This is a genomic window from Streptomyces sp. NPDC086989 (assembly GCF_044745505.1).
Taxonomy (GTDB): domain Bacteria; phylum Actinomycetota; class Actinomycetes; order Streptomycetales; family Streptomycetaceae; genus Streptomyces.
Map to the genome: position 1 here is coordinate 1 of NZ_JBIVAL010000029.1, position 48,463 is coordinate 48,463.

Consider the following 48,463-nt stretch of genomic DNA (forward strand, 5'->3'; position numbering starts at 1 on the left):
ATGGGAACGACGCGACGACATCCACGAGGCCTTCCTCGGCCTCGCCACCTGCCTCATCACCCACCGCCACGTCCGACGCCTTTGTTAGGACCTCTTAGCCCTGCAACCCCACCGATGTGACCTGTCAAACGTCCGATTGCCCCGTGACAGGCGATCTCGACCGATCGGCAAGTGATCTTGGCGCCCTGCGGATTTCGGCCACTCGGCCTTGACCGGAGGTGAAGAGGCGTCCACGACCGACTCACGTGGAGTCCCGGATGAAAGACGGCTCGCCGAGACAGAATGCTCGGGGGGTCGGCCCCGGGATGCGGCCGACTAGGGGAGGAGCGGAAGGTGCGAGACATTGGCCTGTACTACCCGTACATCCACTTCCGCGATGAGCGGTGGCTCAAGGCTGCGGCGCTGTACTGGCCGCGGATGGCCCGGGTGGTTCCGACCGGGTATCCGGTGGCTGACACGGAGACCGCCCGCGTGTTCGACGACGAGCTCGGATTCCTGATTCCGGTGCCCCCGGATGCTGCTGCCCACGCGGTGGCGCCGCTGTTCCTGGAGGTCCTGAACGCACACCAGGAGCGCCTCGCGACTGCGCTGGCGGGATCCACGGCCCGAGCGGCGGTGCACTGGGACGAGATGGCCCCCGAACTGCGCGACGCGCTGCGTAGCACCGGCTTGGCTGCCGAGAGCGTCGCATACCCGCCCGGCGGGGGCCCGCTGCTTCCCTGGCTGGCCATGCATCCGCGCCTGGTGTGGATCTACAAGTGCGTCCTGAGCGCGCAGGCTGCCGAGATGGGACAGTTCACCCCCGTTACCGATCAGGACGACGCCCACCTCCAACCCCACAGGTGGTCCGTCGACCGCCTCCTGTCAGCACTGACAGGCACACCACAGGGCGACGACACCCTGCCCGACCCGACGAATGCGATGGGACTGCTGGCGATCCGCACGGTGCTGCCCCGCGACCTGAACGCGGTGGCGGCCGGCCGAATCGCAGCCGTACGCCGCCGCCACCAAGCGGAGTTCGAAACCTTTCACGCCGCCATCGGCGAAGCCATCGACCTTCTGCGCGACCGGCTGGCTGACATCTCCCTGCCCGTCGCACGGCTGGAGTACACCGCGCTCGAAGTCGAGCGCCGCTTCGAGACGCCGCTCATCGAACTGCGCCGCGCACTGAAGGGCGCGCGAATCGACACCGTGTTCAGCGCGGCCCACCTCAAGTTCGACCTACCGGCAGGCCTTGCGGCAATTGGCGGCGGCGCACTGGCCGGACAACCCCTCATCGGCACCGCTGCCGGTGCCGCCTTCGGCCTCTCTTATCTGCGCCAGGCGGCCGGTCAGCACCGAAACGAACTGCGCAGCGCCGCCCCCGCCGCAAGCTACCTCCTCAGCGTCGAGCAGGCCCTCGCGCCTCAATCGCTCCTACGGCGTCTTGTCCTACGTAGGTGACCTGCCGACTGGGGCAAGGCGGCGCGACCGGATCGGCGCCACTGCAATTGATCTCGCACGGCTGAGGGCGGCTGGTTGACAGTCAATTGGATCTACGTGGTAGGGGTCATCGGCGCCGTCGCATTGGCGATCTTTGGCATCTTCACCGTGCAACAGACCACGGGAGGAAGCAGCAACACCTGTTCCGGCTCCGTCTGTGGCGACGGCAACGACAACAACCAGGTCGTCCCCACCACCACCGGCCATTGAGAACTCCGGCCTGGATGCGACGCATCATGCTCTGGAGCCTGGGTGCCTGCGCCACGGCCGGGCCTCTGGTCGCCGGCTGCACCCAGTGCACGGATTCGGTGTGCGGGAACAACAACGACAGCAACTCGATCCACCCCCCGTCCGCCCGAGCCCCCGCCGACCCTGCGACGCGTCGCCCGCATCGGAACCGCCGACAGGGCCGTCATACCCCACCACCATCCCCGGCACCCCCTACCACGCGCGGAATCCCGGCCCGTGCGACACCGGCGTTGCCTCGTGGACCTCGGGCAAAGGCAAGATTACCTGCGGGAGCACGGGGAGCCTGTTCACCGCGCAGGGCGACGCGACGGCGTACTTCACCCCGCTCAAGCCGATCGCCTCCGCTTACGAGTCCAGTTTTGTGGCCGCCGACCTGAAACCCACCACCTGCGTAGGCCTGCTCGTCCGGGACAGCCGCTACCTGCTCCACGCCTGCGCGGAGGGCGGAGTCGGCATCGTCCGCTACGACCAGGCGCCCCTGACCCTGGCGGCGCAGGGCTTCGCGCGCCCCAACACCTACATAGAGCTGTCGGCCAGGATCGAAGGAACGAAACTGTCGGTCACCGCCTACGGCAACAACAACCCGGGGACCATCAGCCTCTCCGCCGACGACCCGACCTACCGGGCGGGCGACCGCCTCGCGATCGTCGTGTACACGGTGAACGCAGCCCCGGCCTCCGCCCGCGTCTCCGACTTCCGCTACGTCCCCCGCTCCTGACCACATGAGCGCTGACTCCACGCCCGCCCGCAGGTGACTTCCCCTGCGGTGTTGCAGTCGGCGGGTGGGGGGCGGCGGCGGTAAGGCCTGCCAGGCCGATCACCGCGAGGGTCACCCGGGTCTCGGGGAGCATGACTGGACGACGTTGACCGACGGGGTGAGCATGACGCCCAGGCCCAGTCCGATCAACGGCAGGCCGGGAGTGAAGGCCTGCCCATCACCGTGATCACGCCGAACGCCCGGGCCCTCGAAGCCATGTCAGTGAACAGGAGCGTGGTCAGGGTTGGCTTCGTTCACCTTCAGTGGCTCTGGCTCACTTTCCGTGGAGGGCTGACTGACCGTAATGTCATGTGCTCGCGATGCTGGCTGGTATGACCAGCAGAAAGAGGTTGCATTGAGCCAGTACTACGACATGGGCGACCAGACACTGTGGAACCCGTCCAACGGAGCCTCCAGGCTGTTCATCAGCCAGGTCAGTGTCTACCAGGCCGAACTCGGTCTTCCGTCCGGCATTGGTCCCATGCAGGCTGACGAGTGCCAGATCGACCCTCTCGTGTTCAAAGAGTTCGTCGACGCCCTGATCGCGTGGCACCGGAGGACGAGTCACGCAGTCATGACTGCCCTGTCCGAGGGCTTCGTCGCCACGGTGTTGGTCTTGGCGGAGAGGGCAGGCATTGAGGTGAACGGGCTGTCGACAGGTTCCGCCGGGGACAGCGGCCTCAAGGATGTTCAGGTCCCTGCGGTCCCGATTGCCTCTGAGGAGGCGTGGGCGGCCGCCCTTCAGGACAAGTCACGTGAGTTGAGCCGCTTCATGGCGGCTTGAGTAGAGCAGGACGCGCTTGCGGAGGAGATCGAAGCCGGCTCGGCCGAACATCTGGCGCTTGAGCATCTTGATCCGGTTGACGTGTCCCTCGACGACGCCGGAGCTCCAGGGCAGGGTGAGGCCAGCGATGACGGCGTCGCGGTCACGGTCGATGCCGGCGGCGAGGGTGTGGAGGCTGGGGAGGTCGTCCTGCCGGACCGCGTCGAGCCACTGAGGAAGCCGTTCGCCCTGGCGCTCGGTGAGCATCTGGCCGAAGGACCGGACGTGACTGGTGAGGGCGTCGAGTTCGGGGCAGTGGACGAGGACGGCCTTGAGCCGAAGGCGGTCGGTCTCTGTCAGGGACTCGGGGCGGCGGAGGATCCAGGCGGCGACGACGCGGGGTGACGGCGGCCGAGCTGTGACGGAGCCGGGAGAGAGCCGCTTCTCCCGGAAATAGGCGCGAACGCGCTGGTAGCTGCCTTGATAGCCGAGCGGCACAATCTCCTCCCACACGGTCCAGGCGTTCGTGCAGCCCTGGTTCCAGCGGTCGTCCAGGTAGGGCTTGAACGCGTCGAGCTTGGACGGCCGACCCTGCCACTGCCCGTGGAAGAGGTCTTCCGGGGTGGCTGCGTTGGCAAGGAGCTTGACGGTGCGGGATGTCATGTGGAGCTGGCGGCCGATCGCCCTTCGGCTGAGCCCGGCGGCCAGCAGTCCGTGGACGGTCGCGTGCTTGGCGCGGGTGCGGTCGGCGAAGCGGTGGCCGGTGGGCCAGGGCGAGCCGGTTGGGTCTTGGACCATGTCGGGCTGGGCGGCTGGCTGGGCAGGGTCGGGTGCCAGTACCCGCAGGCAGCCCCGGTGGTCGGCGGCGCATCGCTCGGCGGCCTCGCTCAGGTTGTGCCAGAGATGCCACCTGTCCGCCACTTGCACTGCCTGGGGTGTCCCGGCGGTGGCGCCTTCGGCGAAGAACGGTGCGCGATCTCGGCAGACCACCTCGATCCCTGGCCGTTTCGCGAGCCAGGCGGCCAGGCTGTATGCCTCCCGGTCGGGCAGCAGGTCCACCGGCCGCCGGCTTTCAACGTCGACCAGGATGGTCCCGTAGTTGCGGCCCTTGCGGGTCGCATACTCGTCGACCCCGACTACCCGTGGAGCCGGAACCTGAGGGTCGGGCAATGCATCGACCAGCCGTAGCACTGTGCTGCGGCTGACGGGCACTCCGAAGACTCTGGCCAGCCGGGCACCGGCCCGGCCAGCGAGCGCGAGGCCGACCGCGGCCAACGTCGACCGCAGTCGCTCGGTCCGCCTGCCGTAACGATGGGTCAACCCTGACAGCTGTTCCGCGAAGGTCCGCCGTCCGCACGAGATGACCGGGCAGAGGAACCTGCGGACGCGTAGACAGAGTGCGACCTGCCTGCCTCCGCTGGGCACATCAGCGGGAAAGCGCAGGTAGGAGCTGTGGATTCGCCGTGACCAGCTCCCGCAGTCGGGGCAGTCGGCCCCAGCCGCCGTGCTTCGGGCCGCTATGTGTACCGCCTCGTCGTTCACGTCGACCGACAGCACTGCCACATCGGCGATCGACGGGAACAGCAACTCCTCCAGCTGGAGCGCCTCTTCCACGGGCCGACCTGTCAGACACGTCGCACCCGGTACGGCTCAGTTACGGGCAACTTCCGCAGAGCTCGCTCGCTCGACAACCGTCACTCAGCGTGCATGCTCCACGGAAAGTGAGCCAGAACCCGAAGTGGTGAACAGTTGCTGTCCCGTTTTTCGTGAACAAAGCCACCGTCGCGCAGCCCCCACCCAGTTGGTCCATGAGCTAGGGGTCGAACTCGATGTGGTCGAAGTCGGTGAACTCCACCAGGAGGCCGCCGGCGCGGCGGCCGCGGTCCTGGAAGTAGATCTCCTGCAGGCCCTCGGCGGCGGTGTCGGGCAGCTGCTGCTCGCTGGCGCCGGCCTCCTGGGCGTCGTAGAGACGGCCGGCGAACTCGGGCGGCAGCGCGACGGTGAGGTGGCGCATTCGTCCGTCGTCGGTGGTGCCGGGGGCAGCGGTGTAGCCGAAGCGGGCCCGGGTATCGATTGACGATGCCGCCGGTGGTGGCCGCCGTCTTCTCGGCCTTGGCGCGGATCTGCGGTTGCCACTTCTTCTTGACCTCGCGCTCTACGCGGTCGGCCAGCTAGGGACGCGGCTTCTTGATCTGGTCCTTGACGTACCGCTCGACGGTGCGCTGGGTGATGCCGAGCGTGGCCGCGGCGGCCTTGGTGGACTTGTACTGCTTGACCAGGTAGCGCATCTGGGCGCCCGCCGACTTCGGGATCGAGCGGGTGAACGCCTTCTGAACTGCCTGGTTGAGGCCGTCCCCGAGCTGTGCCATCGCGGTCTACTCCTCGCCGTCGGTGTGAGTGATGTTGCCGTCCTTGATGTACTGGGCGAGGTGCACCGCTGTCCGGTGCCGTTCGATCCCGGCGCTTCTGGCCAGTCCGCTAGAAGAGCCCGGCACGCATGTGCTGGGTGAGGTTTTCCGGAATCCCCCGCAACCACGGACGGCCGGCAGCCGGACCAGGGTGTGCTGAAAGACGCCCGAATCGGCCCTGAACGAGTACCGAGGGCGCGGTGCGGGCGGGTCGTCGCGGAGGACGCCGTCGGGCATGCCGCCCGACGCGGGGAGCGGCAGGTGCGGCTTGGGGAAGGCCAGCCACAGCCACACCCCGAGCGGCAGAGGCACCAGGTAGGCCGAAATCCCTGGGCTGGCCGGGGTCCACGTCTGTCCGGTCTGCGGATGGGTCGGCACCAAGAGGATGTCCGCATCCGCGTCGGCGGCGGGCTGTCCCGGTCCGGCCAGAACGGCGTGCCGTGTCGGCGGACCTGCAGGCAGCAGGGCGTCGAGAGCGCGTTGGAACACTTCCTTGCCCAGACCGTCCGGGACGGCCACCGGCTCGCCTTGCGAGGCTGCTAGCAGGTGGCGAGTGCCCGGCCGACCTCGGCCTCCCACTGTGGGCTCCACGACCAGAAGTGGTTCGGCCCGAGCCGCGAGTTCCATGTGGCGATTGGCTCGAACGGAGGCATGGACTTCCGTTCCTCCAACAGCTCTGCCCAAGTCAGTGGTACGGAGTCGGCGCCGCCGACGGTCAGGCGGCGTACGGCGTTGGGCGCGAGCGACACCGCCTGCCAGTGTGAGCAGTCGTCGATTCAACTCGCCACGGGCAGGCCGCACCGCTCGCAGGCCATGTTGGGGCCGTCTGCGCCGTCGAGGCCGCAACAGTAGCCGCCGGCCCTCTCCGGGATCAGCACGGTGCCGCGGGCGTAGATTGGCGCGTAGATGCCGCGGGCCACCGCCTCATCCGGATGAATCTCGTCCCATCTCCGCCACGGCGGCCCCCGGGGCTCCGGGTCCTCAGCGAACGTGCCCGACTCCATGAGCACTGGGAGCTGGATCCCAGGCCCCCACCTCGGGCTTGTTCTCCAAGACGTCCCCAGTCGGGAGGGATCACGTCTCGCGCGGCTTGTGGGGTTGCCAGGCGGCTCCGGCGAAGTGCTGCAAGGAACGGTCTAATTGGCCTGGAGTGACCATGATTGAGGTGATCCCGGCCGCTTTGCACCTACTTATCCGCACCCCGCCGGACCAGGGTTCGAAGCACTTGCCCCATCGCCATCTGGGTGGAATCCGCGCCCCGTCCCTGAACCAGACGACCAGGGTCGCGACGGACTCAGCAGCACGGTCGGGACGCACTACGGACACGCGGCTCACATCTTGCCAGGGGACGTGGGTGCGGCGCCGCCCCGCCGACAGAGTGAAACCGACCTGGTCTAACTTGAGTTCAAGCTTCGGCCGCAAGAGGAGGGCGAGGAGCGGTGAGCACATGGCAGCAAACACCCACAGCGCTAAAACGTCGCTCTGCAATGTCCACCTCCACATCCCGACAGCGAACAGGACGGCTGGCAGAACCCACGCCGTCAGAGAGGCCGCCGGTCCCACGAACCGGCCCGAGTAGCGTGCCTCCACATCCGGCCCCGCGTGAGCCAAGTCCGACTCCGCCGTCTCACCCTGCCAGCGCGGTCCGGCGAATCTGTGGAAAGCCGCAGAAAACTCCGGCACCGTGAAGTCGATCAGGTTGAGATCCATCCTGTAGGCGCCGGTCACCGGGTCGTAGGGCAGCGGCCAGCCACGGGCCGTCGACGGTGTACGCACTCGGAGATAGAAGACTTCGTGCGACTCGTCCCAGACGAGCCTGACGTCGTCGATGTCCTTCCAAGGCCGGCGCACCACACGATGGAGGAAACGGAGCCGCAGCCCCCACTCGTCGATATGCAGACCGACTGGAGCAACGGTGAAGGCGACGGTCAGCAGGGTGGCGAGGGCGGCACATACCGTGAACACCCGAGAGCCGGCATCGCGGATCATGTACAAGAGAAAGCCGCTGAACAGCGCAGTCAGGAACAGGAATCGGAATTCCACGTACCGTCCGAAGCGGACGCTGGTCTTGCCTCTCATGCCGTACGAGTCATCCCAGAGCGCGCCGGCGTGCACGGTCGTCGCCGCTGCGACGAAGTACGAGGGCTCCTGCAGTCGGCGTAGATCGCAGAAGACCAGATGCTTGCCCTGACGGTCCATATGGGGATGCCATGCGCGGCGTCGCGGTGGCACGAATCCGCCGCGGGGACGGATGAGGAGCAGATGTGGGGAGCCGCGTCGGCGGGCGATGCGAACGGCGGTGACGGACTGCACCTCGTCCCAGCGCAGCATCGTCCGATCCGTGCCGATCAGCAGATGCAACCCCTCTTCGTCTACGGTGAGTTCGTACGTGCCGGGAACGTACTGCACCGCGTACGGCGTGAAGAAGGAGAGCGTAATCACGACCGGCCAGGTAAGGCCCATGACGTCGAGCCAGACCCCGCTCGGCCCCTCCCAGCCCATCACGCTGAAAGCTATGAGGGCGCCGATCAGCGGGCCTGCCGTGACCATTAAGGCGATGCCGCGCTGCCACGCGGCCCGCCTCCGGTTCGTGCGGAAGCAGTACGCCTCGTACCGTTTCCGGCTCTCGATCGCAGAGCCCGGGCCGCGTGCCTCGCCCCCCGGCTCCTCTGCTCGCGGCGGCGGTAGGGCTTGTGGATGGCGGTTTGGCGAGAGCGCCAATGTGCCCACGCTGTCGGTGCCCTGCTGGCGCGGCTGCGGGTCGAGAGTGCGGCGAAGCTCGTCGAACAGGTGCTGCAGGGTGAGGTAGGGCCCGGCGCCTGCGATGCCGTCCTCGAGCAGGCCGATGAGCGCCCCTGTGAAGACCGTGTACCGCTCGCCGGAGCGCGCGATGGCCGGCATGTTGGCGGATGTGGCAGTAAGGGTGTATGCCCCGCGCGTCTCGGTCTGTGCCAGGGCAACGGTTTCTGCAGTATTAGCGCCCGCCCCCATCGTGTCGACGATCGCCCGGCCGCTGTAACAGCAGTCGAGAATCACCACTCGGTTACGAGCCCGGGAGGATGCCACTATGTCGCGGATCTCCGCGAACCGCACCGCCGAGTAGCGAGGGTCATCGGGATCGCTGTGCTGCAGGGCCAAGTACAGCTCGTGAGAGTCCGACTCGATTAGGCCATGCCCCGAGAAGTAGACGAGCAGCAGATCCTCCGCCTCGCGTGCTGCCGTGCGCACCGCCATGCACACCGCGCGGTCAGAGCGGGCGTCCAGAAACGCGAGGCAGTGCTCGCCCGGCAGGCCGAGACCCTCGCGCAGCAGGCGGCCGAAAGTGCGCAGATTGCCGGTGACGCCCGGCAACTCGGACAGGCCGGTGGCCGCGGCGTATGAACGCGTTCCGATCATCACTGCGCGCGTCCGTTGCGGATCTGGCAGCCGTGTCCCCGGCGGCGCTTGGGGCCGCATGATTCAGTCCCGGGGCGAGGCGTCGTCGAGGATGCGGCGGATCAGCGCCTCGGCGTCCTGGAGGTTGTCGGCCTTTATGCGCACTGACGTGCCCTCATCTCGAGTCAGCTCGATCTCAACCTCGGATCGCTGCTGGCGCAGCCAAATTGGCAGCGTCCTTGCCAGCACGGCGACGGTTCCCGAGCCGAGAGTGAGGAGCAGTCCCTCAAGCACGCCGGCGGCCATGTGGTGGGTACCAGGTGCGGCGCGTACCTGGGTTACGTGGCCCCGAAGCTCCGGCTCGTCAACGAGCCATCGCTGCAGGCGCTCCAGGTGAGTGACGTGGTCGCTGTCAGGCACACCGCGCATATCGCCCTTTCCCACCTGTGTGCCACCACGCCCAACCGTGCCTTCGCCTGTGGTATGCGCAGTAAGCAGTACCTTCATTCTCGATATCCTCCCCTGGGCTCCCTTGTAACTATCCATAATTCAGGGTGTGTTGCAGCTATCGCGGAACATGTGGCTTCATCGCAGGGCGACATGAGGCTTGATGTCCGATTTTCGATGTATGCGGGACAGGCGGGCAGGTCGTGGCGATGTCGGTCGACTACGGCCGAGGCTGGGTGAACAAGCCTGGCTCGGTCTCGGCCGGGATCCCGCGGTCGGCCAGCCGCTTGAGCGCGAGGCGGACGTTGTTGATGTTGTTGGGCCCGACCGCCACGTCCATCGCCTCGCACACCTGCCGCGCACGCAGCGGATGGTCGGCCGCGGTGAACACCGCCGTGATCTGCTGGTAGGCCGGATGGTCCGGCAGTTCCGGTGCCAGCAGCGCGGCGCTTGCGGGTCGGGCAGCGCCAGCAGTCTCTTGCGGGTGATCCGGACTTCTTCGGCGGCCTGGCCGAGTTCGTCGAGCTGGGCGGTCAGCTGCGTGATCTGTTCCCGCGTTGTCTCGGCCTGCGCGGCTAAAAGAGCGTTTTGTCCTGGCGGGGGTGTTTGATATCGCCAGGCGGTTTGGAGGAGCTCCGCAGGTGCGGTGGGTGCGACGGTCGATGTCAGCGGCGGGTGCGAGGATCACGGGATGCCTCTGCCTCAGTCTGATGATCTGACCTCGCTGGTGCTGCGTACCGACTTCGGTGACGACGGCGCCTGGGATGCGGTTCGAGCCGCGCTCGACGCGGCCGACGGGTACTGCCATGCCACGTATGTCAGCGAGCTTCGCTTCGCCTGTGTGGGGGTCCGGGCATTGGTGGATGAAGAGGCTGCTGCGGATGAAGAAGCCTCTTCATCCAGGTCTTCCTGGCCGACGCGGCCACGATGGGGGATACGCATCACCCGCTCCTGGCCGTGGACCTCTCGGACGAGCCCGGGCGGACGTTCAGGCTCCCTGCTCAGTGGTTCCCTGATGTCTCGGCCAACCTGAGCATCGCCAACATGGACTTTGCGGAGTTCGCCGACGCTGCTGACGAATCAGGGACCTTCCGCGGGTTTGACGAGGGCTGACTCGATACCGTCCAGGCCTGTCCGGGCGAGCTATGTGCCGCGCCAGTCCACCTGCGAGGAACTACGGATCGCGATCGTGACCTGGATCGAGCGGACCTACCACCGCCGTCGCCGGCAAGCCACACTCGGCCGACTGACCCCCGTCGAATTCGAGACCATCATGACCACACCGGCCCTCCGGGCCGCGTGAGTCAACCTGTCACCCGAACCTGCATCAGACCCGTTGTCGTAATCACGGGCCGGTATGGTCACCGTCGGTTCTTCGTGCGTGGCGGGTATCTCGTCCTGCTGCTTCATCGGCGCCCCCTCTTGCTTGACTACGGTCGCATGGGCCAACTTCATCACAGAGAGCCGCGTTTGAGTTCTTCCGACTGTGGCGTGCGCCTGCACCTCGACCTCGGTTCGCCAAGTCATGGGAGTTGGGTACATCCGCCGGGGCGCCCACGTCACCGTCCGCGGACTCCGCTCCCGCAGTCACACCCGGCAGAAGCCTTGGCCTCACCGACGGTGGTGCCCTGCGTTGCGGCCTCCTCGTTATGGGTGCAGCAGGCGGTCACTCCACAGCAGGCGCCGTCGGAGGTCGCGGGGGCCGCGGTGACGGCTTGACGGGCTTGACGGGCTTGACGGGCTTGACGGCGCGAACGATGGCGGAGTGCATGCCGTCGGCGACGGCGTGGGTCGGGGTGATCGAGATGTCCGTGAACCCGGCGACCTCCAGCCCTTCCCGGTATTCGGCGAAGGACAGGGCGCCTGCGATGCAGCCGACGTAGTCGCCGCGCTCGGCACGCTGCTCGGGGGTGAGGGTGTCGTCGGCGACGACGTCGGAGACGCCGATCCGGCCGCCGGCCTTGAGAACGCGGAAGGTCTCGGCGAAGACGGACGGCTTGTCGGTGGACAGATTGATCACGCAATTGGAGATCACCACGTCGATCGTCGCGGCCGGGAGCGGGATGGCCTCGATGGTGCCCTTGAGGAACTCCACGTTCGTCGCGCCGGCCGTCGCTGCGTTGGCCAGGGCGAGGGCGAGCATCTCCTCGGTCATGTCCAGGCCGTACGCCTTCCCCGACGGGCCCACCCGGCGGGCGGAGAGGAGGACATCGACGCCGCCGCCGGACCCGAGGTCCAAGACGCGTTCGCCTTCGTTCAAGTCGGCGACGGCGGTGGGATTACCGCAGCCGAGGGAAGCGGCGACGGCCCCGGCAGGCAGCTCCGCGCGGTCGTCGGCGGCGTAGAGGGTCGAGCCGAAGTTCTCGTCGACCTCGACCGGCCCGGGCCCGCAACAGGCGGTGCCGCCCTCGGTGACCTGCACGGCTGCCGCGGCGTAGCGGCGGCGGACAGACTCCCGCAGGTCAGTGGACTGCTCGCTCATGACGATGACTCCCATCGGACGAGGCCCTGCCCGATAGGCTCGGGACCATGTCGCATTGATGTTCCTCGATGCAAGCTTGCGCCTTGGATCGAAGGACGTCAACATAGAGACATGTCGAAACAAGAGCTCGTGGTGCTCGGGCAGGACCCCGAAGGGTGCTGCGGCCAGCTCGCGGCCGCCCCGCTGGACGAGGACCAGGCCGCCGACCTGGCGAAGGTGTTCAAGGCCCTGGGCGACCCGGTCCGGCTGCGCCTGCTGTCGATGATCGCCTCCCGGGACGGGGGCGAGGTCTGCGTGTGCGAGCTGACCCCGGCCTTCGAGCTGTCGCAGCCGACGATCTCCCACCACCTCAAGCTGCTGCGGCAGGCCGGCCTCGTCGACTGCGAACGCCGCGGGACCTGGGTCTACTACTGGGCCCTGCCCGCCGCCCTGGAGCGGCTCGCCGCAGTCCTCAAGGCCCCGCAGGCAGCCGAGGTGAAGGCGTGAGCGAAGACTTGGCGCCGCTCAGACGCCGCGTGGCAGCCGAGGCGGTCGGGACCGCGCTGCTGGTGGCGGTCGTGGTCGGATCCGGCATCCAGGCCACGGAGCTGTCACAGGACGTCGGTATCCAGTTGCTGGCCAACTGCCTGGCGACCGTGTTCGGCCTCGGGGTGCTGATCGCGGTGTTCGGCCCGGTCTCCGGCGCCCACTTCAATCCCGTGGTCACCCTCGCCGCCCACCTCACCGGCCGCCGCTCCGGCGACGGTCCGTCCCTGCGGGAGGTGGCCGCGTATGTGCCCGCCCAGATCGGCGGTGCGATCGCCGGCTCGCTCCTGGCCAACGCCGTCTTCGGCCAGCCCCTGCTCTCCCTCTCCACCCACGACCGCTCCGCTCACCACCTGTGGCTGGGCGAGGTCGTCGCCACGGCCGGACTGCTGCTCGTGGCCTTCGGCCTGAACCGGACCGGCCGGGCGAACCTCGCCCCGGCGGTCGTGGCCGCGTTCATCGGCGCGGCGTACTGGTTCACCTCCTCCACCTCCTTCGCGAACCCCGCGGTCACCATCGGCCGGGCCTTCACCGACTCCTTCGCCGGCATCGCCCCCGCCTCCGTCCCCGCGTTCATCGCCGCCCAGCTCCTCGGCGCCGCCGCCGGCCTGGGCCTGCTCGCCCTCGTCTTCGGCCCGTCCCCCCGGCAGACCGCCGACGAGCCCGCGCCGATCACCGCCGTCCCCGCCGCCCGCTGAACCTCCGGAGCCCCCTGCCGTGAACCCGTCACCCGCCCGCCCCTCCGTACTCTTCGTCTGCGTCCACAACGCCGGCCGCTCACAGATGGGCGCCGCCTTCCTCACCCACCTCGGCGAAGGCCGCGTCGAGGTCCGCTCCGCCGGCTCCGCCCCGGCCGACACGGTCAACCCCGCCGTGGTCGAGGCCATGCAGGAGGTCGGCATCGACATCTCCGCCGAGACCCCCAAGATCCTCACCGTGGAGGCCGTCCAGGCGTCCGACGTCGTGATCACCATGGGCTGCGGCGACGCCTGCCCGTACTTCCCCGGCAAGCGCTACCTCGACTGGACTCTCGACGACCCCGCCGGACAGGGCGTCGCCGCCGTCCGGCCCATCCGCGACCAGATCGAACAGCGCATCCGCGGCCTGCTCGACGAACTCGGAATCCCGGCCACGCGCTAACCGACAGACCCTGGCCATCTGGCGAGAGGCCACCGGGCAGTAGCGGCGGCCGAATCGAGTACGGCGTGAAGCGCGCCTCAGGTCGGCCCGGCTTGTCGGTGCAGGGCAAGCTCGCCGAGCGGGAGCCGTTCGCCGTCGGCGATCTCTGACATGCCGATGCCACGGAAGCACTGCCTGGCATCCCCAGGTCGTTCATGCAAGGGGTGCGGCGGACACCACTCCGCCGTACCCCTTTCCACCACGCTGCCGGGACCCTCAACCCGGCCGCGGTACCGGGTCTCTCAGCAGTCCCGGTCGTAGGTGTGGAACCCCCGGCCGGTTTTCCGGCCCAGCAGTCCCGCCTGCACCATCCGCATCAGAAGCGGGGGCGGGGCGTAGAGGGGTTCCTTGAACTCGTCGTAGAGGGATTCCGCGATGGCAGCGACGGTGTCGAGGCCGATGAGGTCGGCGAGCTTCAGCGGGCCCATCGGGTGGGCGCAGCCGAGCTCCATGCCGGCGTCGACGTCGGCCGTGGTGGCGAAGCCGGATTCGGCCATCCGGATGGCCGAGAGCAGGTAGGGGACGAGGAGGGCGTTGACGACGAAGCCGGCCCGGTCCTGCGAGCGGATCGCCGTCTTGCCCAGGGTGTCCCGGGCGAAGGACTCCACCGTCTCCAGCGTGTCCCGGGAGGTGTGCAGGGAGGAGACGACCTCCACCAGCGGCAGCACGGGCACCGGGTTGAAGAAGTGCAGCCCGACGACCCGGTCGGCGCGGCCGGTGGCCATGCCCAGTCGCATGACGGGCAGGGAGGAGGTGTTCGTCGCGAGGATCGCCTCACGGTCCTCGACGATCTTGTCCAGGGCCGCGAAGGTCTCGGTCTTGACGTCCGCGTTCTCGGTCACCGCTTCGATGACGAGCTGCCGGTCGGCAAGGTCGTCGAGGCTGCCGGAGAAGACCAGCCGGGCGAGTGCGTCCTCGGCGGAGAGCCGGTCCAGTTTGCCGCGCTGGACGGCCCGTTCGAGGGAGACGGCGACCCGTTCGCGGGCCGCGCGGGCGGCGGTGGCGTCGGCCTCGCAGACGACCGTGTCGAGTCCGGCGCGGGCGCAGACCTCGGCAATTCCCGCGCCCATCTGGCCGCCGCCGACGATGCCGACCCTGCGGAGGTTGGTGCTCATGACCGTGCCTGCGGGATGCGCACGAGGTGGCGGGTGTAGGCGTCGGGGGTGAAGAAGAGGGGGAGTTCGGCGGCCAGGGCGGTGCGCTCGAACAGCTCCCGCACCTCGTCGACGGCTGCCCAGGGGTGTTCGGCACCGAGGGCGGCGAGTTCCTCGTCCAGTATCCGGAGCACCGTGTCGCGGTCCAGGATCCGGTGGCGCAGCCACTGCCAGATCTGGACGCGGGCGATCTCGGCGGTGGCGGCGTCCTCCATCAGCCCGTAGAGGGCAACGGCGCCCTGGCCGCGCAGCCAGGCATCGAAGTACCGCAGCGCGACGGCGACGTTGGTACGCACTCCCTGTTCGGTGGGCGGGCCGCTGATCCGCCGTACGGAGAGCAGGTCCGAAGCCCCGACCTGGACGTCCTCCCGGGTGCGGTCGAGCTGGTTCGGACGCTCGCCCAGGACCCCGTCGAAGACCTCGCGGCAGAGGGGGACCAGGCCGGGGTGGGCGACCCAGGAGCCGTCGAAACCGTCCTCGGCCTCGCGCTCCTTGTCCAGGCGCACCTTGGCGAGGGCCGCATCGTTCGCTTCGGGGTCCTTGGCCGTCACGTGGGCGGACATGCCGCCGATGGCGTGGGCTCCCCGCTTGTGGCAGGTGCGGACGAGGAGTTCGGTGTAGGCGCGCATGAACGGTGCGGTCATGGTGACCTGGGCGCGGTCGGGGAGCTGGAAGTCGCTGCGATGACCGAAGGTCTTGACCAGGCTGAAGAGGTAGTCCCAGCGGCCCGCGTTGAGACCGGCGGAATGCTCGCGCAACTCGTAGAGGATCTCCTCCATCTCGAACGCGGCCGTGATCGTCTCGATCAGGACGGTGGCGCGGACCGTGCCGTGGGGGATGCCGAGGAGGTCCTGGGCGAAGACGAAGATGTCGTTCCAGAGCCGCGCCTCGTACCGGTTCTCCAGCTTGGGGAGGTAGAAGTACGGGCCGTACCCGGCGTCGATCTGGCGCTGCGCGCAGTGGAAGAAGTACAGGCCGAAGTCGACCAGCGGGGCGGACACGGGCCGGCCGTCGAACTCCAGGTGCTCTTCCAGGAGGTGCCAGCCCCGGGGCCGGACCACGAGGGTGGGCAGGTTCTCGCCGAGACGGTATTCCTTGCCCTCGGGCGTGGTGAAGTCGATCCGGCGTTCGATGGCGTCGAGGAGGCTCAGCTGGCCGCCGATGACGTTTTCCCAGGTCGGCGCGGTGGCATCCTCGAAGTCGGCCATCCACACCCTGGCGCCGGAGTTGAGGGCGTTGACGGCCATCCGCCGCTCGGGCGGGCCGGTGATCTCCACCCGGCGGTCCTCCAGGCCGGGGGCGGGCGGGGCCACGCGCCAGGTGCGGTCGGCGCGAATGCCGGAGGTCGCGATCGGGAAGTCCAGCGGGGATCCGGTGGCGATCCGGATCGCCTGGCGGCGGCGCTCCTTGAGCAGATGCTCGCGGCGCTCGCCGAACGCCTCGGCCAGGCGGCCGATGAAGTCGAGAGCCTCCGGGGTGAGGATGTCGTCGTGGCGAGGGCCCGGCGCCGCGAGGACCCGGACCTGGTGGGTGGTGGCGGTGGTGGTCATGCGGTCTCCTGACGGGTGAGGCCGGGCCGGACGGAGACGGTTCGTCCGGCCCGACCTGTCGCGGGCGGCGAGAGGCCGGGCTGGCGTGTTTAGTGGAACTGCTCTTCTTCGGTGGAACCGGCGAGCGCGGTGGTGGAGGAGGCCGGGTTGACGGCGGTGGAGACCAGGTCGAAGTAGCCGGTGCCGACCTCGCGCTGGTGCTTGACGGCGGTGAAGCCCTGCGCCTGCGCGGCGAATTCACGCTCCTGGAGGTCGACGTAGGCGGTCATGCCGTGCTCGGCGTAGCCGCGGGCGAGGTCGAACATGCCGTGGTTGAGGGAGTGGAAGCCGGCCAGGGTGATGAACTGGAACCGGTAGCCCATCGCGCCGAGTTCGCGCTGGAACTTGGCGATCTGGTCGTCGTCCAGGGCGGCCTTCCAGTTGAAGGACGGCGAGCAGTTGTAGGCCAGCATCTGGTCCGGGTACTGCGCGTGGATCGCCTCGGCGAACTCGCGGGCCTGCGCGAGGTCCGGCGTGCCGGTCTCGACCCAGATCAAGTCGGCGTACGGGGCGTAGGCCAGGCCGCGGGCGATGACGGGGGCCATGCCGTTGCGGACGTGATAGAAGCCCTCCGCCGTGCGCTCCCCTGTGGTGAACTGCGCATCGCGCTCGTCGACGTCGCTGGTCAGGAGGGTGGCGGCGAGCGCGTCAGTGCGTGCGATGACCAGCGTCGGGGTGTCCGCGATGTCGGCCGCCAGGCGGGCGGCGTTGAGGGTGCGGATGTGCTGCGAGGTCGGGACGAGGACCTTGCCGCCCAGGTGGCCGCACTTCTTCTCGGAGGCCAGCTGGTCCTCGTAGTGGATGCCGGCCGCGCCCGCCGCGATCATGGCCTTGGTGAGCTCGAAGGCGTTCAGCGGGCCGCCGAAGCCGGCCTCGGCGTCCGCGACGATCGGCGCCAGCCAGTCCGTCGTGTCGGTGCCGCCCTCGGCGGTGGCGATCTGGTCGGCGCGCAGCAGCGCGTTGTTGATACGACGGACCACCTGCGGCACCGAGTTGACCGGGTACAGGGACTGGTCGGGGTAGGTGTGGCCCGCCTGGTTGGCATCGGCGGCCACCTGCCAGCCGGAGAGGTAGATCGCCTGGAGTCCGGCCCGCACCTGCTGGACCGCCTGGCCGCCGGTGAGCGCGCCGAGGGCGTGGATGTAGTCCTGCTCGTGGAGCTGGCGCCACAGCCGCTCGGCGCCGCGCCGGGCGAGGGTGTGCTCCTCGCGGACGCTGCCGGAGAGCCGGACGACGTCCTCGGCGTTGTAGGTGCGCTCGATCCCCGCCCAGCGGGGATCCGTGGCCCACCGCTGCTTGAGCTGCTCGGCCGCCGCCGTCGTGTTCGTGTCTGCCATGACCGTCACCGTCTCCATGAATCGCTTGGTCTGCCAACGCGCTCGTTCATCACGACGAGTCGATGGCACTCTGTGCCGCGTATCGGGGTGGTGGCCGCCGGGTCCCGGGGTGAACTGAGCAATGTTGCTGGTCAGCCGAGTGTGGACTGCCGGGATCGCCGACGTCAGGACATAAGTCGTGCCTGGAGTGTCCCTCTCGACTGCCGGGGTCCGGCGGCCGCAGAACAGACTCTGACAGCGGCACGCAGTGCCATCAATGAGGGACGTATGCCAACTTCTGCGAATCTTCTGCGCCTGTTTTGCCAAGGTTGCGAAGGCGGCAAATGGCAGGATCATGCGTAACCTGGAGCCGGTCGAAGCCGGAGGAGTTCAGGTGGGCAAGACGTACGCGGGTGCGCGGCTGCGGCGGTTGCGCGAGGAGCGCCGGATGAGCCAGGCCGAGTTGGCCCGGGTCCTGGGCATCTCGCCGAGCTACCTGAACCAGATGGAGCACGACTCGCGCCCCCTAACGGTGCCGGTTCTGCTGCGGCTGACCGAGGCCTTCGGCGTCGACCCCGGGTTCTTCTCCGAACGGGACACCAGCCGCCTGGTCGCCGACCTGCGCGAGGCCCTCGCGAACGAGGTCGCCGAGGCCCGGGTCTCCCCCTCCGACCTGGCCGAACTGGCCACACGGATGCCAGCCGTGGCCGCCGTCCTGCTGGACCTGGGACGACGCAGCCAGCTCCTGACCGAGCGCTTGGCGGACACCGCGGACGGGCGGGACGGCGGGCCGGCGGCGCCGCGTTCACCGCACGAGGAGATCCGCGAGTTCTTCTACCGCCGCCAGAACTACCTCCATGACACCGACCTCGCCGCCGAGGCCCTCGCCCGGGAGCTCGGTATCCGCCCCGGGGAAGTCGTCCGGGTGCTGTCGCGCCGCCTCACCGAGCACCACGGACTCCGCCTCGCCGCCGACTCGGACCGCCTCCACCACTTCGACGGCCGTACCCGTGTCCTGCACCTGTCCGGCCGACTGCGGCCGGGCCAGCAGGCGTTCCGGATGGCCACCCAGCTCGCCCTGCTGGAGTACGGGGCGGAGCTGGACCGGCTGGCCGCCGAGGACTTCTCCCAGGGCTCCCCCGCACACCGCCTGGCCCGGATCGGCATCGCAAACTACTTCGCCGCCGCGCTGATCCTCCCGTACGGCGCCTTCCACCAGGCCACCGAGGAGTTCCGCTACGACATCGAACGCCTCACCGACCACTTCGGGATCGGCTACGAGACCGTCTGCCACCGCCTCAGCACCCTCCAACGCCCCAGGCTGCGCGGGGTCCCCTTCTCCTTCGTCCGAGTCGACCGTGCTGGCAACATGTCCAAGCGACAGTCCGCCACCGGATTCCACTTCTCCCGCGCCGGCGGCACCTGCCCGCTGTGGAACGTCTACGAGGCCTTCGCCGCGCCCGGCCGCATCCACGTACAGATCGCCTCCATGCCGGACGGCCAGCGGTACTTGTGGACCGCCCGCGCCGTCACCCGGCACCGCGGCGGCTGGGGCGAGCCCGGCAAGACGTTCGCGATCGGCCTGGGCTGCGAGATCCGACACGCGCCCCGGCTCGTGTACTCCGACGGCCTCGACCTCGACAACGCCTCGGCAGCCACCCCCATCGGGATGGGGTGCCGACTCTGCGAACGGCTCGACTGCCCGCAGCGCGCGGTTCCGCCCCTCGGCCGCCCGCTCGCGGTCGACGAGAACAGCAGCACCTTCATCCCCTACCCCGTCGCCCACGACCGGGGGTGACCACAAGGCTCAGCCCAGCCGGCGCGCTTCCGCCGCGGTCACCGGGTCCCCCGCACGCACCCCGTGGAGCACGTGGGCGAGCACCTCGGCGCCGCGGACCACGCGGGGGCCCGGCCGGTTGAAGTACGCGGGGCCGTCCAGGACCCACACCTCCCCCGCGCGTACGGCGGGCAGCTCGTCCCAGCCGGGTAGCGAGGTGAGCAGGTCGAGCTCCGTCAGGGTCCGCTCGGGCGGGAAGCCGCACGGCAGGACGAGGACCACCTCCGGACGCGCCGCCCGTACCGCCTCCCACGTCATCGGTGTGGTGTGCTCGCCCGGCTCGGCCAGCAGCGGCTCGCCGCCCGCCGCGGCGATCTGTTCGGGTACCCAGTGGCCGGCGGGCCACAGCGGGTCGAGCCACTCGATGGCCACCACCCGGGGCCTCGGCCGGCCCTCCGTAAGGCGCCGCACCTCGGCGAGCCGGCCCCACAGCTCGGCGCGGCGCCGCTCGGCCCGCTCCCGTACCCCCAGCAGGTCGCCCACGGCGACCAGGCAGTCCAGCACGTCGTCGAGGGTCTTCGGCTCCAGGCTCAGGACCCGAGGCCCGGCGTCCATGACGCGCACCGCCCGGGTGACGCTCTCGTAGGAGACGGCGCAGACCTGGCAGAGGTCCTGGGTGAGCAGGACCTCCGGTGCGAGCGCGGCGAGAGCTTCGGTGTCCAGGGTGTAGAGCGAGGAGCCGGAATGCGCAGAGCCGCCGACGGCCTGGGAGATCTCCCGGCTGCTGAGTGCGTCCGCGTCGAACTCGGCGCGGGTGACGACGGGTACGGAGGCCACCGCGGCCGGCGGCCAGTCGCATTCGTGGGTGCGTCCGACCAGGTCGGCGACGAGCCCGAGGTCCGCCACGATGTCCGTGGCCGCCGGGAGCAGGGAGACGATGCGCATGCTCCGACTGTAGGCGCACTCGAGTGGCGGGTCTGGATTTACTAGGACGTCCAACTATATGTTCGTGGCACAAGGTCCGCGGTGCAGGGAAGCCGGTGCAAAACCGGCACGGTCCCGCCACTGTGACCGGGGAGTGTGCTGCCATCCACACGCCACTGACGAAGTCTGTCGGGAAGGCGGGCGGCACGCGGAGATCCGGGAGTCAGGATACCGGCCGCGGATGTTCCGTGTTGTCCACGAGGATGGAGCAGACACGCATGGCACCAGTTTGTACCCACGACCCTGGTGATCCGGCGGAGCGCACGCACACCACATCCGTGCGCTCGTAGTTCTCACGGCTTTCCGCAGCGGTGCACTCCCATCCGGGTGCCGTGCGCCGGTTCGCCGTGCCATCCCCGGATCCAACCTGACGAGAGCAGGCATCCATGGTCCGTGAACTCACCCCTTTCATCGGGGGAAAGCACACCACCGGCACCTCCGGTCTCTTCGCCGACGTGTACGACCCGAACACCGGCACCGTTCAGGCCCGCGTACCGCTGGCCGGGCGCGCCGACACCGAGGCGGCGATCGCCAACGCCGAGGAGGCGCAGGCGGAGTGGGGCCAGTGGAACCCCCAGCGCCGGGCCCGCGTCCTGCTGCGTTTCCTCCAGCTCGTCGAGGGCGAGCGGGAAAACCTGGCCCGGATGTTGTCGGCCGAGCACGGCAAGACGGTCGCCGACGTGTCCGTGCCCTGAGCCAGGCCGCGGGCCAGGACGGCGATCTCCCGTGTCTTCTGCCGGGCGAATGCGAGCCATCGACGGATCTGCGGGTCGAGGTCGCGCTCGACGCCGGCGTCCAGCGGAACGTGCAGCAGGGAGCAGGAGGCGGTGACGTCCACCCGGTCGGCGAGGCCGAGCAGCGTGCCCAGGGTGGCGAGGGACTTCTGGTAGTCGTTGATCCAGATGTTGCGGCCGTTGACGACCCCCGCGACGAGCCTCTTGCCGGGCAGACCACCGACCGCCGCGAGGTCGTCCAGGTTGGCCGCCCCCGCTTCGGTGAAGTCGAGCGCCAGGCCCTCGACCGGAGCCTTGGCCAGCACGGGCAGCGCCTCGCCCAGCCGGCCGAAGTACGAGGCCACCAGCAGCTTCGGCCGGTCCGGGAGGCCGCCGAGGTCGCGGTAGGCGCGGGCGGCAGCATTCAGGTCGGCCGGGGTGCGGTCCTGGACGAGGGCGGGCTCGTCGAGCTGCACCCACTCGGCGCCGGCGGCGCGCAGGTCGGCGAGCACCTGGGCGTAGACCGGGAGCAGCCGATCGAGCAGCGTCAGCGGCTCGAAGTCCGCTGCCACGCCGGGAGCCGGCTTGGCCAACAACAGGTAGGTGATCGGACCGACGAGGACCGGGCGGGCCGTGTACCCGATCGTGACAGCCTCCCCCAATTCCGCCACCTGCTTGGCGGAGTTCGCGGTGAAGACGGTGTCCGGGCCGAGCTCGGGCACCAGGTAGTGGTAGTTCGTGTCGAACCACTTGGTCATCTCCAGCGGCGCCACGTCCTGCGTGCCGCGCGCCATGGCGAAGTAGCCGTCGAGTGCGTCCGTTCGAACCGCCTCGCGGTGGCGGGCGGGGATGGCGCCGACCATGACGCTGGTGTCCAGCACGTGGTCGTAGTACGAGTATTCGCCGGTCGGCACTTCATGGATGCCGCCTCGGCGAGCTGCTGCCAGTTCGATCGGCGCAGGCCGGCCGCGGTCTCCCGGAGGGCATCGGCGGTGGCGCGGCCCTTCCAGTAACCCTCGATGGCCTTCTTCAGCTCACGGTGCCCGCCCTGTCGGGAACGCGAAGGGGTACCGGAAACGGACGGTCTCACCCCGCGCGGCACGCACGGTCGACCGTCTCGCTGTGTACGCCGACCCGCCCACGAGGCCACCGGGATATCCGCACACGGCATCGGCCGGGCGCGGGCAACGGGCAGGTCTTCGGACTCGCGGGCACACCTGCCGGTCTCCAGGCGGGCACCTACTGGCCGTCGCTTCCCAGGACCGTTGTCCGGTCCCAGTGCGTATGACGGCGGTCGTTCCCACTCACCGCTGCGGGGCAGTCCCGGATTCCCACCGGGTTCCCTCTTACGACGCATCCCGCCTGGCGGACGGGGCGAACCAGCTGCACCGGCCACCCTAGGCCGGACGCTCGCTCAGCGGCGACCCGCTTCCACCATCCGGACGCCGAAACGAGACGCACCCAGCGAGACTCAGACCGGGGAACGCGCCGACGAGCGGACCCATCCGGCGCTCGCTGGCGTCGGTCCGATGAGCCGGAGGGCCTGGCACTGTGCCGGGTGAGCTGGATCACCGTCAAGCTGGGACCCTCCGGAGCTGCCCCTACCGGCAGGGCAGACCGAAACTGGGAGAAGGCCGCCGACTACCACGACTCGATGCGCGAGCGCCGGCTGGACCGGGGGCGGCTCGCCCCCCTCGGTTAGGGTTCTGCGCCGGAAGGCTCGCGTTTGAGGCGTGATCCGGGTGTCCTGCCCGGCGGCGATGCCGCGTGAGGCGGGAGCAGGGACCAGCCAAGCGCAGCGGTATCGGCAAGACGGCAACCGCGATCATGCGCAGGGCTGCTGCCGTCGGGTCCGTTGCCCGGGGACGGCGGTCTGAGCGACGCGCCCGGGGGTTCTCCGGGCGCCCAGGTCCCGGCTGGGGAAGTAGCCGAGTGAAGGCATCCGGATGCCGTACGGATCCGCGCGGCAGCCCGCTGTGCGGGCGGGCCTGCCCCGTGACGCCGGGGGGAAGGGGCGTCACGGGAGCGGGGCCCGCTTCGGAAGCCCAACCCCCACGGTGGCGCTTCCGACATGTATGCGTCTGACCCCGCTTCCGTCGCTCAAACCCCGGGCCTGGGAGGTCTTTCTGAGAGCACGTCACCCGGGCGTTGTCGTCGGGCCGCCCAGCAGGCGGATTGGCTTCTGCTGTTCAGCCGCTGCAGCGAGCGAATGCCATGCCGGGTGGTCCAAAGCACGCCGGAGCCTATGGCGGACCAGACGCAGATCGTGATCCATCCCGTGTCGCCGAAGGGCGGCTGCAAGATTTCCGTGTCCCGGGCCGGTCTCTCTGCAGCAGACCACCTTCTTCCGGGAGGAATAGCACATGACAGACATGGAATGGACGCGGACGATGCTTGACGATGCTCGAGCACGGACCGCGGACCGCGGACCGCGGGCCCGGATCGTGGCACGCCTCACGAAAGCCGTTTCGGACGCCCGGCTGGAGGACTCAACGCCCTGCCTCCGCTGCATCGTTGGCGACTTTCGGGGGCACGTCAACGGCTTCGCCTCCGCCTTCCGTGACCGCGCCGGTAAGTACCGGGACCCAGCGACGGACACCTTCCCAGATGCCTCGCGGCCTCCCTTCCTGCCAGCTGGCAAGAGACTCTGCCCCCGGTACTCCCTCGGTGAGCTCACCGAGGCCTGGCATGACCCGGGCGCCTGGCCCGGCATGTCCTGCGCGGGCGGAAGCGGCCTACCCGGCGGAGTCGTCGTTGCGGTGTCCGCCGACGAGCTGGTGGTACACGACCGGGACCAGGCCCGGGCCACTGGCCAGTCCCACATCGCCGACGGCCTGGCGCTGCGCGCCGCGCACGGCTTACTGCGGGCGGCCGTCGAGAGCTCGGACAGCGGCGAGGGCACCTTCGGTTGTGCCCGTACCGGACTTGGTCCCGCTTGTGGACCGCACCCTCGTCCTGAGCGGCCGCACCCCCCGTCCTGCGCCCATTGCCTGAGCCCCCCCGGCCTCTACCTGGGGTTCTGGACCGGTGGCCCGGAAGAATCGTTGCTCCGAAGCCGTATGTCCCCGCTTCGCGTGAACGCCTGCGCCCGCACGCCTCGCCTGGCACGGTCCACATGGAGTCCCATGGAGGAGGCACAGCGTGAACAACCGACGACGCGGGCGTCCCATCGGCAGGCTCGCGGTGGCCGGGGCGCTGGTGGCAGGGGCAGCCGCCGTGCAGGCCCCCGCCTCGGCGGCCGGAATCTCGTACGTCTGGCAGAACGACGCCAACGGCTGGGTGGCGATCTACAGTGCGCCGCACACCGGCACCACACCAGACCACTGGTCCAAGAGCGGCACCAAGTTCGCCATGAACTGCTGGCTGGACAACCAGGGGCAGCGCTGGTTCTGGGGGCAGATCTACGACACGGGCAGCTGGAAGTACGTCCGTGCCTCGCAGGTGCGCAACCAGATCTCCGTCCGGGCCTGCTGACCGAGGCCCCCGCCTGGCGTGGCGCAAGACGGGATCTACCCACGTGCGCAGCGGGCAGACCTCGTTCCTCTCGGGTCGGCGAGTACGGGCCGGCCTCCTCCCCGGTCTGGCCGACGTCGACCGGCGCCGAGCCCAGGGCGAGCAGCCGGGCTAGTTCGGCGTCCTGGTCTCGGTTGGTAAGGCTGAACGTCGATGTGCAGCGCGAGCTTCCCGCGGCGGGGTCGCGTCCCGCGCCCAGCATGTGTGGGCTTCGCTCCGCCGGATGCCTGCTCCGCGGAGCGGCTCGCGAACAGCCGGACCGTCGCCTGCGGCCGGGGAGTACGTTCGGGAGTACGGGGTGCGGCCTTGGCCACCAGGGCCGCGACGGGGCCGCAGTCCGACAGCGCCCTGCCAGGCGATGCACGCAGCCGGAGTCACTCGCCCGGTTACAGCGAGCTCTGGCGGCGTCCCGCCCTCCCCGGGCCGGCGACGAGCGCCTTGTGCTGGCCGTGGGGGCCCGGCACCGGCGCCCGCTCCGATGCCGAAGCGGCCGGACGTTAAACGACAAGCCCAAAGGCTCTGGTCCCCCGTCTGCGCAGCGGCGTCGGCACGCACGCTCGCAGCGTTGGTGAAAAGCCCCGGTCGACCGGCTTGGTTTGCGGTCCGGGACCGTGGTTGCCGACCAGATCACTCCGCTACGGGCAGGCACTCGGCGAGCAGGTTGACGACGTCCCGCCAAGCTCGCTGCGCGTGCTGCGGGTGGTAGCCGACCCCGGGGAGCACGGTGTGGTCGACCGATGGGTGGTGGAAGGCGTGCAAGGCTCCGCCGTAGACCGTGAGGCGCCAGTCGACGCCAGCAGCCTGCATCTCGGCGGTGAATGCGTCCCGTTGAGCGGGCGGCATGATCGGGTCTTCCGACCCGACCCCGGCCCACACCGGACAGGGGATGCGCGCCGCCTCGCCTGGTCGGCCCGTAGTAGTTGCGTTGACTGTCGCGATCGCGCGCAGGTCGACGCCGTCGCGCCCGAGTTCCAGTGCGATTGCGCCCCCGGTTCCGTAGCCGACGGCGGCGATCCGGTCGGGGTCGGTCCGCGGCTCGGCGTGGAGCACGTCGAGCGCCGCGTGGCCGATGCCTCGCATCCGGTCGGGGTCGGCGAGCAGCGGCATGCAACGGGCCAGCATCTCCTCAGGGTCGCTCAAATAGCGCCCTCCGTGGAGGTCGAAGGCCAGCGCGACGTATCCCACCTCGGCGAGCGCATCGGCCCGGCGGCGCTCGACGTCGCTGAGCCCCATCCCCTCGGGCCCGACCAGGACCGCGGGCCGGCGGTCGACACCGGCCGGGAGCGCGAGGTGGCCGATCATCGTCAGGCCGTCGGCCGCGTATTCGATCGTGCGCGTTGTAACCGTCGTCATGAGCCTGGACTGTAGTGATCGCCGAGCCCGATCGGGCCGGTGTTCGGCCGCTGGCAGAAGGCAGGTCTCTGGCGTCTTCCGGAGTCACCCCGTCAGCGGTCGGCCGAGCTTGTTCTTCATGATCGGGCGGGCTCCCCGTCTGAACCACCCCAACCCCGTCGCCTCGGGGTGGATGCCGTGGCCGCATGCGATCGATGGAGAGAGCCTCCACATGGATGAGGCTATTCGTCGAGGTACCGGTGTCTGGCGTCGGCGGCCGACATGACCAGCCGGCCGTCGCGGACCTGCCACTCCATCGTCCCGTCGACTTCGTGGCCGGCAAGGAACAGGCCCCGGACGAAGTCTCCGTCGTCGTCAGAAGCCGGGACGCGGGCGATCTCTTGCAACTGGTTCATGAACCAGTCCAGGGCTGACTCCCGGATGTCGGCGCCGTAGAAGAGGTAGTGGGTCCAGTTGACCTGCTGCCGAGGAGTGCTCCATCCGTTGGAGTAGTGATTGTCGGCGTGAGCCGAGATGATCTTCTGGATGGTGGCGAGTTGCGTTCCGTCGCACTCCAGCCATCCTCTGACCGACACGTAAACACCCATGTATACGCCCCTTCTCCCGTTGTCAGTGCTGATATGCGAGCCGTCGGATGCCCTCGCCCGAGTGGGTGCCGCAGGCTTCGGCGGAGTGCTGCCACGGGATGGCAGCGGTGAAGTCGATGACGACGCCGGGCTTCCGGGCGGCCGGATCCGTCTGGGAACCGGCGCGCCGTGGATGCCTTGGCCCATCTCGTGTCCGAGTGGGGCGCCACCCGGCCGTAGACGCCTATATGGCGCCCACCGGTTCCGGCAAAGGCACCAGATGCGGTTGGTATCAGGGCTCGCCTGTACCTGCTGGTCCGAAGCCGAGGACCGGCCATTCAGCCGCGTCGAAGGGCACGACCGGCTGTCGGGGTGGCCGTCGGACGAGGAGGCCGAGGCCTTGGCCACCCTGACAGCGGGAACTTCGAGGCCCTGGTGGAACGCTCGGCGGCAGGCTCGTTGACGGCCTACCCGGTGAGGTCCGCGCTGAGCGTGGTGTGCGGGATGCAGATGACTGCGTCGTAGGCGTCCAGGGCCGGCACGGGCAGGAATCCGTCGTCCATGCGGATCAGAGTCGGCTCTGGCAGACCGTGCCGTCGTGCATGCGCACGTACGGCCCGGGTGTCGAGCACGGCGAGTGCTGCCGGGTTGCCTGCGAACAGTGCCACGCTGTCGGGCGCTGTGGCGGGGGCGTCGGTCGCGCATTGGCGCATCCCGGCGGGGTGAGCCGGATCGGGCACGTTCTGCACGGTCCTGCCGCCAGCGCTGGTCATTACCACAGAAACGTAGTCCGTTCCGAACCGCTGGGCGTGGGCGTGCCCCATGGGGACACGAGGCAGGGGTATTCCGTCGGGGTTGGCCGTGCGTTGGATGTGGGCGTTGTGTGCGGCCAGCACGATGCGGGTATCGGGGCGGACCGGTCGAGTACCTCCAGCGGGCTGTCGGCGAGGTAGCGATCGCGGGCGGAGAGGTCGGCGGCGTCCGGTTTCCCGTCGAACAGCCCGGTCATCGCCTGCTGCATCTGGTCGGTACACCAGGCCGGCCAGACGTCCGAGAGCACGTCCTCGTACGGCCGGTCGATCAGCGGGGCAGGATGCGCATTACTGCCTCGCGTTCGCCGCTGAGCCGCAGGCCTTGCTGTTCTGCGGCGCTCAGATCGAGGTCGCCGAGCAGGGTGGCGGCCAGCAGGTGCGGCGGTCCGGTCAGTGACGCGGTGGGGTGGTCGACCCGGCCGGTATGTGTGTGCACCGAGCCGTCCTTGACTTCGATGACCAGGTCTTCGTTGCCGTCGGCGTGCAGTTGCAGGGCGATTGCCGGCTGGTCGGGGCGGTGGTCGGTCAGTGCCCGGGCGGGCATGTCCAGCCAGTGGGTGCGGAAGGTGTCGTTGCCGCCCGGCTCACGCAACAGCGGCACGCCCCACCGGCTCAGCTCCTGCAGCGCCGGCTCGAGCTCGCGGCCACGCTCGGTGAGGGAGAACAGGGTGGTGGCCACCGGCGGCGGGGCGGCCTCGCGGCGGATCAGGCCGGCTTCCTCGAGTTCGCGGAGCCGGTCGACCAGCAGGTTGCTGGCGATCCCTGGCAGCCCGTTGCGCAGGTCCGTGTGCCGGCAAGGACCCAGGGCGAGCAGTTCACGGACGATCAGCAGGGTCCATCGGTCGCCGATGACGTCCAGTGCTTTCGCGATGCCGCAGTACTGCCCGTAGGTGCGCATGCCACCACCCTACATCATGGTGTTGAGATTCAAAACTTGCTTGTTGACTTTCTCAACAACGTCGGTCTAGCGTCGCTGCCCATGACCCCCACCCTTACCGTGCGTCGGCTGGCCTGGGCCGGCGTCGAGATCCGTCTCGGCGACACCCGCCTGCTGATCGACCCGCTCGAGAACGTCGCTCCGCTGGCGCCGGTGATGGGGCCGCCGCACCGGCCGGTCGACCCGGTCGATACCCCGCCCGGCACCCACGCCCTCATCACCCACCTGCACCCCGACCACTACGACCACGACCTGATCGCCCGGATCGCTGCCACCGGCACGATCGGCTGCCACACCCCGAGCGCGGCGGCGCTGCACGAGGCGGGCATCACCCCCGTCGCCCAGGACCTGGGCCAGTCACGCCGCATCGGAGAGCTGACCGTCACCCCGGTGACCTCGCTGGACTGGCGCGGCAACGACTGTGACCAGGTCGCCTGGGTCGTCGAAGGCGCCGGCCGGCGGGTCATCCACTGCGGCGACACCCAGTGGCACGGCAGCTGGTGGCAGATCGCCCGCGACCACGGCCCGTTCGATCTCGCGTTCGTCCCGGTCAACGGCGTCATCGCCCACTTCGAGGGCTACGCGGCCAACGTCCCGGCGACCATGACCCCCGAGCAGGGCGTCGAGGCCGCCGTCGCACTCGGCGCCGGCACCGTCTGCGCCATGCACTACGGCCTGTTCCACAACCCGCCGTTCTACACCGAACAACCCGACATCGAGCAGCGCTTCCAGCACGCCGCAAACGAGCGCGGCATCACCGCGGCGATCATCGCCGACGGCCAGCCCGTCCTTTGACCATCAGAAACAAGGAGCAACACATGAAGATCGTCCTGTTCGGTGCCAGCGGCAACATCGGCCGGCCCACCACCGAGGAACTACTGCGGCGCGGCCACACCGTCACCGCGGTCACCCGAGCCGGCCACATCGACGGACTCCAGCACAAGGCCCTGACCGTGACCGCCGGTGACGTCACCGACGCCACCGCGGTCGCCGGCCTCGCCGCCTCCCACGACGCCGTACTGTCGGCCGTCGGCCCCCGGATCGGCCAGGAGAACGACCGCGCCACGATCGTCGGCGGTGCCCGTGCGCTGATCGACGGACTCCGCCGAGCCGGCGTCACCCGCCTGGTCACCATCGGCGGTGCCGGTAGCCTACGCACGCCGACCGGCGCCCGGGTCATGGACGACCCGGACTTCCCCGCGCTGTGGAAGGCCAACGCCCAGGCCCAGTCCGAAGCGCTCGACCTCTACCGCGGCGTGCACGACCTCGACTGGACGTACGTGTCGCCCGCCGCAGTCATCGCAGCGGGCGAGCGGACGGGGGCCTACCGCAGCGCCGGGGACACCCTGCTCACCGACGACGACGGCAACAGCCGCATCTCGTACGCCGACTACGCGATCGCCTTGGCCGACACGATCGAGAGCGGCACCGCGATCCGCCGCCGCATCACCGTGGCGTACTGAGCCATGAGCAACGACGCCGCCGGCCGGCAAACCCGATTCATCGTCCTGCTCGCAGCGCTCGTGGCCCTGGGGCCACTGTCCATCGACGGCTACCTGCCCGGACTGCCGGACCTCGCCGGCGACCTGCGCGCCAGCGCCGCGGCCACCCAGCTCACCATCACCGCCTGCCTGGCCGGGCTGGCCCTCGGGCAGCTGATCGCCGGGCCGCTGAGCGACACCTACGGCCGGCGGCGTCCGTTGCTGGCGGGCCTCGCCCTCTACACGACCGCCAGCGCGCTCTGCGCGGTGGCGCCCGACGTCCGGACCTTCGTCGGCCTACGCCTGGTCCAGGGCATCGGCGGGGCGTTCGGCATCGTCATCGCCAACGCCATGGTCCGCGACCGCACCTCCGGAACCCACACCGCACGTCTCTTCTCCGCACTGACCTTGATCACCGGCCTGGCGCCGGTGTTCGCGCCGGTCCTCGGCGGCCAGCTACTGCGCATCACGGCCTGGCCGGGAATCTTCGTGGCCCTGGCCGTACTCGGCGCCGTGATACTGGCGGCCTCTGCCGCAGCACTGCCACAGACCCGGTCCTCCGCGTCACGCCAGCCGCTGCCGGCTGTCGTCGGGCAGCTGCTCAGCGACCGGGTCTTCACCGGGTATGTCCTGGCCAACGGCCTGGTCTTCGCAGCGATGTTCGCCTACATCTCTGGCTCGCCGTTCATCCTGCAGGAAGTCCACGGCCTGTCACCGCAGCAGTACAGCGCCGTGTTCGCCGTCAACGCCGCAGGACTCATTGCGGCCGCCCAGATCAGCGGCCGGCTGGTGGCCCGGGCCGGCGCCCGCGTGCTGCTGCTCGCCGGTCTGCTGGGCGCGACAGCCGGTGGCACCACAGTCCTGGGCGCGGTGCTGACACGGGCACCCCTGCCCGCGCTCCTGATCGGCCTGTTCGTCCTGGTCACCAGCGTAGGCCTCGTCATGCCGAACGCCGCAGCCCAGGCCCTGGCCGACCACGGCGGACACGCCGGGTCGGCCGCCGCTCTGCTCGGCTTCAGCCAGTTCATATTCGGCGGGGCACTTGCTCCGCTGGCCGGCGCAGGTGGCGCCACCAACGCCTTGCCGATGGGCATCATCGTCGCCGTGCTACCGGCGCTCGCTCTGCTCACACTCGGCGTCCTCACCCGGTCGATGCCCGGTGAGCGCACTCACAGACCGGCTCGCCAAGGACCCGCCGGGCAGCGGCAACCGCGCCGGATCGCAGACGAGCCGGCATCCAGTGAACCGGGCCAGCGTCAGGCGCACAGTGTGAACGGGCACGCCCATGGCAGCAGGCCGGCCCCCTGAATCGGCACCGGACGGCAGCAGCTCAATCACCTCGCGACAGCCATGATCACCACAGCTGCCCAGGCCGACAGGAGACAGTCCATCCCGCCCGGCCGACGCCCATCCGATGCCACCGTCGCACCCATTCACACAGCGCGAGGAGGCACTGGCCGGGGCGGCCGGGCCCGAGCACACGCCGGTGCGGACCGGGCACCCGGCATCGCCCCACGCGCTACGGCGGCACTGATCTCGGCGGCGAACCGGCTGGTGTTCCTGCGGATCCGGGAACTGACCCTGGCCGGGGGGGGACGACGAGATCGAGGCCCTGCTGAAGCCGGAGGTCGATCACGTATACGGCCTGCTCACCGCGGCCGTCGGCGGCTTCCCGGGCGGCACAGGCACTCGACCGGCTGACCACGCGCGTACGCGGAAGGGCGGTGGACCCGACCGGTCATCGCCCTCCCGCGTCGCCGCCGCGCCCGGTAGCCCCGTACGGCCGAAGCCGGATACGCATGTCGTTCAGCCGTCGGCACCCTCTCGGGCCCCGATCACGCTCAACCACAACCCGGGTTCGGCATCGGCCTCGTTTGCGCAGGTAGGAGCGGTTGCCGCGGGAGGAGTAGGCCCTGTCCGCGGCGACAGCGCCGGGCCTGGCGCGGGGGCGGCCGACGGGCTGGCGGACTCGGACACTCCGCAGCACGGGGATGAACTGGGGGCTGTCGCCTGCCTGTCCGGCGGTCAGGACCAGTGCGAGTGGGCGCCACCAGCGGTCCGAGGCGAGATGAAGTGTCAGTCCGCCCCGGGTCTGCCGAGCAGGGCTTGCTTCAAGCGGAGCTTGCGTCTGCGTCGGATGCGCCGGCGTTCGGCCTGTCGGTTCCGTTCCTCCGGTCCGCCCCTTTTTGGCGTGCGGTCTCCTGTTCCCGCGCGGCTTCCTCCAGGGCATCCATGAGGTGCTTGCTGACGCGCATCCCTGCGGCGTCGTGGTGGGAGCGGACCGTTGTGGAATCGACGCTGACCAGCGACAAGTCGCTCTGTCCGGCACGGGCTCCCTGGGCGATCAGGCCTTCCAGCAGGGCGGAGAACACTCCGGCGTTCCGCCAGACCCGGAAGCGTCCGTAGACGGTGGCCCATGGGCCGAACTCGGCCGGCATCTCACGCCACCGACCGCTGGACCGGAACCGCCAAATCAACCCCTTCGAACTGTTCGCGCAGCCGTTCGGGGTACGGGCCGTACCTGCCGATCGGCAGGTACGGCTCGATGAACTTCCACTGTGCATGGGTGAGTTGCCTACGCGCCACGACCACAGTCCTACAGAATCCCGCCCCCGTGAAGGGGCGAAACGCAGCAACTGATCACGACATCACAGGCCCTAGGGCGGTGAATGTGACGGCGGCCCGGTATGCGGGGAAGAGGCGGGAGATGCGGGACGCCGCGAAGTCGCCGACGGTGCACCCGATGCGCTCATACAGATGACGAAGCCGCTCACCAGGAAGAAGATCTCGACGCCGAGCCAGCCGTGGGCCGCGACCCGGCCGGCCCACGGGAAGACTGCCCGCGCCGGCTCGCCCCAGGCACTCTCCAGTGCCACATAGTGGTACAAGAACACCGATAGCGACGCGAGGATCCGTAAGCCGTCCAGCATCACCAGCCGGTCCCCGAGCCTGCGCTCGCCGGCCTCCCGCGGGCGAAGGCGTGTGCGTCCATGCCACGCTCCTCCATGGGTCGATACGACTGTCCGGTGGTGCTCGACATGAACCGGTTCACGCCGGGGTCGGCAGGTCGGCAAGCGCGAGCTTGGCCGGATCGGTGTGGATCGTGACGTTGGTGATCCGGCCGTCGGTGACGGTGAAGGCGAGGACCGACAGCGGGGCCCCTTCCTCGTTCCAGCAGACCAGACCCGGAAGCCCGTTGACGAGCGCCGCACGTCCCAGCTTGACCCCGCTGGCGCGCAGCTGCGCGCCGGCGGCCACCTTGGTGGCGCCCAGGACGACGATCTCCCCGGCGGGGGTGTCGACGCTCAGCCTCACCTCCGGGTCGAGCACCCTCAGCAGTGCCTCGAAATCGCCGTCGCGGGACGCCGTCAGGAAGGCCTGGACGATCTGCCGCTGTCCGGGCTCAAGTCCTGCCGGCCGCTCGGTCGCGCGAACCTTTCTGCGGGCGCGGCTGGCCATCATCTTCGCGGCAGCGGTGGACTTGCCGAGGATCGTGCCGATCTCGTCGAACGGCACGGCGAACAGATCGTGCAGTACGAACGCCAGCCGCTCGCCCGGCCGGAGCGAGTCGAGGACGACGAGGAGCGCGAGCCCGACCGAGTCCGCGAGCACGGCGTCCTCTTCCGGTGCGGGGCCGTCGTCGAGCGTCACCACGAGTTCCGGCAGACGATCCTGATAGGACGCGGCGGGATGGGCCTGGCGCGACCGCAGGACATCGAGGCTGATCCGGCCGACCACCGTGGTCAGCCAGCCGGCGAGGTTGTCAATGGCCGTCGTGTCCTGACGGGACAGCCGCAGCCATGCTTCCTGAACGGCGTCCTCGGCGTCGGCGTGCGAACCGAGCATGCGGTAGGCGACTGCCCGCAGCCGGTCCCGCTGGGACTCGAAGGCCTCGGCTATCGGGGTCAAGGTGCCGCTGTCGGTCATGTCGTTGCCTTTCTCGCATCCGTTCCGTCATGGGTGATGACGGGTGCGGACGGGCCGAGGTAACAAATTCCTCTGGAGTAACCGAGACGGGCCGGCGGAGACCGGCTGAGCCGGCGGAGGACGACTTGAAGGGGCCGGGGTCTCTGGGGACCCCGGCCCTGTTACGGGACGTCAGCCTGGCACGCTGCTGTCCCAGTACTGCCGGGGCGCGTCGAAGCCCGTGCCCCGGCTGGTGAACATCCACAGAGCCGTCCGGTTCGAACCGTTGGCCGCGTTGGCGTAGTCGTACATGACGCCGACATCGGCTCGGCCGTCGCCGTTGAAGTCTCCGGCGGTGGGAGTGCTGGCCGTCCAGCTCCAGCTGTCACCGGCGTCGGCGCTGTCCCAGACCTTGCGTGGGCCGCCGAAGCCGCTCGCGGTGCCGGAGAAGGTCCACAGTCCGGTGCGGCCCCGGTCTGCGGTCCGACCGTAGTCGTAGACGACACCGAGGTCGGCCTTGCCGTCGCCGTCGAAGTCCCCGGTGACGGGTTTGCTCGCGGCCCAGTTCCAGCTGTCGGTGCCGCTGTCCCAGACTTGTCGGGGGCTGGTGAAGCCGCTCGCGGTGGCTGTGAACGTCCACAGTCCGGTGCGGTTGCGGTCGGCGGTCCGGCCGTAGTTGTACAGGACGCCAATGTCGGCCTTGCCGTCGCCGTCGAAGTCCCCCGTGACGGGCTTGCTCGCGGCCCAGTTCCAGCTCTTGACGGGATCGTGCACGCTGTCCCACACCAGCCGGGGGTTCTTGAAGCCGATGCCGGTGCCGGTGCTGGTGAAGACCCGCAGCCCCGTCCGGTTGCTGCCGCCGGAAGAACCGTAGTCGTAGAGGACGCCCACGTCCGTGCGCCCGTCGCCATCGAAGTCCCCCGCCACCGGTTTCGAGGCGCTCCAGTCCCAGTCCGGGTTCGTGGCGTCGTTCCGGCTGTCCCAGACTTCGCGGGGTGCCTCCACTCCCTGCGCCGTCGCCTTGAAGGTCCACAGTCCGGTGCGGCCCCGGTCTGCGGTCCGGCCGTAGTTGTACAGGACACCGAGGTCGGCGTGGCCGTCGCCGTCGAAATCGCCGGCGGTCAGTGCGCTCGCCGTCCAGTTCCAGCTGTCGGTGCCGCTGTCCCAGACCCGGCGCGGAGCGGCGAAGCCCGAGCCTGTGCCGTAGAGCAGCCACAGGCTGCTCTGATTGCGCCCGTCGGCCGACCTGCCATGACCGCTGAGCACCGCCAGGTCGGCCTTGCCGTCGCCGTTGAAGTCACCCGCTGCCTCGGCGTGGGGGGCGGGTTTGAGGGAGCCGATAATCGGGGCGTGGTCGGAGTAGCCGTCGGGCGGCCCGCTGTCGGGGCGGTTCTCGGTGGTGTCCATCCGGAACCGGTCGACGTCACACGCCGTGAACGGGGTGCCCGACTCGGTCCAGGAGGCGAAGATGTGGTCGCGCTTGCGCAGCACGTCGCCCGTCTGCGCCGTCCAGTCGTGGTGGGTGGGCTCGTTCACCTCGTCCCCGTCGCCGTATGTCCTGCTGTCGCACTCGTCGAAGGCCTCGGCGATCGGCTGGAGCCCCGTGCTACCCGGGAACATGTTGAAGTCGCCGCCGAGGACCACCCGGTTGCGGTCCGCCCAGATCGCGTTCTTCACGTTCTGGATCTGCCCCGCGCGGCGGGGATCCGACGGGTCGGCGAGGATGTGGGTCGTGCAGATCCGGGACGACCAGCCCTCGACGCGTAGGCACAGGACGGGCAGTGTCTGCCCGTCACCCCCCGCGGGGACGGCGTTGACCGCGCTCACCTCGGTCACCCGTCCCTTGACCGCGATGCCCACGCCCAGCTCTCCACTGAGGCCGCCCCGGCAGTACGTCGTCCCGTCCGGCCGGGCACCCTTCGCGTGCTCGAGGGACCAGCCGGCGCCCAGGGCCGCTCGCAGCCGCTCCATGTGACTTCCCGGAGCCTGCCCGCAGACCTCCTGGAGCATGATCACGTCGGCGTCGTGCTCCGCCGCGACCTGGACGATCTGGTCGACCTTCTGCTGGGGCTCGTTGCGGTAGGCGCAGAACCCCGCCTCACCGCGGACACCCCCGGCTTCACCACAGATGTTCCACGACACCACGCGCAGTTGCGGCTCCGCCAGCAACCCCGGCGTGGACGCCGGCGATGTCACGAGCTGCGGGACCGTTGCGGCTCGTGTGACCGGCGGGGCCTGTAATGCCTCCGGGGCGGCTGCCGCGGGCCCGGCGAGCACACCGGCGGCGAGAGCGCACAGCATCGCCGCCAGGGCCGTTCCCCTCCCCCTGGCCGTCTTCTTCATTTCCTCGTCCCTTCGTCTTCCGGGCACCACGTCGACCCTCCGTCTCAGCCGGCCTTGGAAGCTCCCCATCGCCAGCTCTTGATGGTGTCGTCCTTGCTGTCCCAGACCTTCTTTGGCCCGAACACCCCACGCCCGGCACTCGGGAACGTCCACAGTGCCGTGCGATTGACGCCGTCGGTGAGTCCGTAGTCGTACAGCACGCCCACCGCCGGCAGCCCGACCCCCGTGAAGTCACCGACCACGGCCTTGCTAGCGGACCAGTTCCAGCTCCTGACCGGGTCGTCCTGGCTGTCCCAGGCCTTGAACGGGGCCTCGTAGCCCCGGCCGTCACCGAGGAAGAGGAACAGCCTGGTGCGGTTGCGCCCGTCATCGGATCGGCCCATGTCGTACAGCACGGCGACGTCGGTGGTGCCGTCGTTGTCGAAGTCCCCAGAGAGAGGCTTGCTGGCACTCCAGTTCCAGCTCTCCCGACCGCTGGTCCACAGCTGCCTCGGGCTGTCGAATCCTGAGCCGTTGCCCGTGAAAGCCCACAGCGTCGTGTGGCTCACGCCGTCCGTCCTGCCATTGTCGTAAAGAACGGCGATGTCCGGGTGGGCGTCGAGGTTGAAGTCGCCGACCGTCAGCTTGCTGCGGGACCAGTCCCAGCTCTTGACGGCATCGCGCGCGCTGTCCCATACGAGTCGGGGGCCGGCGAAGCCGGTGCCAGTGCTGGTGAACGTCCACAGTCCGGTGCGGTTCGCGTCGCCCGTGCGGCCGTAGTCGTAGAGGACGGCGAGGTCGTCACGGCCGTCGCCGTCGAAGTCGGAGGCGACCGGCTTGCTCGCCTTCCAGTTCCAGCTCCTGACCGGATCGTCCTGGCTGTCCCATACCTTGACGGGATTGTTGAAGCCGGGGCCGTTGCTCGTGAAGGTGAACAGTTTGGTGCGGTTGCGGCCGTCCTCGGTTTCGCCCATGTCGTACAGGATGCCGATGTCGGCCTTGCCGTCGCCGTTGAAGTCGCCTACCGTCACCTTGCTCGCCGCCCAGTTCCAGCTGCCGGTGGCGCTGTCCGAGGCGCTGTCCCACACCTTCCGCGGACCGGTGAGGCCCGTCGCGGACCCGCTGAAGATCCACAGCCCCGTACGACTCACTCCGCCGTCACGCCCGTAGTCGTACAGCACGGCGATGTCGTCACGGCCGTCGCCGTCGAAGTCCCCACGAGCGCGGTCGGCGGAATCCTCCTGGCTCGTGGAAACGTCGGGGAAGGGGGGCGCGTGATCCTCGTCCAGCCCCGCCTGCCGCCAGCAGTTCGGCCAGGCGCTCAGGCCCTGGCCGGCCAGCACCTTCTCTCCGATACGGATCTGCTGTTCCTTGGTGGCCTGATAGGCGTAGGGGGCGTATTCGGTACCCCCGTACGCCACCCAGGTGCCGGGGTCGAATTGCAGACCGCCGTGGTAATGGCCCTTGTAGGCCCAGTTTCCGCTGCTCTCGCACTGGGCGAGCTTCTCCCAGGTGGCGACTGAGGCCGCCTGCGCCTGGGTGGGGGAGCTGAGGGCCAGGGTCAGCCCCGAGACGGCGGCGACCGCTGCTGCGGCCAGGGCGCGCCGTCGGTTGTCGTGCTGGTGCCTTTTCACGTTCTGTCTCTCCGGTGGGTGGGGTGGTTCAGGCGGCCTTGCTGGCCGACCAGTTCCAGCTCTTGACAGGGTCAGTACGGCTGTCCCAGCCGAGGCGGGGCGGATGGAAGCCGGAGTCGGTGGCGGTGAAGGCCCACAGGCCGCTGCGGTTGGCTTCGTCGGTCCTGCCGTAGTCGTAGAGGACCGTCACATCGGCCAGGCGGTCGCCGTTGAAGTCGCCGGCGATGGTCTTGCTTGCGTTCCAGTTCCAGCTTTTGACCGGGTCCTCGCTGCTGTCCCACGCCTTCTTGGGGCTGGTGAAGCCGGTGCCGGTGCTGGTGAACGTCCACAGTCCGGTGCGGTTGCCGGAGTCCGTGGCGCCGTAGTCGTACAGGACACCGATGTCCGTTCTGCTGTCGCCGTTGAAGTCGCCGGCGACGGCCTTGCTCGCGTTCCAGTTCCAGCTTTTGACCGGGTCCTCGCTGCTGTCCCACGCCTTCTTGGGATTGGTGAAGCCGGTGCCGGTGCTGGTGAACGTCCACAGACCGGTGCGGTTGCCGGAGTCCGTGGCGCCGTAGTCGTACAGGACACCGATGTCCGTTCTGCCGTCGCCGTTGAAGTCGCCGGCGACGGCCTTGGTGCCCTCCCAATTCCAGCTGCGCACGGCGTCATCGATGCTGTCCCAGACCTTGACGGGTGCGTTGAATCCGTCGCCGTTGTTGGTGAAGGTGAACAACTTGGTGCGGTTGCGGTCGTCGTCCGCGCGGCCCATGTCATACAGGGCGGCGATGTCGGCCTTGCCGTCGCCGTTGAAGTCGCCGACGGTCAATTTGGTGGACGTCCAGTTCCAGCTGCCTGATCCGCTGTCCCAGACCTTCCTCGGACTGTTGAAGCCGGTGCCGTTGCTGGTGAACGTCCACAGACCGGAGTGGCTCCGCTCACCCTCACGGCCGTAGTCGTAGAGCACCGCCACGTCATCGCGGCCGTCACCGTCGAAGTCGCCCTTCGCGCGGGAGACCTCCTCCTCGCCTCCGGGTTGCTGGGCGGCACCTGCGGCCACATCTACGTGGTTGCGGTCGATGTGGATGCTCACCCCGCCGTACGTGTCGGTCACCTCGCCGCGGTACTGGTGGATCCGCTGCCCCGGCCAGTAGCCGGGCCCGGGGAGATTCATCGAGGGGTCTGACACATCGGCCTTGAGGTTCCAGTTGGCCGACCAGACCACGTCTGGCTTGGTGTAGCGGGAGTCGTTGGCCACCGAGGCGAGGTCGCGCACTCCGCTCTGGGAGCCGGCGTACACGCCCGCCCGGTAGCCGCGCTCGTGCAGGCGCTTGCTCCAGCCCGACAAGTAGTCGAGCACCCGGCTGCGGTAGGTGGGGTCCGTGTAGTTCTCCATGTCGTTGTAGATGACCGTGCCGGTGTCGGCGGTCAGACCGAGACCAACCGCGTCGGCGACAGCGGCGTCCGCCGACTCCCGCCCCTGGGCGAACGCGTTGGCCGGTGAGATGCCGCCGGCTTGCAGATCCACGAAGATCGGCAGGAGGTGCCAGCCGTTGGTGACCTGCTCGCTGACCCACCCCGAAGTGAGCTGGGGCTGGATCGGACACCCCCGGTTGCGACCGCCAATGTAGATACCGACGGCCCGGTAGGGGGAGGCCGTCCATGCCTTCATGGCAGCGGACGAGGGAGCGGAGCATGTGTCGAAGCCGGGCCCCGTGTACCCGGTGGCGGCGGCCAGGCCGGACGGCGCGACGGGGGCTGCCTGCTGTGCGGCGGCCGACTTGGGAGGAAGGTGGACTGCCTTGGCGGTGGCGCCGACGCGGGCGCGGCGGAGCACTGCGGCGACCCCTTCGTCGGAGGTGTCGTATGCGGCCGTCGCCAGGATTCCGGCGCCTTGGATGGCAACCCTCGCCTCGTGGTCGTGATCGCCGTTGAGCCGGCTCGGCGCCGGCGAACCGGCCGGTACGCGCAGGGCGGAGTCGAGGTCCTGCTCTGCGGCTCCGTCCATCGGCTCCAGCAGCAGTGCGTCTGTCCTGCCGCCGGCGAGGTGGGAGGGGCAGGACTGCTCGGCTCCGGGGTGGCCCAGGTACACGGCCCTGCGGTCGAACCGTACGCACGTGGAAGGGGCGGCTTCGAGGTCCACGACGCTCCAGGTGGCCGGGACGTCAACAGTGAGCCCGCGGTAGGTCACCGGAACGGTAAGTGGCGACGGCGGGGAAGGAGGCCCCGCCTGGGCGGGTGCGGCGGCTGCGGCGAGTGCGACAAGGCAGAGGGCGGCCGCGACGATTCCGCGCCGCGGTCGTGGTGGTGTGAGCATGGGCGTGGCTGTTCCTAGGAGTGGTGTGGTGAGGGGGCGGCTGCGGGCACGGCGGGGCGGGGGTGGGCGGCGTCGAAGACGCGGGCCACCCCGCCGCTGTGCCCTGCTGCTTCGTCCTGGCGGACTGCCTACGCTGGGGCTGGGTCGCGTCTGCGCTGCCCGGTGCAGGCTTGCTGGATCAAGAGGCCTTGCTGGCGGCCCAGCTCCAGCTCTTCACGGCGTCCGTCTGGCTGTCCCAGCCCAGGCGGGGGCCGCTGAATCCGTTGCCGGTGCTGGTGAACGTCCACAGGCCGCTGCGGTTGACGTCGTGCGTCCTGCCGTAGTCGTAGAGCACGCCGAGGTCGGTCTTGCCGTCGCCGTTGAAGTCGCCGGCGATGGTCTTGCTGGCGTTCCAGTTCCAGCTCTTGACCGGGTCTCCCTGGCTGTCCCACACCTTCTTGGGGCTGCCGAAACCGCTGCCTGTGCTGGTGAACGTCCACAGGCCCGTGTGGTTGCCGCCCTCGTCGGGCCCGTAGTTGTACAGGACGCCCAGGTCATCCCTGCCATCACCGTCGAAGTCGCCGGCGACGGGCTTGCTCACGTCCCAGTTCCAGCTCTTGACCGCGTCACCCTCGCTGTCCCACACCTTCTTGGGGCTGCCGAAACCGCTGCCCGTGCTGGTGAACGTCCACAGCCCGGACCGGTTGCCCCTATCGGTCTGGTCGTAGTCGTAGAGGACGCCGACATCGGCCCTGCCGTCCCCGTCGAAATCACCCACGCTCAGCTTGCTCGCGTTCCAGTTCCAGCTTTTGACCGGGTCCTCGCTGCTGTCCCACGCCTTCTTGGGGCTGGTGAAGCCAGTGCCAGTGCTCGTGAACGTCCACAGCCCGGTGCGGTTACCCGAGTCGGTGGTGCCGTAGTCGTAGAGGATGCCGATGTCGGTCTTTCCGTCGCCGTTGAAATCACCGGCGCTCAGTTTCCCGGCCGACCAGTTCCAGCTCTTGACCGCCACATCCTCGCTGCTGTCCCAGACCTTGACGGGTGCGTTGAATCCGTCGCCGTTGTTGGTGAAGGTGAACAGCTTGGTGCGGTTGCGGCCGTCGTCCGCGCGGCCCATGTCGTACAGGGCGGCGATGTCGGCCTTGCCGTCGCCGTTGAAGTCGCCGACGGTCAGTTTGGTGGACGCCCAGTTCCAGCTGCCGGATCCGCTGTCCCAGACCTTCCTCGGACTGTTGAAGCCGGTGCCGTTGCTGGTGAACGTCCACAGACCGGAGTGGCTCCGCTCACCCTCACGGCCGTAGTCGTAGAGCACCGCCACGTCATCGCGGCCGTCACCGTCGAAATCGCCCTTCACCCGCGAACCGTCCTCGGCGGCCGGTGTCTGTTCGTCGTCCACGATGTTGTTGAGCCTGATCGGCTGATACTCCGAGGAACGGGAGAAATAGGCGTAGGGAATGACACGGTGATGCACCCCGGTCGAACTGAACTCGTAACCCCAATATGAGGATTTCGAGGCATCAGCCCACTTCTCGAAGAGCACGATGTGCCCGTATTTGTCCGGGTGGTTGTTGTTGAGCGCATCACCCGGCTTCAGCTCGTCCTTGGTGATCGCGTGGGCGACACCCGAGGGAACGAATTCCGGGGTCGCCAGGCCCGGGGCAGCCAGTCCCCACGCCATCGAGACGTAACCCGAGCAGTCGGTCCGACGCCCCTGGTAGGAGCCGTTCATGTTGTACGGGAGCCCCAGCCCGACCCAGGTGGCGGCGCGCTGCAGGACCTCGCTGCGCGTGATGGGCTGAGCTGCAGCCTGGGACGCCGCCACGGCACTTGGCGAGGTGGGGCCCTGTCCCGAACTGGGGTAGTCATCCGCAGCGGAGGCGGTGCCGGCAGCGGGGGCGGGGGTCGAAGCGGCGTGCGCGAGGGGAGAGGCCAGCCCGACCACCCCCAGCGCCAAGGCGGTGGTCAGCACCGCTGCGACGTTCGTCGAACGAGACATTTCAGACGTGTCCATGTCAGCCTTATCGTTGGGGGCCGCCTTCGGCGCAGCTCGGGGCCCCGGATTTCTGCCGCTGCTTCACGCATCGGTGACGGCAACCGCCGTCATCTCCCTGACGAGCGCGCAGCAGAAGGGGTAACAGGATCACGAAGTAGCGTTCGCGGACGCGTGTGGTAAGCCGGATCGATCGCGCTGGCTCCCCGGGCGATAGGCCACCAGGCCCGGCCGGTCGATACTGCGACTTCCGCCCGGCCGAGTGAGACACTACGGCCCCCGGTTCCAGTCCGGCGAGAATGATGCGGCCAGCTGTGCCGATGCCGGAGAGGCACAAGGCGGCCGTGGTGTCGCGTCTCACACGGCCGCCGTCGCCTCACCCTGGGCATGGGAGCTCGTCGTCGAGGGCGGTATCCACTCATCGGACGGTCCCGCCGGCGGTCTGACTACTGCCGACGGTCACGCCACTTCAACGGTGGCTCGGCTCACTGGATCAGATCGGCGTGGGGGTGCTCCGGGGACGTGGGACAGCCATAGATCTGGAGGTTGTCGGTGCTGCCGACTTCGACGCCGGTGGGCTGCGCGGGGTTCTGGCCGACGAAGTGGGCGGCAGCGGCGGCGCTTTGGTCCTCGTACGGTACCCAGCTACCGGGGCCGCCGTCCCATTCGAAGGAGGCGATGGTCAGCAGAGGAACCATCGGGGCGCCGCAGGCGCGGCAGTCCTGGGGGCTGGGGTCGGTGCGGCCCCACGGTGCCCAGCCGCCCGCCTTCCAGCCGGGTGCGCCAGCCAGCTCGGTGTCGTAGAACTCCGTCGGGTAAGCCGCGTACGAACTGTCCACCGCCGCGTCGGCTGCCTGCCACCTGCCCCAGTTCCCCAGGGCCTTCCTCGTCTGCGGACTCAGTTCGAGGCTGTGGGGGTAGTCGACGGCCTCTTCCGGCGTCAGCCGGCATGGCTGCGGCACATAGCCGGGATAGTCCGCCTCGTAAGGGTCCGGGGGTGCGTCGAGGATGTCGACGACATCGGTGGCGGACCGCCAGAACAGTGCCGTCGACGGCTTCCAGCCGGGTTCGTGGTCGCGTGGGCACCAGAGCACCTGGAGAAGATCCGCCCCGCCGGGCGGCCGCAGCAGGGGTACGTCGCGCAGGTATAACTGCGCCACGGGCAGCATGGGAACCGGGCATTCGGCAGGCGGAGGGTCGGATTCGAGGCGCTCGGTGAACAACGCGTCGTTGTGCGCCTTGAGTGCCTGCTCCTGTTGGGTGTACTGCGGGCCGTGCGGATCCGCGTGCAACCGGGCCCGCCTGCGCCGCTCCAGCCGTACCTCCGCGGGGTAGGCGGACACGCCGGTGCCGGGGTGCGGGCCGTCGCATTGCGGCCACGGCTCGTCGCGGGGCCACAGCAGGGGACCGCCCACGGAACTCTCGGACACCTGAGGGGAACCGGGCCGCGGATGCAACCGGACGCTCGGCCGCGCCAACTGCGCTAACTCGGGAAAGAGCGCGGCGACGTCGACCGGCCGCGGTGGAGTGATACGTGCAGAGTGCATACGCGCGATCTTGCCAGCGCCCCCTGACAGCCGCCGCTGCATCCCGCTCCGTCGGCGGCCGAGGGCCGCCACCGACGATCCTGAAGGAGTACGGTCGCAGCCGATGAAGTGCTGCTCCGGTTGGTGAAAACGTGTCGTTGGAGTCGGTCCGGTGGCCGAGACCGCCGTTTTGCGGACCGGCCAGACCCGGCGCATGCGGCCAGCAGCGGGGAAAGGCGCCGGGCGGCCGACCGGTTGCTGCCCGGTCGGGACATCGACGGCGCACCGATCTGCCGCGACTGCGCGGGCATCGTCCGCGACTTCTTCTGCGATCGCTGCGGCTTCGAGGGGCTGCCGCTTGGCGGACGCCTCTGCGAACACTGCATCCTCCCCGACACGCTCGTCCGCCTACTCGACGACGGCACCGGCCGCGTCGCCCCGGCGTTCCTGCCGTTGGTCAAGGTCCTGCTGGAGATGGACCGGTCCAAGAGCCGGCTCACCTGGCTGCGCAACCCCAACGTCGTCCGTCACGTCGCTGCGACCGATGCCCGTGGTTCTGGAGCAGGTCTACCGCGACGATCACCGATCGTCAGCCCCTACGACAACCCGGCTTCAGAGTCAGTAACCATGTCCTGATTGATCCCCGAAGCCGAGTACGCCCTGTCGCCGCCGAGGTGATCGGGTCGCGTCTGGGGATGGCCGCCGGCGGAGCGCGGGACGCTGATGCGCTCAAGCACGTAAATCATCTGTGGTGCATCCCCCACTGCCCCGGCGTGAGGAGCAGGGCCAGCGGGTGGCATCTGCCATCGCCGGCCAGGTGGATCTTCGTCGTCCAGCCGTCCCTGGAGTGGAATATGCGACAGATCAACATGCGTGCCTACCAGTCTCAACCCCTAGCTCGTAGCGGGACTCCTGCACGGTGAGCTGCCGGTTCATCTGCCGTCGGTAGCTGTCGTCCAGCGGGTCGACCACGCGCAGCAGGTGCTCGGTCTTGGCGATCCGCGGCTCGGTGCCGTCCCTCTGACGCCTGGAACGTCCGAACAGCCGGACAGCGATCTGCGACTGATCCTGAGGCTCATCGGGGCCGACATAGGTAAGGACGTCGTTGTGATGCCCGGTGACGACCCATCCCTCCACGTCCTTGAGGTCGATCACCCCAAAGTCTCCTGCCGAAGATCCGGCATGCGCCGGGCCGAACATCGGGGAGGCGGTCCACGTCCTCCGCGAACAGCCCTCCCCGCGGGGCGGGCGCATCCAGTGGGGCAGTGCGGTCATGGCTTCGATGTAGCGGTGCGTCAGGTCCGGAAGGCGGCGCGCGGCGGGGCTGTCCTATTCGGCCGGCAGACGGAGCATCGGTTCGAAGGCCGCTTCCTCCTCGCCCTCGACCGAAGGGAGGAAGCCGTCCGGGACGGTGCGGGCGGCCGTGGTGAGGAGGCGGGCCAGGACCTCGGGCTCGGTGGCCGGGGGGAGGCGGAGGGCGGCGAGGAGGCGGTCGCGGACCTCGGGGTGGTCCGGGTTGTCCTCAAGGTAGTCGGCGTTGAGTGCGGGGGGACGGAAGCCGGCCAGGGCGTCGTGCCAGGAGGGCAGGACGATGGCCAGGGTCAGGGCCTCGGCGAGGGACTCCGCAATGAGGGAAGCCTGGCCCTCGGAGTCGGTGTAGAGGACGGGGCGGACGCGGTCGGAGCCGGCCGGCCCGCAGAGGTAGTGGGTGCCTCCCGCGTTGCAGCCGGCCACGGGCTCCACCGGGAGACCGGTCGGCAGGGCGATCGACTCGATGGGGTCGGTCCGCGTGAGGTCGAACTCGCCGTCGCAGGCGAGGTACGCCTCGACCTCGGGGTCGGCGGCGATCCGGCGGAGCAGGGCCTCGTCGGAGAGGGCGGCCGGGTTGAGGCCGTGGGCGGCTTCGGGGGTCAGGGGGTGGCCCGCGAGGACGTGGCGGACGGTGTCGAGGGGGACGGGCCGCCCGTAGTCCTCCTCGAAGTGCGCCTGGACGGCCTCGGGGGAGCGGTCGGTGAGGAGGCGGAAGAGGTGCCCGGAGCCGTCAGGGTCCGGGCTGCCCGAGGGGAACTCGATGCCCGAGCCGGTGCGCCAGGCGCTGCCGCCGGTCTCCCACCACAGGCAGGCGGTGACCCGCGGGGCGCCGAGGCCCTCGTCGACGAAGGCCGGGTCGTCCAGGAGCGGGCGCAGCGCGGCGGGCACCTCGTCGATGACACCGGGCCAGACCTGTTCGTCGTCCGTGGCGTACGGGCTCATCTGCGACTCGTGGTCGAAGCCGCGGACGAGCACACCGGCCGGGGTGAAGAGGACGGAGAAGTCGTCACCCGCGCCGTTGTCCATCAAGGCCGCCTCCGTCCCAGGCCCCCAGGTGGTGGAGAAGGAGTAGCGGGAGAACCGCGGGTCGCGGCAGATCGCCTGGTCCAGCACGGCCAGCGCGCGCAGGTGCGCGCGGAGCTCGGCGGGGTCCGGGAGAAGGGCGGCGGTCGTGTGCACGGTGTCCATGGGCTCATGTAAACAGCCGGCACTGACATCCAGGGCGGCGGTTCGGTCACACCTGCTCTCTCACTCAGGGAACGAAAAGCCCAGCTCACGCAGGCGGGGCAAGCACACTGCGAGACATTGCTCCACAGACGCGGCATCGGTTCGCACAAGGACGTCCTCGCGCAACGGCGCTCCACTGGCGACGAAGGTCCAAGGCTTGCTCCTCTCTGCCATCCGCTCAGCGTCGGCCTTGAACAGCACCGTTACGCCCTGTTCAGCCAGTGCTTCCATAATCGCGACGACGTCCACCGGCACTCTCCCTCCCGAAGCGCTTCGAACGCGCCATCGGACGAACATACTCTCTCCGAGCCGGACCCTGGACACCGCCCGCATGACCCAAAGTGACCGATCGGGGCCCTCTGAGCTGGAATACGCGACACCTCAACATGCGAGCTCACCAGTCCCGAGGCCGTACCAGGAACGTGAAGGCAGAGAGCTGCCCGGCCGAGGACACGTCGAGGTTCTGCCCGAGCGCCGCGACCGGCTCAACGGCGACCAGCTCGCCGCACTCGCCAACCTCGGCATCGACTGGGCACAGTAGCCCCTTGCCGGGCGTGCGTGCCCGCGGTCCGACCGTTCTGCTCCGCCTTCGGCGAGCGGTCGCTGTGGCGGCTCGCCGAGCGGATCGCCGGGGTGATGGTCACAAGGGGGCGGGAAGGGGCACCCTGGTGACGTGGTGAGCAGGAAGACCCCGAGGTGTAGCGATGAGCCCGCCTGGCCGCCATCGACGCCGGCGGCGAGACCTTCAAGGCCCTCATCGAGGGCCGCCCCCACCCCTGGCCTCGCTTCACCTGTCCCGAGTGCGGCAGCACCTGGTACGCGTCAGACCACCCGTTCGAGAACACCAAGCGATCCGACAACTCCTGGCCGCCAGTGCCGCGATGATCCGGTGTCGACCGTGCGGCCGCGGTCATCGCGCAGCGTGGCGGTGTCGGCGCGGTGCCGCCTCTTTGTGGCCGCCGCTGGCGCGACCTACCCACCCCCTACGGACCCTGGCACCGCTGCGCCGAACGCCTACGCCTGTGGAACACCGACGGCACCTGGCAGAAAGTCCTCGCTCTCCTCACCACCCGCCGGCCCCTCGGCACCAGCCGCCCACTCCCCCACGGCACCAACGACAGCGGGTGCTCCGAGGGCACGGGAAACCGTAGCGCCGACGACTGGAACACCCCTGGCTCACCTAAGCCCGCAGGGGGAAGGGAACAACCAGCCCGCGACAGCGCGCCGTGCCGCCCTGCATTCCAAAGAGTGACGGGCAGCACCTATCTGACCGATGCGCCAATAAAGTTTCCTCGTGACTGATGACGCCGCGATGTCATTGCTGGCAGATGTGAGCCGCACCCTTGAGCGCGCCGGCTTCGATCTCGCAACCGGCCAAAGAGCGGCCCCAGGCCTGCGAGTGCTACAGAAAGCGGACGCCGTGACGGTCACCTGGGACCCCGGAACCGAGCTCGACCCGGGCGGCCACATGCACGAAGGCGACCTCGACGGGATGCGCTCGGCACTGCGGCAGGCACTGCTGGCCGTCCTCGGCCAAACCGGCCACGCGGTATACGTCGACCCACAAAGCGGCGACGTAGAGGTCAGAGCCCTTGAAGAACCCGCGGCGGACTGACACATGGCTGCCGGCGACGGGAGAGACCCACCCGCTCCTCCGACGCTGCGGGGCTTGCGGCCGGCGCTCTTGTTCGCCGGAGTCCCCTTCGCGGTCGCTTCTTCGCGGAAGTCTTCTTGCTGGTCTTCCTCGCGGAGGACAGGTCCTGCACGGTGGCGTCGGGGTCCGGCGCTGCGGGAGGCTTTGGCGTCGCTGACGGACTTCTCCAGCATGGCCATCAGGTCCACGACCTCCGCCGAGGCCGCTGGGGGGACCTCGACCGTCTCGGGGCGGATGCCGGCGGTCTTGGCCTCGGTCAATTTCTCCAGCGCCCGCCGGCGGAAGCAAGGCCTCGATCAGGGGCCACTCGGCGTCAGGTGGTGTCGGACAAGGGACGGGGTCGTGGCCACGGACCGGGTGCCGGGGGGAAGTCGGCCACGACCCCCGTCCTTTCCTGTCAGAGGTGACTGTCGAGGAAAGCGGTCAACTGCGACTTGCTTAGCGCTCCGACCTTCTGCGCCGCCGCAGCACCGTTCTTGAAAAGGACCAGCGTGGGGATGCCTCGGACACCGAACTTCGCTGGCGTGGCCTGGTTATCGTCAACGTTGATCTTGGCGATTTGGAGCTTGTCGCCGTAGTCCCTGGCGACCTCATCAAGGATCGGGGCGATCATCTTGCACGGCCCGCACCACTCGGCCCAGAAGTCCACCAGCACAGGCTTAGAACTCCTAACGAAATAATCTTCAAGATGGTTGGATCACTCCGGGACGGATTATCCGGGGGTGCGGGGTGGCGCGGCCGAAGCCATGGGAAGTC

37 protein-coding genes, 9 pseudogenes and 2 riboswitches are annotated in these 48,463 nt (G+C 69.3%); of the genes and pseudogenes, 18 read left to right on the plus strand and 28 right to left on the minus strand.

All coding sequences use genetic code 11. From position 1 onward, the window contains the following. Positions 1 to 333 precede the first annotated feature (333 nt). The 3 genes from ACIPK4_RS37650 (at position 334) to ACIPK4_RS37660 (ending at position 3,272) form a co-directional block, all read left to right on the plus strand. The gene (locus ACIPK4_RS37650) at positions 334 to 1,443 is read left to right on the plus strand and encodes a DUF6236 family protein (protein ID WP_402321813.1); all 1,110 of its coding nucleotides are present in this window, start codon (positions 334 to 336) and stop codon (positions 1,441 to 1,443) included. A gap of 649 nt (positions 1,444 to 2,092) precedes the next feature. Next, the gene (locus tag ACIPK4_RS37655; protein WP_402321816.1) at positions 2,093 to 2,449 is read left to right on the plus strand and encodes a hypothetical protein; all 357 of its coding nucleotides are present in this window, start codon (positions 2,093 to 2,095) and stop codon (positions 2,447 to 2,449) included. Between the two features lie 394 nt (positions 2,450 to 2,843). Then, positions 2,844 to 3,272, plus strand: a complete 429-nt coding sequence (locus tag ACIPK4_RS37660) for a DUF6086 family protein (protein ID WP_402321819.1) — start codon at positions 2,844 to 2,846, stop codon at positions 3,270 to 3,272. Here the strand turns inward: ACIPK4_RS37660 and ACIPK4_RS37665 are convergent. The 6 genes and pseudogenes from ACIPK4_RS37665 to ACIPK4_RS37690 all read right to left on the minus strand — a co-directional run bounded on the left by ACIPK4_RS37665 (position 3,240) and on the right by ACIPK4_RS37690 (position 9,872). Beyond that, on the minus strand, positions 3,240 to 4,865 hold the full coding sequence (locus ACIPK4_RS37665) for an ISL3 family transposase (protein WP_402321822.1): 1,626 nt from the start codon (positions 4,863 to 4,865) through the stop codon (positions 3,240 to 3,242). The two genes, ACIPK4_RS37660 and ACIPK4_RS37665, sit on opposite strands and share 33 nt — an antisense overlap. Positions 4,866 to 5,064: 199 nt before the next feature. After that, a pseudogene (tpg, locus tag ACIPK4_RS37670) lies at positions 5,065 to 5,620 on the minus strand (telomere-protecting terminal protein Tpg). 109 nt (positions 5,621 to 5,729) lie between these two features. After that, positions 5,730 to 6,723: pseudogene (locus ACIPK4_RS37675) on the minus strand (hypothetical protein). Positions 6,724 to 6,733: 10 nt separating this feature from the next. Beyond that, a complete protein-coding gene (locus ACIPK4_RS37680) occupies positions 6,734 to 9,055 on the minus strand; it encodes a caspase domain-containing protein (RefSeq protein WP_402321898.1) in 2,322 nt (773 codons plus the stop codon). Between the two features lie 63 nt (positions 9,056 to 9,118). After that, positions 9,119 to 9,541 (minus strand): hypothetical protein, encoded by a 423-nt coding sequence (locus ACIPK4_RS37685; RefSeq protein ID WP_402321824.1) that lies wholly within the window; start codon positions 9,539 to 9,541, stop codon positions 9,119 to 9,121. A gap of 160 nt (positions 9,542 to 9,701) precedes the next feature. Continuing rightward, on the minus strand, positions 9,702 to 9,872 hold the full coding sequence (locus tag ACIPK4_RS37690) for a hypothetical protein (RefSeq protein ID WP_402321826.1): 171 nt from the start codon (positions 9,870 to 9,872) through the stop codon (positions 9,702 to 9,704). A 300-nt stretch (positions 9,873 to 10,172) separates the two neighbouring features. Here ACIPK4_RS37690 and ACIPK4_RS37695 point away from each other — a divergent pair. The 3 genes and pseudogenes from ACIPK4_RS37695 to ACIPK4_RS37705 all read left to right on the plus strand — a co-directional run. Further along, positions 10,173 to 10,355, plus strand: a pseudogene (locus tag ACIPK4_RS37695) (DUF6924 domain-containing protein); the annotation flags it as partial. A gap of 35 nt (positions 10,356 to 10,390) precedes the next feature. Continuing rightward, a complete protein-coding gene (locus ACIPK4_RS37700; protein WP_402321901.1) occupies positions 10,391 to 10,594 on the plus strand; it encodes a DUF6924 domain-containing protein in 204 nt (67 codons plus the stop codon). A gap of 55 nt (positions 10,595 to 10,649) precedes the next feature. Then, a pseudogene (locus ACIPK4_RS37705) lies at positions 10,650 to 10,784 on the plus strand (IS3 family transposase); the annotation flags it as partial. A 363-nt stretch (positions 10,785 to 11,147) separates the two neighbouring features. Here the strand turns inward: ACIPK4_RS37705 and arsM are convergent. After that, entirely contained in the window at positions 11,148 to 11,963 is an 816-nt protein-coding gene (gene arsM / locus ACIPK4_RS37710; protein WP_402321829.1) for an arsenite methyltransferase, read from the minus strand. 111 nt (positions 11,964 to 12,074) lie between these two features. Between arsM and ACIPK4_RS37715 the strand changes: the two genes are divergently transcribed. The 3 genes from ACIPK4_RS37715 (at position 12,075) to ACIPK4_RS37725 (ending at position 13,628) form a co-directional block, all read left to right on the plus strand. Further along, the gene (locus ACIPK4_RS37715; protein WP_402321832.1) at positions 12,075 to 12,449 is read left to right on the plus strand and encodes an ArsR/SmtB family transcription factor; all 375 of its coding nucleotides are present in this window, start codon (positions 12,075 to 12,077) and stop codon (positions 12,447 to 12,449) included. After that, positions 12,446 to 13,186: an aquaporin gene (locus ACIPK4_RS37720; RefSeq protein WP_402321835.1), complete on the plus strand. Its 741-nt coding sequence runs from the start codon at positions 12,446 to 12,448 to the stop codon at positions 13,184 to 13,186. Before ACIPK4_RS37715 ends, ACIPK4_RS37720 begins: the two co-directional genes overlap by 4 nt. An 85-nt stretch (positions 13,187 to 13,271) precedes the next feature. Then, positions 13,272 to 13,628 carry an arsenate reductase ArsC gene (locus ACIPK4_RS37725; protein ID WP_402321903.1) on the plus strand — a complete coding sequence of 119 codons (357 nt, stop codon included), beginning with the start codon at positions 13,272 to 13,274 and terminating at the stop codon, positions 13,626 to 13,628. 281 nt (positions 13,629 to 13,909) lie between these two features. On the opposite strand, the gene ACIPK4_RS37730 is transcribed toward ACIPK4_RS37725, so the two are convergent. The 3 genes from ACIPK4_RS37730 to aceA all read right to left on the minus strand — a co-directional run bounded on the left by ACIPK4_RS37730 (position 13,910) and on the right by aceA (position 17,747). After that, positions 13,910 to 14,782, minus strand: coding sequence for a 3-hydroxybutyryl-CoA dehydrogenase (locus tag ACIPK4_RS37730; RefSeq protein WP_402321837.1), 873 nt, complete (start codon positions 14,780 to 14,782; stop codon positions 13,910 to 13,912). Beyond that, the gene (gene aceB / locus ACIPK4_RS37735) at positions 14,779 to 16,371 is read right to left on the minus strand and encodes a malate synthase A (protein WP_402321840.1); all 1,593 of its coding nucleotides are present in this window, start codon (positions 16,369 to 16,371) and stop codon (positions 14,779 to 14,781) included. The genes ACIPK4_RS37730 and aceB overlap by 4 nt, the downstream gene beginning before the upstream one ends. A gap of 89 nt (positions 16,372 to 16,460) precedes the next feature. Continuing rightward, the gene (aceA, locus tag ACIPK4_RS37740) at positions 16,461 to 17,747 is read right to left on the minus strand and encodes an isocitrate lyase (protein WP_402321841.1); all 1,287 of its coding nucleotides are present in this window, start codon (positions 17,745 to 17,747) and stop codon (positions 16,461 to 16,463) included. 373 nt (positions 17,748 to 18,120) lie between these two features. Between aceA and ACIPK4_RS37745 the strand changes: the two genes are divergently transcribed. Continuing rightward, the gene (locus ACIPK4_RS37745; protein WP_402321906.1) at positions 18,121 to 19,524 is read left to right on the plus strand and encodes a short-chain fatty acyl-CoA regulator family protein; all 1,404 of its coding nucleotides are present in this window, start codon (positions 18,121 to 18,123) and stop codon (positions 19,522 to 19,524) included. A gap of 9 nt (positions 19,525 to 19,533) precedes the next feature. Here ACIPK4_RS37745 and ACIPK4_RS37750 read toward each other — a convergent pair whose 3' ends face one another. Next, positions 19,534 to 20,448 (minus strand): cobalamin-binding protein, encoded by a 915-nt coding sequence (locus tag ACIPK4_RS37750; RefSeq protein WP_402321844.1) that lies wholly within the window; start codon positions 20,446 to 20,448, stop codon positions 19,534 to 19,536. Positions 20,449 to 20,496: 48 nt separating this feature from the next. Continuing rightward, positions 20,497 to 20,682, plus strand: a riboswitch (cobalamin riboswitch). A gap of 191 nt (positions 20,683 to 20,873) precedes the next feature. Here ACIPK4_RS37750 and ACIPK4_RS37755 point away from each other — a divergent pair. Then, a pseudogene (locus ACIPK4_RS37755) lies at positions 20,874 to 21,167 on the plus strand (aldehyde dehydrogenase family protein); the annotation flags it as partial. Here ACIPK4_RS37755 and ACIPK4_RS37760 read toward each other — a convergent pair. Further along, positions 21,160 to 22,302 (minus strand): annotated as a pseudogene (locus ACIPK4_RS37760) (5-methyltetrahydropteroyltriglutamate--homocysteine S-methyltransferase); the annotation flags it as partial. The pseudogenes ACIPK4_RS37755 and ACIPK4_RS37760 sit on opposite strands and share 8 nt — an antisense overlap. A gap of 91 nt (positions 22,303 to 22,393) precedes the next feature. Further along, positions 22,394 to 22,549: riboswitch (cobalamin riboswitch) on the minus strand. Positions 22,550 to 22,758: 209 nt separating this feature from the next. Between ACIPK4_RS37760 and ACIPK4_RS37765 the strand changes: the two are divergent. Both ACIPK4_RS37765 and ACIPK4_RS37770 read left to right on the plus strand, forming a co-directional pair. Then, positions 22,759 to 22,902: a hypothetical protein gene (locus ACIPK4_RS37765; RefSeq protein WP_402321847.1), complete on the plus strand. Its 144-nt coding sequence runs from the start codon at positions 22,759 to 22,761 to the stop codon at positions 22,900 to 22,902. A 1,439-nt stretch (positions 22,903 to 24,341) separates the two neighbouring features. Then, positions 24,342 to 24,674, plus strand: a complete 333-nt coding sequence (locus ACIPK4_RS37770; RefSeq protein ID WP_402321850.1) for a hypothetical protein — start codon at positions 24,342 to 24,344, stop codon at positions 24,672 to 24,674. Positions 24,675 to 25,340: 666 nt separating this feature from the next. Here the strand turns inward: ACIPK4_RS37770 and ACIPK4_RS37775 are convergent. From ACIPK4_RS37775 to ACIPK4_RS37790, 4 genes are all read right to left on the minus strand, one after another. Next, the gene (locus ACIPK4_RS37775) at positions 25,341 to 26,066 is read right to left on the minus strand and encodes a dienelactone hydrolase family protein (RefSeq protein WP_402321853.1); all 726 of its coding nucleotides are present in this window, start codon (positions 26,064 to 26,066) and stop codon (positions 25,341 to 25,343) included. A 221-nt stretch (positions 26,067 to 26,287) separates the two neighbouring features. Then, positions 26,288 to 26,653 carry a hypothetical protein gene (locus ACIPK4_RS37780; RefSeq protein ID WP_402321856.1) on the minus strand — a complete coding sequence of 122 codons (366 nt, stop codon included), beginning with the start codon at positions 26,651 to 26,653 and terminating at the stop codon, positions 26,288 to 26,290. 446 nt (positions 26,654 to 27,099) lie between these two features. Then, positions 27,100 to 27,666, minus strand: a complete 567-nt coding sequence (locus ACIPK4_RS37785) for an erythromycin esterase family protein (protein WP_402321859.1) — start codon at positions 27,664 to 27,666, stop codon at positions 27,100 to 27,102. Positions 27,667 to 27,712: 46 nt separating this feature from the next. After that, positions 27,713 to 28,342 (minus strand): winged helix-turn-helix transcriptional regulator, encoded by a 630-nt coding sequence (locus ACIPK4_RS37790; protein WP_402321861.1) that lies wholly within the window; start codon positions 28,340 to 28,342, stop codon positions 27,713 to 27,715. An 81-nt stretch (positions 28,343 to 28,423) separates the two neighbouring features. On the opposite strand from ACIPK4_RS37790, the gene ACIPK4_RS37795 reads away from it, so the two are divergent. Genes ACIPK4_RS37795 through ACIPK4_RS37805 form a run of 3 tightly spaced genes read left to right on the plus strand, consistent with a single transcriptional unit; the run spans position 28,424 to position 31,170 of the window. Beyond that, on the plus strand, positions 28,424 to 29,176 hold the full coding sequence (locus tag ACIPK4_RS37795) for an MBL fold metallo-hydrolase (protein WP_402321864.1): 753 nt from the start codon (positions 28,424 to 28,426) through the stop codon (positions 29,174 to 29,176). Positions 29,177 to 29,199: 23 nt separating this feature from the next. Next, on the plus strand, positions 29,200 to 29,844 hold the full coding sequence (locus tag ACIPK4_RS37800; protein ID WP_402321867.1) for an NAD(P)-dependent oxidoreductase: 645 nt from the start codon (positions 29,200 to 29,202) through the stop codon (positions 29,842 to 29,844). Positions 29,845 to 29,847: 3 nt separating this feature from the next. Continuing rightward, on the plus strand, positions 29,848 to 31,170 hold the full coding sequence (locus ACIPK4_RS37805; protein ID WP_402321870.1) for a multidrug effflux MFS transporter: 1,323 nt from the start codon (positions 29,848 to 29,850) through the stop codon (positions 31,168 to 31,170). 496 nt (positions 31,171 to 31,666) lie between these two features. Here ACIPK4_RS37805 and ACIPK4_RS37810 read toward each other — a convergent pair. The 7 genes and pseudogenes from ACIPK4_RS37810 to ACIPK4_RS37840 form a co-directional block, all read right to left on the minus strand. Next, positions 31,667 to 32,448: pseudogene (locus tag ACIPK4_RS37810) on the minus strand (transposase); the annotation flags it as partial. 462 nt (positions 32,449 to 32,910) lie between these two features. Then, positions 32,911 to 33,789, minus strand: coding sequence for a sigma-70 family RNA polymerase sigma factor (locus ACIPK4_RS37815; RefSeq protein ID WP_402321872.1), 879 nt, complete (start codon positions 33,787 to 33,789; stop codon positions 32,911 to 32,913). Between the two features lie 171 nt (positions 33,790 to 33,960). Continuing rightward, on the minus strand, positions 33,961 to 36,111 hold the full coding sequence (locus tag ACIPK4_RS37820; RefSeq protein WP_402321875.1) for an FG-GAP-like repeat-containing protein: 2,151 nt from the start codon (positions 36,109 to 36,111) through the stop codon (positions 33,961 to 33,963). Positions 36,112 to 36,155: 44 nt separating this feature from the next. Continuing rightward, positions 36,156 to 37,724: a transglycosylase family protein gene (locus ACIPK4_RS37825; RefSeq protein ID WP_402321878.1), complete on the minus strand. Its 1,569-nt coding sequence runs from the start codon at positions 37,722 to 37,724 to the stop codon at positions 36,156 to 36,158. Between the two features lie 28 nt (positions 37,725 to 37,752). Continuing rightward, complete coding sequence (locus tag ACIPK4_RS37830; protein ID WP_402321881.1) at positions 37,753 to 39,894, minus strand: glycoside hydrolase domain-containing protein; 2,142 nt, start codon at positions 39,892 to 39,894, stop codon at positions 37,753 to 37,755. Positions 39,895 to 40,198: 304 nt separating this feature from the next. Continuing rightward, complete coding sequence (locus tag ACIPK4_RS37835) at positions 40,199 to 41,995, minus strand: FG-GAP-like repeat-containing protein (protein ID WP_402321884.1); 1,797 nt, start codon at positions 41,993 to 41,995, stop codon at positions 40,199 to 40,201. A 479-nt stretch (positions 41,996 to 42,474) separates the two neighbouring features. Beyond that, positions 42,475 to 43,536 (minus strand): hypothetical protein, encoded by a 1,062-nt coding sequence (locus ACIPK4_RS37840; protein WP_402321887.1) that lies wholly within the window; start codon positions 43,534 to 43,536, stop codon positions 42,475 to 42,477. Between the two features lie 108 nt (positions 43,537 to 43,644). Between ACIPK4_RS37840 and ACIPK4_RS37845 the strand changes: the two genes are divergently transcribed. Then, the gene (locus ACIPK4_RS37845) at positions 43,645 to 44,151 is read left to right on the plus strand and encodes a hypothetical protein (RefSeq protein ID WP_402321890.1); all 507 of its coding nucleotides are present in this window, start codon (positions 43,645 to 43,647) and stop codon (positions 44,149 to 44,151) included. 11 nt (positions 44,152 to 44,162) lie between these two features. Here ACIPK4_RS37845 and ACIPK4_RS37850 read toward each other — a convergent pair. The 4 genes and pseudogenes from ACIPK4_RS37850 to ACIPK4_RS37865 form a co-directional block, all read right to left on the minus strand. After that, a pseudogene (locus tag ACIPK4_RS37850) lies at positions 44,163 to 44,362 on the minus strand (IS5/IS1182 family transposase); the annotation flags it as partial. Positions 44,363 to 44,379: 17 nt separating this feature from the next. After that, positions 44,380 to 44,670, minus strand: coding sequence for a hypothetical protein (locus tag ACIPK4_RS37855; protein WP_402321909.1), 291 nt, complete (start codon positions 44,668 to 44,670; stop codon positions 44,380 to 44,382). A gap of 174 nt (positions 44,671 to 44,844) precedes the next feature. After that, positions 44,845 to 46,014, minus strand: a complete 1,170-nt coding sequence (locus ACIPK4_RS37860; RefSeq protein WP_402321893.1) for a hypothetical protein — start codon at positions 46,012 to 46,014, stop codon at positions 44,845 to 44,847. 60 nt (positions 46,015 to 46,074) lie between these two features. After that, the gene (locus tag ACIPK4_RS37865) at positions 46,075 to 46,302 is read right to left on the minus strand and encodes a hypothetical protein (protein ID WP_030815986.1); all 228 of its coding nucleotides are present in this window, start codon (positions 46,300 to 46,302) and stop codon (positions 46,075 to 46,077) included. A gap of 1,045 nt (positions 46,303 to 47,347) precedes the next feature. On the opposite strand from ACIPK4_RS37865, the gene ACIPK4_RS37870 reads away from it, so the two are divergent. Next, positions 47,348 to 47,668: a hypothetical protein gene (locus tag ACIPK4_RS37870; protein ID WP_402321895.1), complete on the plus strand. Its 321-nt coding sequence runs from the start codon at positions 47,348 to 47,350 to the stop codon at positions 47,666 to 47,668. Positions 47,669 to 48,104: 436 nt separating this feature from the next. On the opposite strand, the pseudogene trxA reads toward ACIPK4_RS37870, so the two are convergent. Then, positions 48,105 to 48,392: pseudogene (gene trxA / locus ACIPK4_RS37875) on the minus strand (thioredoxin); the annotation flags it as partial. Between the last annotated feature and the right edge of the window lie 71 nt (positions 48,393 to 48,463).

What these genes read in the sequence shown, in the direction of transcription:
- ACIPK4_RS37750 (WP_402321844.1), bottom strand. Translation starts at nt 20,448, where the DNA reads ATGCGCATCGTCTCCCTGCTCCCGGCGGCCACGGACATCGTGGCGGAC.
- ACIPK4_RS37815 (WP_402321872.1), bottom strand. Translation starts at nt 33,789, where the DNA reads ATGACCGACAGCGGCACCTTGACCCCGATAGCCGAGGCCTTCGAGTCC.
- ACIPK4_RS37730 (WP_402321837.1), bottom strand. Translation starts at nt 14,782, where the DNA reads ATGAGCACCAACCTCCGCAGGGTCGGCATCGTCGGCGGCGGCCAGATG.
- ACIPK4_RS37790 (WP_402321861.1), bottom strand. Translation starts at nt 28,342, where the DNA reads ATGCGCACCTACGGGCAGTACTGCGGCATCGCGAAAGCACTGGACGTC.
- ACIPK4_RS37840 (WP_402321887.1), bottom strand. Translation starts at nt 43,536, where the DNA reads ATGCACTCTGCACGTATCACTCCACCGCGGCCGGTCGACGTCGCCGCG.
- aceA (WP_402321841.1), bottom strand. Translation starts at nt 17,747, where the DNA reads ATGGCAGACACGAACACGACGGCGGCGGCCGAGCAGCTCAAGCAGCGG.
- ACIPK4_RS37800 (WP_402321867.1), top strand. Translation starts at nt 29,200, where the DNA reads ATGAAGATCGTCCTGTTCGGTGCCAGCGGCAACATCGGCCGGCCCACC.
- ACIPK4_RS37820 (WP_402321875.1), bottom strand. Translation starts at nt 36,111, where the DNA reads ATGAAGAAGACGGCCAGGGGGAGGGGAACGGCCCTGGCGGCGATGCTG.
- ACIPK4_RS37725 (WP_402321903.1), top strand. Translation starts at nt 13,272, where the DNA reads ATGGGCGCCGCCTTCCTCACCCACCTCGGCGAAGGCCGCGTCGAGGTC.
- ACIPK4_RS37775 (WP_402321853.1), bottom strand. Translation starts at nt 26,066, where the DNA reads ATGACGACGGTTACAACGCGCACGATCGAATACGCGGCCGACGGCCTG.
- ACIPK4_RS37715 (WP_402321832.1), top strand. Translation starts at nt 12,075, where the DNA reads ATGTCGAAACAAGAGCTCGTGGTGCTCGGGCAGGACCCCGAAGGGTGC.
- ACIPK4_RS37835 (WP_402321884.1), bottom strand. Translation starts at nt 41,995, where the DNA reads ATGTCTCGTTCGACGAACGTCGCAGCGGTGCTGACCACCGCCTTGGCG.
- ACIPK4_RS37860 (WP_402321893.1), bottom strand. Translation starts at nt 46,014, where the DNA reads ATGGACACCGTGCACACGACCGCCGCCCTTCTCCCGGACCCCGCCGAG.
- ACIPK4_RS37685 (WP_402321824.1), bottom strand. Translation starts at nt 9,541, where the DNA reads ATGAAGGTACTGCTTACTGCGCATACCACAGGCGAAGGCACGGTTGGG.
- aceB (WP_402321840.1), bottom strand. Translation starts at nt 16,371, where the DNA reads ATGACCACCACCGCCACCACCCACCAGGTCCGGGTCCTCGCGGCGCCG.
- ACIPK4_RS37795 (WP_402321864.1), top strand. Translation starts at nt 28,424, where the DNA reads ATGACCCCCACCCTTACCGTGCGTCGGCTGGCCTGGGCCGGCGTCGAG.
- ACIPK4_RS37680 (WP_402321898.1), bottom strand. Translation starts at nt 9,055, where the DNA reads ATGATCGGAACGCGTTCATACGCCGCGGCCACCGGCCTGTCCGAGTTG.
- ACIPK4_RS37805 (WP_402321870.1), top strand. Translation starts at nt 29,848, where the DNA reads ATGAGCAACGACGCCGCCGGCCGGCAAACCCGATTCATCGTCCTGCTC.
- ACIPK4_RS37780 (WP_402321856.1), bottom strand. Translation starts at nt 26,653, where the DNA reads ATGGGTGTTTACGTGTCGGTCAGAGGATGGCTGGAGTGCGACGGAACG.
- arsM (WP_402321829.1), bottom strand. Translation starts at nt 11,963, where the DNA reads ATGAGCGAGCAGTCCACTGACCTGCGGGAGTCTGTCCGCCGCCGCTAC.